Source organism: Devosia sp. GW821-FHT12F11 (genome assembly GCF_058806655.1).
The window spans coordinates 1-56,058 of record NZ_JBXAPX010000007.1 but is presented as its reverse complement, the minus strand read 5'-3'; the positions used below and the strand labels follow the sequence as shown (position 1 = coordinate 56,058).

53 protein-coding genes (1 of these 53 only partly in view) are annotated in these 56,058 nt (G+C 65.8%); 37 read left to right on the top strand and 16 right to left on the bottom strand.

All coding sequences use genetic code 11. The features are described 5' to 3' along the window. From cobT to AC1ROK_RS19910, 4 genes are all read right to left on the bottom strand, one after another. Positions 1-1,716 carry the 5' portion of a cobaltochelatase subunit CobT gene (gene cobT, locus AC1ROK_RS19925; protein WP_492850129.1) on the bottom strand. The gene continues 174 nt to the left of window position 1, outside the view, so 1,716 of the gene's 1,890 nt are visible here — the first part of the coding sequence; it begins with the start codon at positions 1,714-1,716; its stop codon lies beyond the left edge, outside the window. Next, positions 1,716-2,465 (bottom strand): class I SAM-dependent methyltransferase, encoded by a 750-nt coding sequence (locus tag AC1ROK_RS19920; RefSeq protein ID WP_492850127.1) that lies wholly within the window; start codon positions 2,463-2,465, stop codon positions 1,716-1,718. Before AC1ROK_RS19920 ends, cobT begins: the two co-directional genes overlap by 1 nt. A 114-nt stretch (positions 2,466-2,579) precedes the next feature. Further along, on the bottom strand, positions 2,580-3,557 hold the full coding sequence (gene cobS, locus AC1ROK_RS19915) for a cobaltochelatase subunit CobS (protein ID WP_492850125.1): 978 nt from the start codon (positions 3,555-3,557) through the stop codon (positions 2,580-2,582). Positions 3,558-3,779: 222 nt separating this feature from the next. Continuing rightward, positions 3,780-4,421, bottom strand: a complete 642-nt coding sequence (locus AC1ROK_RS19910) for a J domain-containing protein (RefSeq protein ID WP_492850123.1) — start codon at positions 4,419-4,421, stop codon at positions 3,780-3,782. Between the two features lie 51 nt (positions 4,422-4,472). Between AC1ROK_RS19910 and AC1ROK_RS19905 the strand changes: the two genes are divergently transcribed. The 3 genes from AC1ROK_RS19905 (at position 4,473) to AC1ROK_RS19895 (ending at position 7,053) form a co-directional block, all read left to right on the top strand. After that, the gene (locus AC1ROK_RS19905; RefSeq protein ID WP_492850122.1) at positions 4,473-4,739 is read left to right on the top strand and encodes a BolA family protein; all 267 of its coding nucleotides are present in this window, start codon (positions 4,473-4,475) and stop codon (positions 4,737-4,739) included. A gap of 175 nt (positions 4,740-4,914) precedes the next feature. After that, the gene (locus AC1ROK_RS19900; RefSeq protein WP_492850121.1) at positions 4,915-5,964 is read left to right on the top strand and encodes an OmpA family protein; all 1,050 of its coding nucleotides are present in this window, start codon (positions 4,915-4,917) and stop codon (positions 5,962-5,964) included. A gap of 108 nt (positions 5,965-6,072) precedes the next feature. After that, complete coding sequence (locus tag AC1ROK_RS19895) at positions 6,073-7,053, top strand: OmpA family protein (protein WP_492850119.1); 981 nt, start codon at positions 6,073-6,075, stop codon at positions 7,051-7,053. Here AC1ROK_RS19895 and AC1ROK_RS19890 read toward each other — a convergent pair. Then, positions 7,050-7,892: a 5'-3' exonuclease gene (locus tag AC1ROK_RS19890; protein WP_492850117.1), complete on the bottom strand. Its 843-nt coding sequence runs from the start codon at positions 7,890-7,892 to the stop codon at positions 7,050-7,052. The two genes, AC1ROK_RS19895 and AC1ROK_RS19890, sit on opposite strands and share 4 nt — an antisense overlap. 221 nt (positions 7,893-8,113) lie before the next feature. Between AC1ROK_RS19890 and AC1ROK_RS19885 the strand changes: the two genes are divergently transcribed. Then, on the top strand, positions 8,114-9,625 hold the full coding sequence (locus AC1ROK_RS19885) for an FAD-dependent monooxygenase (protein ID WP_492850115.1): 1,512 nt from the start codon (positions 8,114-8,116) through the stop codon (positions 9,623-9,625). Here the strand turns inward: AC1ROK_RS19885 and aroB are convergent. Both aroB and AC1ROK_RS19875 read right to left on the bottom strand, forming a co-directional pair. Then, the gene (gene aroB, locus AC1ROK_RS19880) at positions 9,609-10,727 is read right to left on the bottom strand and encodes a 3-dehydroquinate synthase (protein WP_492850113.1); all 1,119 of its coding nucleotides are present in this window, start codon (positions 10,725-10,727) and stop codon (positions 9,609-9,611) included. The genes AC1ROK_RS19885 and aroB overlap by 17 nt on opposite strands. Beyond that, positions 10,720-11,313, bottom strand: coding sequence for a shikimate kinase (locus AC1ROK_RS19875; RefSeq protein WP_492850111.1), 594 nt, complete (start codon positions 11,311-11,313; stop codon positions 10,720-10,722). The genes aroB and AC1ROK_RS19875 overlap by 8 nt, the downstream gene beginning before the upstream one ends. 145 nt (positions 11,314-11,458) lie before the next feature. Here AC1ROK_RS19875 and AC1ROK_RS19870 point away from each other — a divergent pair, with 145 nt between their 5' ends. The 3 genes from AC1ROK_RS19870 to AC1ROK_RS19860 are packed head-to-tail and all read left to right on the top strand — an operon-like array spanning position 11,459 to position 13,266. After that, positions 11,459-11,770 (top strand): hypothetical protein, encoded by a 312-nt coding sequence (locus tag AC1ROK_RS19870; RefSeq protein ID WP_492850109.1) that lies wholly within the window; start codon positions 11,459-11,461, stop codon positions 11,768-11,770. Then, positions 11,767-12,678, top strand: a complete 912-nt coding sequence (locus AC1ROK_RS19865; RefSeq protein ID WP_492850107.1) for a site-specific tyrosine recombinase XerD — start codon at positions 11,767-11,769, stop codon at positions 12,676-12,678. Before AC1ROK_RS19870 ends, AC1ROK_RS19865 begins: the two co-directional genes overlap by 4 nt. Before the next feature lie 15 nt (positions 12,679-12,693). Beyond that, entirely contained in the window at positions 12,694-13,266 is a 573-nt protein-coding gene (locus AC1ROK_RS19860; protein WP_492850105.1) for a YdcF family protein, read from the top strand. 3 nt (positions 13,267-13,269) lie between these two features. On the opposite strand, the gene AC1ROK_RS19855 is transcribed toward AC1ROK_RS19860, so the two are convergent. Then, positions 13,270-13,641, bottom strand: coding sequence for a hypothetical protein (locus tag AC1ROK_RS19855; protein WP_492850103.1), 372 nt, complete (start codon positions 13,639-13,641; stop codon positions 13,270-13,272). Between the two features lie 163 nt (positions 13,642-13,804). Here AC1ROK_RS19855 and AC1ROK_RS19850 point away from each other — a divergent pair, with 163 nt between their 5' ends. From AC1ROK_RS19850 to AC1ROK_RS19830, 5 genes are all read left to right on the top strand, one after another. Beyond that, complete coding sequence (locus tag AC1ROK_RS19850) at positions 13,805-14,764, top strand: acetyl-CoA carboxylase carboxyltransferase subunit alpha (protein WP_492850101.1); 960 nt, start codon at positions 13,805-13,807, stop codon at positions 14,762-14,764. A 126-nt stretch (positions 14,765-14,890) separates the two neighbouring features. Then, complete coding sequence (locus tag AC1ROK_RS19845) at positions 14,891-15,919, top strand: L,D-transpeptidase family protein (RefSeq protein ID WP_492850099.1); 1,029 nt, start codon at positions 14,891-14,893, stop codon at positions 15,917-15,919. A 154-nt stretch (positions 15,920-16,073) separates the two neighbouring features. Beyond that, the gene (locus AC1ROK_RS19840; protein ID WP_492850097.1) at positions 16,074-16,817 is read left to right on the top strand and encodes a L,D-transpeptidase family protein; all 744 of its coding nucleotides are present in this window, start codon (positions 16,074-16,076) and stop codon (positions 16,815-16,817) included. Beyond that, positions 16,790-17,395 (top strand): hypothetical protein, encoded by a 606-nt coding sequence (locus tag AC1ROK_RS19835; protein WP_492850095.1) that lies wholly within the window; start codon positions 16,790-16,792, stop codon positions 17,393-17,395. The genes AC1ROK_RS19840 and AC1ROK_RS19835 overlap by 28 nt, the downstream gene beginning before the upstream one ends. Before the next feature lie 223 nt (positions 17,396-17,618). Beyond that, complete coding sequence (locus AC1ROK_RS19830; RefSeq protein WP_492850093.1) at positions 17,619-18,524, top strand: DMT family transporter; 906 nt, start codon at positions 17,619-17,621, stop codon at positions 18,522-18,524. Between the two features lie 174 nt (positions 18,525-18,698). Here AC1ROK_RS19830 and AC1ROK_RS19825 read toward each other — a convergent pair whose 3' ends face one another. Together AC1ROK_RS19825 and AC1ROK_RS19820 are read right to left on the bottom strand one after the other, a co-directional pair. Then, positions 18,699-19,649, bottom strand: coding sequence for an SRPBCC family protein (locus tag AC1ROK_RS19825; RefSeq protein WP_492850091.1), 951 nt, complete (start codon positions 19,647-19,649; stop codon positions 18,699-18,701). Positions 19,650-19,672: 23 nt separating this feature from the next. Next, positions 19,673-19,921 (bottom strand): DUF1127 domain-containing protein, encoded by a 249-nt coding sequence (locus AC1ROK_RS19820; RefSeq protein ID WP_492850089.1) that lies wholly within the window; start codon positions 19,919-19,921, stop codon positions 19,673-19,675. A gap of 101 nt (positions 19,922-20,022) precedes the next feature. Here AC1ROK_RS19820 and AC1ROK_RS19815 point away from each other — a divergent pair, with 101 nt between their 5' ends. After that, positions 20,023-21,243 carry a helix-turn-helix domain-containing protein gene (locus tag AC1ROK_RS19815; protein WP_492850087.1) on the top strand — a complete coding sequence of 407 codons (1,221 nt, stop codon included), beginning with the start codon at positions 20,023-20,025 and terminating at the stop codon, positions 21,241-21,243. Positions 21,244-21,280: 37 nt separating this feature from the next. Next, a complete protein-coding gene (locus AC1ROK_RS19810; RefSeq protein ID WP_492850085.1) occupies positions 21,281-21,925 on the top strand; it encodes a Vgb family protein in 645 nt (214 codons plus the stop codon). Between the two features lie 81 nt (positions 21,926-22,006). Here AC1ROK_RS19810 and secA read toward each other — a convergent pair whose 3' ends face one another. After that, positions 22,007-24,781: a preprotein translocase subunit SecA gene (gene secA / locus AC1ROK_RS19805; RefSeq protein ID WP_492850083.1), complete on the bottom strand. Its 2,775-nt coding sequence runs from the start codon at positions 24,779-24,781 to the stop codon at positions 22,007-22,009. Positions 24,782-24,983: 202 nt separating this feature from the next. On the opposite strand from secA, the gene AC1ROK_RS19800 reads away from it, so the two are divergent. Beyond that, the gene (locus AC1ROK_RS19800; RefSeq protein WP_492850081.1) at positions 24,984-25,925 is read left to right on the top strand and encodes a peptidylprolyl isomerase; all 942 of its coding nucleotides are present in this window, start codon (positions 24,984-24,986) and stop codon (positions 25,923-25,925) included. A gap of 55 nt (positions 25,926-25,980) precedes the next feature. On the opposite strand, the gene AC1ROK_RS19795 is transcribed toward AC1ROK_RS19800, so the two are convergent. Continuing rightward, positions 25,981-26,574 carry a TetR/AcrR family transcriptional regulator gene (locus tag AC1ROK_RS19795; RefSeq protein ID WP_492850079.1) on the bottom strand — a complete coding sequence of 198 codons (594 nt, stop codon included), beginning with the start codon at positions 26,572-26,574 and terminating at the stop codon, positions 25,981-25,983. A gap of 181 nt (positions 26,575-26,755) precedes the next feature. On the opposite strand from AC1ROK_RS19795, the gene AC1ROK_RS19790 reads away from it, so the two are divergent. The 5 genes from AC1ROK_RS19790 (at position 26,756) to AC1ROK_RS19770 (ending at position 29,768) form a co-directional block, all read left to right on the top strand. Continuing rightward, positions 26,756-27,040, top strand: a complete 285-nt coding sequence (locus AC1ROK_RS19790; RefSeq protein ID WP_492850077.1) for a hypothetical protein — start codon at positions 26,756-26,758, stop codon at positions 27,038-27,040. 126 nt (positions 27,041-27,166) lie between these two features. After that, a complete protein-coding gene (gene argJ, locus AC1ROK_RS19785; RefSeq protein ID WP_492850075.1) occupies positions 27,167-28,399 on the top strand; it encodes a bifunctional glutamate N-acetyltransferase/amino-acid acetyltransferase ArgJ in 1,233 nt (410 codons plus the stop codon). Then, on the top strand, positions 28,399-29,163 hold the full coding sequence (locus tag AC1ROK_RS19780; protein WP_492850073.1) for a GNAT family N-acetyltransferase: 765 nt from the start codon (positions 28,399-28,401) through the stop codon (positions 29,161-29,163). The genes argJ and AC1ROK_RS19780 overlap by 1 nt, the downstream gene beginning before the upstream one ends. Continuing rightward, a complete protein-coding gene (locus tag AC1ROK_RS19775) occupies positions 29,160-29,558 on the top strand; it encodes a (deoxy)nucleoside triphosphate pyrophosphohydrolase (protein ID WP_084646130.1) in 399 nt (132 codons plus the stop codon). The genes AC1ROK_RS19780 and AC1ROK_RS19775 overlap by 4 nt, the downstream gene beginning before the upstream one ends. Positions 29,559-29,567: 9 nt before the next feature. Beyond that, positions 29,568-29,768, top strand: coding sequence for a Flp family type IVb pilin (locus AC1ROK_RS19770; RefSeq protein WP_492850071.1), 201 nt, complete (start codon positions 29,568-29,570; stop codon positions 29,766-29,768). Positions 29,769-29,841: 73 nt separating this feature from the next. On the opposite strand, the gene AC1ROK_RS19765 is transcribed toward AC1ROK_RS19770, so the two are convergent. Next, positions 29,842-30,696, bottom strand: coding sequence for a malonyl-ACP O-methyltransferase BioC (locus AC1ROK_RS19765; RefSeq protein WP_492850069.1), 855 nt, complete (start codon positions 30,694-30,696; stop codon positions 29,842-29,844). Between the two features lie 138 nt (positions 30,697-30,834). On the opposite strand from AC1ROK_RS19765, the gene AC1ROK_RS19760 reads away from it, so the two are divergent. From AC1ROK_RS19760 to AC1ROK_RS19735, 6 genes are all read left to right on the top strand, one after another. Then, a complete protein-coding gene (locus tag AC1ROK_RS19760) occupies positions 30,835-31,572 on the top strand; it encodes a ComF family protein (protein ID WP_492850067.1) in 738 nt (245 codons plus the stop codon). Positions 31,573-31,605: 33 nt separating this feature from the next. Then, positions 31,606-31,860, top strand: coding sequence for a glutaredoxin 3 (grxC, locus tag AC1ROK_RS19755; protein WP_326866728.1), 255 nt, complete (start codon positions 31,606-31,608; stop codon positions 31,858-31,860). A gap of 9 nt (positions 31,861-31,869) precedes the next feature. Continuing rightward, positions 31,870-32,733: a carbon-nitrogen hydrolase family protein gene (locus AC1ROK_RS19750; protein ID WP_492850065.1), complete on the top strand. Its 864-nt coding sequence runs from the start codon at positions 31,870-31,872 to the stop codon at positions 32,731-32,733. Beyond that, entirely contained in the window at positions 32,730-33,155 is a 426-nt protein-coding gene (locus tag AC1ROK_RS19745; protein WP_492850063.1) for a DUF1178 family protein, read from the top strand. The genes AC1ROK_RS19750 and AC1ROK_RS19745 overlap by 4 nt, the downstream gene beginning before the upstream one ends. A 96-nt stretch (positions 33,156-33,251) precedes the next feature. Further along, positions 33,252-34,103 carry an aldo/keto reductase gene (locus AC1ROK_RS19740; RefSeq protein WP_492850061.1) on the top strand — a complete coding sequence of 284 codons (852 nt, stop codon included), beginning with the start codon at positions 33,252-33,254 and terminating at the stop codon, positions 34,101-34,103. A 119-nt stretch (positions 34,104-34,222) separates the two neighbouring features. After that, entirely contained in the window at positions 34,223-34,468 is a 246-nt protein-coding gene (locus AC1ROK_RS19735; RefSeq protein ID WP_492850059.1) for a hypothetical protein, read from the top strand. Between the two features lie 8 nt (positions 34,469-34,476). Here AC1ROK_RS19735 and ubiG read toward each other — a convergent pair whose 3' ends face one another. Then, on the bottom strand, positions 34,477-35,214 hold the full coding sequence (gene ubiG, locus AC1ROK_RS19730) for a bifunctional 2-polyprenyl-6-hydroxyphenol methylase/3-demethylubiquinol 3-O-methyltransferase UbiG (protein ID WP_492850057.1): 738 nt from the start codon (positions 35,212-35,214) through the stop codon (positions 34,477-34,479). A gap of 230 nt (positions 35,215-35,444) precedes the next feature. Here ubiG and AC1ROK_RS19725 point away from each other — a divergent pair, with 230 nt between their 5' ends. The 6 genes from AC1ROK_RS19725 to clpB all read left to right on the top strand — a co-directional run bounded on the left by AC1ROK_RS19725 (position 35,445) and on the right by clpB (position 44,818). After that, on the top strand, positions 35,445-36,716 hold the full coding sequence (locus AC1ROK_RS19725) for an aspartate kinase (protein ID WP_492850055.1): 1,272 nt from the start codon (positions 35,445-35,447) through the stop codon (positions 36,714-36,716). 66 nt (positions 36,717-36,782) lie between these two features. Then, complete coding sequence (gene ptsP, locus AC1ROK_RS19720; protein WP_492850053.1) at positions 36,783-39,047, top strand: phosphoenolpyruvate--protein phosphotransferase; 2,265 nt, start codon at positions 36,783-36,785, stop codon at positions 39,045-39,047. Positions 39,048-39,053: 6 nt separating this feature from the next. After that, positions 39,054-40,130, top strand: coding sequence for a peptide chain release factor 1 (gene prfA, locus AC1ROK_RS19715; protein WP_492850051.1), 1,077 nt, complete (start codon positions 39,054-39,056; stop codon positions 40,128-40,130). 8 nt (positions 40,131-40,138) lie between these two features. Further along, positions 40,139-40,990: a peptide chain release factor N(5)-glutamine methyltransferase gene (gene prmC, locus AC1ROK_RS19710; RefSeq protein WP_492850049.1), complete on the top strand. Its 852-nt coding sequence runs from the start codon at positions 40,139-40,141 to the stop codon at positions 40,988-40,990. Positions 40,991-41,304: 314 nt separating this feature from the next. Further along, positions 41,305-41,964 carry a DUF4167 domain-containing protein gene (locus AC1ROK_RS19705; RefSeq protein WP_492850047.1) on the top strand — a complete coding sequence of 220 codons (660 nt, stop codon included), beginning with the start codon at positions 41,305-41,307 and terminating at the stop codon, positions 41,962-41,964. Between the two features lie 232 nt (positions 41,965-42,196). Beyond that, positions 42,197-44,818, top strand: coding sequence for an ATP-dependent chaperone ClpB (clpB, locus tag AC1ROK_RS19700; protein ID WP_492850045.1), 2,622 nt, complete (start codon positions 42,197-42,199; stop codon positions 44,816-44,818). A 34-nt stretch (positions 44,819-44,852) separates the two neighbouring features. On the opposite strand, the gene AC1ROK_RS19695 is transcribed toward clpB, so the two are convergent. Further along, a complete protein-coding gene (locus AC1ROK_RS19695) occupies positions 44,853-46,382 on the bottom strand; it encodes an alpha/beta hydrolase (protein ID WP_492850043.1) in 1,530 nt (509 codons plus the stop codon). 178 nt (positions 46,383-46,560) lie between these two features. Between AC1ROK_RS19695 and cls the strand changes: the two genes are divergently transcribed. The 5 genes from cls (at position 46,561) to AC1ROK_RS19670 (ending at position 53,217) form a co-directional block, all read left to right on the top strand. Next, positions 46,561-47,997 (top strand): cardiolipin synthase, encoded by a 1,437-nt coding sequence (gene cls / locus AC1ROK_RS19690; RefSeq protein ID WP_492850041.1) that lies wholly within the window; start codon positions 46,561-46,563, stop codon positions 47,995-47,997. Positions 47,998-48,099: 102 nt separating this feature from the next. Next, the gene (locus AC1ROK_RS19685) at positions 48,100-49,785 is read left to right on the top strand and encodes an alpha/beta hydrolase (RefSeq protein ID WP_492850039.1); all 1,686 of its coding nucleotides are present in this window, start codon (positions 48,100-48,102) and stop codon (positions 49,783-49,785) included. Beyond that, positions 49,782-51,257: an alpha/beta hydrolase gene (locus AC1ROK_RS19680; RefSeq protein WP_492850037.1), complete on the top strand. Its 1,476-nt coding sequence runs from the start codon at positions 49,782-49,784 to the stop codon at positions 51,255-51,257. Before AC1ROK_RS19685 ends, AC1ROK_RS19680 begins: the two co-directional genes overlap by 4 nt. Before the next feature lie 74 nt (positions 51,258-51,331). Further along, positions 51,332-51,676 carry a VOC family protein gene (locus AC1ROK_RS19675; protein ID WP_492850035.1) on the top strand — a complete coding sequence of 115 codons (345 nt, stop codon included), beginning with the start codon at positions 51,332-51,334 and terminating at the stop codon, positions 51,674-51,676. Positions 51,677-51,708: 32 nt separating this feature from the next. Then, positions 51,709-53,217, top strand: a complete 1,509-nt coding sequence (locus tag AC1ROK_RS19670) for an MFS transporter (RefSeq protein ID WP_492850033.1) — start codon at positions 51,709-51,711, stop codon at positions 53,215-53,217. Positions 53,218-53,333: 116 nt separating this feature from the next. Here the strand turns inward: AC1ROK_RS19670 and AC1ROK_RS19665 are convergent, their stop codons facing one another. Beyond that, a complete protein-coding gene (locus AC1ROK_RS19665; RefSeq protein ID WP_492850031.1) occupies positions 53,334-55,298 on the bottom strand; it encodes a M23 family metallopeptidase in 1,965 nt (654 codons plus the stop codon). Between the last annotated feature and the right edge of the window lie 760 nt (positions 55,299-56,058).

Here is a 56,058-nt window from a genome sequence, read left to right as displayed (position 1 = left end):
GGTCTCGATGTCTTCGATCACCTGACGCAAGTGGGCCTCGAGATAGTTGCCTGCGTTGACGCTCTGGGTCGAGTCGTCGACCGGCGCGCCGTCGGAGATCACCATCAGGATGCGGCGATTTTCGGACCGGGCGAGCAGGCGCTTGTGCGCCCATTGCAGGGCTTCGCCGTCGATATTTTCCTTGAGCAGCCCCTCGCGCATCATCAGCCCGAGGTTACGCCGGGCATGCCGCCAGGGCTCGTCGGCTGCCTTGTAGATGATGTGGCGGATGTCGTTGACGCGGCCCGGATTGGGCGGACGCCCCGCCTCCAGCCAGGCCTCGCGGCTCTTGCCGCCCTTCCAGGCGCGGGTGGTGAAGCCGAGGATCTCGACCTTCACGCCGCAGCGCTCCAGCGTGCGGGCGAGGATGTCGCCGCAGATCGCCGCAATGGTGATGGGACGGCCGCGCATCGAGCCGGAATTGTCGAGCAGGAGCGTGACCACGGTGTCGCGGAAATCGGTGTCGCGCTCGACCTTGAAGCTCAGGGCCTGCAGCGGGTCAGTGACCACGCGGGTGAGGCGCGCCGTGTCGAGCAGGCCTTCCTCGAGGTCGAATTCCCAGCTGCGATTCTGCTGTGCCATGAGCCGCCGCTGCAGCTTGTTGGCAAGCCGCGCCACGGCGCCGGCCAGGTTCTCGAGCTGCTTGTCGAGCAGCGCGCGCAACTGGTCCAGCTCCTCGGGCGGGCAGAGGTCGGGCGCCCGCACCACCTCGTCGAACTTCTGGGTGAAGATCTTGTAGTTGAAGACGTTCTGGAATTCTTTGGCGTTGGCGCCGGGCGGCGGCGGATTGGGCTGATCCTCGCCCGATTCCGAGCTGTCGTCCTCGTCGGTCTCGGAGAAATCCATCTCCGCGCCTTCGACTTCACCTTCCTGCTCGGATTGGCCGGGGGTCTGGTCCTCGTCGGCCTCGGCGTCCTCGCTCTCCCCCTCGCCCTGCTCGGGGTTCTTCTCGTCGTCCTGGCCGCGCTCCGGCTCCTGATCGTCACCCTGTTCGGAATCGTCGCTCTCGCCGTCGTCGAGATCGCTGTCGGGCACGAGGCTCAGGTCGCGCAGCAGCTGCCGGGTGGCGCGGCTGAACAGCTCCTGGTCCTCGAACCTGGTGAGGAGCGTCGTCAGCGAGTTGCCGGCGCGCTCCTCGATTTCCTTCTTCCACAGCTCGACGATGGCATTGCCCGAGGGCGGGATGGCGACGCCGGCGACGCGTTCGCGAAGGATCAGGCCCAGCGCCTCGGCGAGCGGGGCGTCGGCCTTGTCGCTGACTTCGGCAAAGTTCTGGCGGAACAGCCGGTCTTCCAGCATCTCGTGGATATTGCCGGTCATGCCGGGCATGCGGATGCAGCCCAGCGCCTCGACGCGAGCCTGCTCCAGCGCATCATAGGCGGCGCGGGCTTCCGGCTCGGCCGGGGCGCGCTTGCGGTGCGTTTCGGGATCATGGCTGGCGAGCCGCATGGCCATGGCGTCGCCCTGCCCACGGGCAATGGCGATGTCGCGCAGCGTCGGCAGGCGCGGCAGGTTGGCGAGCCGCGCCTTGTCGGCGGTGAGGATGGGACGATCGGCCGAGAAGCTCACCTCGAGGTCGCGTTTGCCGCCAATGGCGCGCACCGCGGCGCCCATCGCCGATTTGAACGGAGCGGTGGTGTCGGGCTTGTTCTGCTTGGAGCGCGGCGGAGGGGCCATCAGTGTTCTCGTTGGGCAGGCTTGGTCAGGGACATCAGCAGGAACATCGGCCGGGTCAGTTCGGTGGCGCGCCACTCAGGGTGGGCGGCGAACTGTTCGTCCGACGGTTTCCACTCGTCGACGGCACGATATGTGAAGCCCGCGCCGACGAGGATATTCAACATGGTGCCGATGGTGCGGTGAAACTTCACGATGCCGTCGACGATCCAGTTGGTGACGCGGCGGCCCTCGATCAGGTAGTCGGCGACGGCGAAGGCCTGGCGCCCGTCGGCGGCAGTAACCCATTCGGGTTCGGCGCGGGCGGCATAGATCGGGTGCTCGACCGAAAACACCAGTTGCCCGCCCGGCGCGAGCGCGTCGAACAGCATTTCGGCGATGCGGCCGAAATCCTCGACATAGTGCAGCGCCATGGAGCTGACGACCAGGTCGGCGCTTTGTGGCTCGAGTACCAGCTCGTCGAGGTTGGCGCGCAGATAGGTTACGGTCGGATTGCTGGTTTCCACCACTGCCCGCGCCAGCATCTTCTCGCTGAGGTCGATGCCGAGGACGGAACGCGCGCCCGCGTCGCCGAGCCAGCGGCTCAACTGGCCGAAGCCGCAGCCCAGGTCGACGACGCGCTTGCCGGCAATATCAGGCAGCAGTGCGCGCAACGCCGGCCACTCGCTGGTGGCCTCGAGGCCATCCCGCGAGCGGGGGAATTCGCTGTACCCGGCGAGGAATTTCGCGTCGTCGTAGATATTCTGGGCCACAATGGCCTCCGGCTAAAGCGCTTCACCGTTTCAATGAAACGTCGAAACGCTCCAAGTCTTTGATTTTGTCGCGCTTTCGAACCGGAAAAGTCGGCAACTCTTCCCGCAAGCGCTTCAGGCAGTCACCGCCAGGTTGGCAGCCGATTCCGGCAGGTCTTCGCCGAACACGCGCTGGTAGAACTCGGCCACCACAGGGCGCTCGAGCTCGTCGCACTTGTTGAGGAAGGTCAGCCGGAAGGCGAAACCAACATCGCCGAAGATCTCGGCGTTCTCGGCCCAGGTGATCACCGTACGCGGGCTCATCACCGTCGACAGGTCGCCGTTGATGAAGGCCTGGCGGGTGAGGTCGGCCAGCCGGACCATGTTGTTGACGGTCTTCTTGCCCTTCTCGCCGGTATAGGTCTTGGCCTTGGCCAGGACGATCCCGACTTCCTTGTCGTGCGGCAGGTAGTTGAGCGTGGTGACGATCGACCAGCGGTCCATCTGGCCCTGGTTGATCTGCTGGGTGCCGTGATAGAGGCCGGAAGTATCGCCCAGACCAATGGTGTTGGTCGTCGCGAACAGCCGGAAGGCCGGGTGCGGGGTGATGACGCGGTTCTGGTCGAGCAGCGTCAGGCGGCCCTGGGTTTCCAGGACGCGCTGGATCACGAACATCACGTCCGGGCGGCCCGCATCGTATTCGTCGAAGACCAGCGCGATGTTGTTCTGCACGGCCCAGGGCAGGATGCCGTCACGGAACTCGGTGATCTGCTTGCCGTCCTTCAAAACGATGGCGTCCTTGCCGACCAGATCGATGCGCGACACGTGCGCGTCGAGGTTGACGCGGACCAGCGGCCAGTTCAGCCGCGCCGCGACCTGCTCGATATGGGTCGACTTGCCGGTGCCGTGGTAGCCCTGCACCATGACGCGGCGGTTGAAGGCGAAGCCCGCAAGGATGGCCAGGGTGGTGTTGCGGTCGAACAGATAGTCCGGATCCAGCGGCGGCACATGCGGATCGGTTTCCGCATAGCCCATGACCTTCATGTCGCTGTCGATGCCAAAGGTTTCGCGGACGGAATATTGCTTGTTCGGCAGATTGGAGAATTCAGGCATTTCACGAGGCTCGCGGAAGGAAATAGGTCAAGACGGCTGCCTTGGCGGTTGCCGGGCTCTATAGCAGCATCGGCTGCGGCGCGGTAGGGCCGCGCGACAATCGGGCGACAGTCGGGCGGGGGCCCCATTGTGCCGGGCCGGCGGGCACTTGCCGGCATCCATTGGCGGCGCAAATACCGCCATAACAAAGATTCATCCGACCGAAGTCGTCGGACATCGGTTTCAGCGCCCGACGAAGCCCTTGGACTTGAGGTGGGAGTAGGCGGCGATGATGGCGCGCAGCCGGTCCTCGGAACTCTTGTCGCCACCATTGGCATCGGGATGGTGTACTTTCACCAGCGCCTTGTACGCAGCCTTGATCTGCTCGGCCTTGGCGTAGCCCTTGAAGCCCAAGGTCTCGAGCGAGCGGCGGTCCTGCTCGTGCAGCGGCTTCACCCGCTCTTCGGCCGGAGCGCGCTGCTGGTGCCGAGCATAGCGGGCAAACACCCCGAACGGGTCGTTGACGCGTTTTGCGGTCGGGTCGCGCGGGGCGCCGCGCGGCATGCGCGGACCAGTGCCGGCGCCCGGCTTGGCGCCGAACCCCCAGCTCGGGCGGCCGTCGGTTTCCTTCTCGGCGTGCAGGTGGTTCTCCATCTCCTCGGGCTTCATGCCGGCGAAGAAGTTGAACACCTGATTATAGTGGCGCACGTGCTCGAGGCAGAAATGGTGGTACTGGCCGATAGCCCGGTTGCCCTTGGGCGCCTTGTAGAGCCCAGGCTGGTCGCAGCCCTCCCATCCGCAGGCCGGCACTTCGGGCTGCGCTTCGGGTTCCGGGTGCCGAGATCGGATCCGGATGCGGTCAAAATACTTGGAATCCAGCTTCATCAATCCTAGTTACGGGGCCTCGGCCACGCCTCAAACTGAACCGGTATCCATATGTCCGTTCGAGACACGATTGCAGAAAAACTTTCGGTCAAATTCACGCCGACCCATCTTGAAGTGATCGACGAGAGCGAGAAACATAGGGGGCACGGTGGTTATCGCGAGGGCGGCGAGACGCATTTCCGCGTCCGGATCGCCTCTCCCTTGTTCACAGGCCAGTCACGCCTCGCACAACATCGTGCCGTGATGGAGGCGCTCGAGGCCGAACTGAAAGCCGGTGTCCATGCGTTGGCCGTCGAGGTGGTCGCCCCCACAGCCTGATCGTTCCTGATCGGATTGGATGCGGCACATATGGGAGCCGCGACGGCTTGCTGCAACCGGTGCGCCGCTTTGCGGCCAAAGCCGGGCGAAGCCATGGCAGGCTGCCGCTTTGTCTCCGAACTATCGCCCAAGGCGTTGCCTAGCACTCATGTCTGCAGACAGACTGGAGGGCGACATGTCCACTTTGAAGACGGCGGTCCTCGCGACCGCCTTTGCGCTATGCGCAGTGCCGGGTGCCTTGGCGGCGGGCAGCAACTTGCAGCTGATCATCGGCGGTGAGGCCTATGATGGGCCGCCGAAGTTCGAGGTGACGTTCGACGGCAAGGTGCTGGGCGAGGGAGCGGTGAACGCTGCCATCGATACCGCCACCGCCGGACGCTTCGCCGATGCCACCGACAAGACCCCGTATGTGCAGAGTTTCGCGTTCGATATCCCCGAGGATTTGTTCAAACCGGGCGGCGAGGTCCGGGTGCGGCTGGTCAACGAGGCCTATGGCGGCGACGGCTCGAACCGCGACCGCAACCTCTATCTCGCCGCCGTGGCGGTGAATGGCCGCGCTGTAACGGTATCGGGGCTCTCGACGCAGGGCACGTCGGCCAATACCGAGAATGAACTGCTGGGCGAGTTCCTGGTGTTGAAGGACGGTAATGTCGAGGGCGTGTCGCGCGCCCCGACCGGGGGGTGGCCGTTGCCCGACGCCACTATTGCCGTGGTACAGCCGGCGGCGGAGCCGGTGACGACGGAGGTCGCGGCGGTCGCTGAGGAGCCGGCGGCGGCTCCGGCCGTGAAGGCGCCTGCGGCGGTGACGGCGCTGAAGCTGCCCGAGGCAAGCGAGGGTGACAAACCAGTGGCAACCGCGAGCCTCGCCTCATCGGCGCCGGCCACGGCCAGCGCGGGCTGCAACCGCGACGAGCTCTATAACGTCGTCGGCTTCAACGAGAGTTCAAACGACCTGACCCCCAAGCTGATGGAGCGGCTCGACCAGATCGTCGCCGATATCGGCGAGCAGAAGTGCAAGGTGCTGGTCACCGGCTATTCGAGCCGTGCCGGCAACCACGCCACCAACGCACTGTTCGCCATCGAGCGGGCGCAGAACGTGCTCGCCTACCTCAAGCAGGCCGGGCTGAAGTTCGAGAAGGTCTCGGCCACCGGCGCCGGCGCCACCGAACAGTTCGGCGACACGTTCTACGCCAACCGCCGGGTGGTGATCTCGGTCGCGCCCTGATCGGAGTGGGCATGCCGCAAGGACCGGGTCCGGACGCCTGACACGCTGTTGTCGTGCTCTGCTGTATGCGCAATAGTATCGGTGCGGCGTACAGACAGGAGGGCGCGGATGCGTCTGGGTGGTATTTGTCTGCTTGCAGCCGTGCTGGGCGGTGGTGGTGTCGCGTCAGCCGATGAAGTCGCTTTGCGACTGGTCGGCGAGGCTGGTCCGCTGGGCCCGCCGGCATATGTGGTGACTGTTGACGGCATGCTCATCGGTACCGGCACGCTGCGGGCGCCTGACGGTGCAGCGCCGCGCGAGCGTACCGACCTGAACGCCATCGCGTCTGATCGGACCTTCACGATCCCAGATGGACTGCTGCGGGCTGGCTCGGTGGTCAAGGTCTATCTGATCAACGACTCCACGGATGATACGGGCGCCGACACGACGCTCTACATTCTGGGTGTGTCGATCGACGGCGTTGTCGCCGACGTGGCCGCGGCGACGATTGCCACCGCCGACGGGGAAGCCAAGGAAATCTACATGACCGCGGACGGCGCCCTGATTTTGGCCTGGAATGCGGCCGCGAGCTTCCCCGCTCCCGATGGCGGTTGGCTTGCCGGCGGCGTCACCGAGGCAGAGGCGACGACATCGACTGCTCTGGCCCCGGCCGAGCAGGAGGCACCGGCTGCGGAAGAGGCGCCGCCGGCCGCTGCAGCATCGCCGGTGGCGGAGGCGCCGCCGGTTGAGGAAACAGCGGCAGCCGACGTGCCGCCCGAGCCCACCTGTGCGACAGATGCAACGATCGTCCTGACGGACTTCGCCAACGGCGAAGCTGACGTAACCGAGAAGACGGCGCAGGAGCTCATCGGCTTCTTCAAGGATGTCTCGGTCGATAACTGCAAGCTCAGCGTGGCGGGATATTCCAGCCCCGGAGGCGAGCCAGAGATCAATCTTGCGGTATCGCAGGCGCGGGCTGACGCGGTGCTCGAGTTCGTCAAGGGCAGGAAACTGAGCTTCAGCTCCGAAGAGTCGGTGGGCCGCGGTGAGACCACCGAGTTTGGCGAAGCCGGCGCCAATCGGCGCGTCGTGGTGACCGTCGGGCCCTAGGTCCGGTCGGCGAGCTGCTGCAGCCGGTCGGCGAGGTTGTTCAGTTCCCAGTCGCGGGCGAGGGCTGCGGCCGCGCCCCAGGTCGGCTTGGCGTCCGGGATCGGTGGCAGCGGCGCATCCGTTACCATGGTGGCGATGCGCTTATAGAGCCGGAGGTCGTCGGCCTGGGTGGGGAAGCGGTTGTCGGCGATCATCGCTTCGAGGTCCGGATAGCGCTGCAGCAGGCTCGCCGCGGTCGCCTCGCCGACGCCCTTGGCGCCGGGAATCTTGTCGGAGGGGTCACCGCGCAGCGCGATGAAATCGGGCACCTGGCGGGGCTCCACCTTGTAGCGCTCACGCACCCCGGCGGGGTCGATGCGGGCGATCTCACCGCCTTTGATCGGCGCGAGGATGGTGGTTCGGTCCGAGGCCAGCTGGTAGGCGTCGCGATCACTGGTGGCGACCAGCGCGGTGCCGCCGGCCTGCTCCTCCATCGCCACGGCGGTGGCGAGGAAATCATCGGCCTCGAAGCGTCCGGCCTTGCCGAAGACGAAGCCGCAGGCGGTGACGATCTGAGGCAACACCTCGAGCTGCTCGACGATCTCGTCCTCGAAGATGCGGCCGCCCTGATAGGGGGCAAATTCCAGCGCCCGCCAGTTGGGTTCGGCCAGCGTATCCCAGCCGACCACCACGGCGCGAGGCTGCTCGGCCTCGTGAAGCCGGATCAGGTAGTTGGTGAAACCGACAATGGCGCCGCCGCCGCGATCTCCCTTGCGGCGCACCGTCTTGGGCAGTGCGTGGTAGGCGCGGTGGGCGAACGAGTCACCGTCGATGACGAGCAGCGGGCGGCGATCGGACATGGTTTCCCCCTCGGCGGTGCTTTGACGCGGCAGGCACGAATCGGCGCCCCGCGCCGCGCGCGTTCAGGTGGGCAGAATACATGTCGGGGAGGGGTGGCGAAGCGCGATCTCGGCGCGATTCCTCTGCCGCCCATACTGATATGTAACGCACGAGGGGCTTGCTTCAAGACCCCGGCCATCCCGTAAAAGGCGTGTCCTCGTCCCTCAGAACGGAGACAAAGATGCGCAAGTCCGAACATCAGGTGGTCATCGCCGGCGGCGGCCCGACCGGGCTGATGCTGGCCGGAGAGCTGGCGCTCGCCGGCGTCGACGTGGCGATCGTCGAGCGACGCTCCAGCCAGGAGGTTGTCGGCTCACGCGCCGGCGGGCTCCACCCGCGCACCCTCGAAATCTTCGAGCAGCGCGGCATTGCCGACCGTTTTCTCGCCGAGGGGCAGGTGGCGCAGGCGGTGGGGTTTGCCGGCGTACGGCTCGACCTCGGTGGCTTCCCGACGCGCTACCCCTACACCCTGGGCCTGTGGCAGAACCACGTCGAGCGGATCCTCGGCGGCTGGGTCGACGCGTTCGGCGTGCTGATCTATCGCGGCATCGAGGTGACCGGCCTCGCGCAGGACGAGGCCGGTGTCGACGTCAGGCTCAGCGACGGCGGCCTGCTGCGGGCGCAGTATCTCGTCGGCTGCGACGGCGGGCGCAGCCTTGTCCGCAAGGCAGCCGGGATCGCCTTCCCCGGCTCGGCCCCCACCACCAGCAACCTGATCGCCGAAGCGGAGCTGGCAGAGGAACCAGCGGAATTGGGCATTCGCCGGGATGCCACGGGAATCCACTCGATCGGCCGGGCCGAATACGAAATCCGCGATGGCCAGATCATCTTCGCCAGAAGCGGTCCCGTCCGCGTGCTGGTGACCGAGCGGGAGGTGGGCAAGACCGGCGAGCCGACGCTAGCCGAGGTGCAGGAGGCGCTGATCGGCGTCTACGGCACCGACTACGGGATCCACAGCCCGACCGCGATCACCCGCTTCACCGACGCGGCGCGGCAGGCGGCGACCTATCGTCAGGGGCGGGTGCTGGTGGCGGGCGACGCGGCGCATATCCACCCGCCCGATGGCGGCATGGGCTTGCAGACCGGCGTACAGGACGCGGTGAACCTCGGCTGGAAGCTGGCGCAGGTGATCAAGGAGACATCGCCCGAGAGCCTGCTCGACAGCTACCATGCCGAACGGCACCCGGTCGGCGCCAAGGTGCTGCGCTACACCATGGCCGCGGTGGCGCTACGGCGTGAGGATGACCGCACAAGAGCGCTGCGCGAGACCATGGTGGAGTTGCTGGAGATGGAGGGGCCGCGCCGGCGTGTGGCCGCCGACCTGACCGGGCTCGGGATCCGCTACGATCTCGGCGAGGGGCATCCGCTGCTCGGGCGCCGTATGCCCGATCTCGATCTTGCCACGGCCAACGGCCCGAAGAGGGCCTCCGCACTGCTGCACGCGGCGCGGCCGGTGCTGCTCAACCTCAGCACACCGGGCGCCCTCGACATCTCGCGGTGGGCGGATCGCGTGCAACTGGTCGATGCGGCGTATGACGGTAGGTGGGAGCTGCCGGGCCTCGGAGTGGTCAGTGCACCTGAAGCCGTGCTGATCCGCCCCGACGGCTATGTGGCGTGGGTCGGAGACGCCGCCGGGCAGGGGCTGGCCGAAGCGCTGGCCACCTGGTTCGGGCCGCCTATCGAGCCGTCCTGACCTCTTCGAGATAGGCGTGCACGGCGGCCGGGTCGACATTCTTCTCGATGAAGGCCCGGCCGATGCCGTGGGTCAGGATGAAGGTGAGGGCGCCACGCACCACCTTCTTGTCCTGGGCGATGGCGTTCATCAGGTAGTCGGTGTCAGGCAGTTCGCCAGGAATATCGTTGATGTGCGTTGGCAGGCCGGCGGCGCTCAGGTGCTGGGCGATGCGGCCGGTATCCTGGCTGGGGGCGAGGCCGAGCCTCGCCGAAAAGCCATGCGCCAGCACCATGCCGATGGCGACGCCCTCGCCATGCAGCAGCCGATCGGAATAGCCGGTGGCCGATTCGAGCGCGTGGCCGAAGGTGTGGCCGAGATTGAGCAGGGCGCGGACCCCGGTCTCCTTCTCGTCGGCGAGCACGAAACGGGTCTTGGCGGCGCAACAGCGCGCCACCATTTCCGCGCGCAGCGCGGCGTTGCCGGCAAAGATCTCGCGGCGGTTGTCCTCGAGCCAGAAATAGAACGGCTCGTCGTCGATCAGCCCGTACTTCACCACTTCGGCATAGCCGGCGGCGAGCTGCCGTCGCGGCAAAGTGTCGAGCGCATCGAGGTCGGCCAGCACCAGTTTAGGCTGGTGAAAGGCGCCGATCAGATTCTTGCCATGTGGCGAGTTGATGCCGGTCTTGCCGCCGACGGAACTATCGACCTGCGCCAGAAGCGAGGTCGGCACCTGCACGAAATCCATGCCGCGCCGGGCGATCGCCGCCGCGAAGCCGGCGAGATCGCCGATGACGCCGCCACCCAGCGCGATGATCAGGTCGCCGCGCTCCAGCCGCGCTGCAAGGATCGCCTCGACCACTTCGCCCAGCCGGGCGAAGGACTTGGTGCTTTCGCCGTTGGGCAGCACTACGGTGGCGTAGCTGACTTCGGCTGCGTCGAGCGAGGCGGTGAGCCGCGGCAACTGGGCGATGGCGACTTCGGTGTCGGTGACGATGCCGAAGCGGCGGCCGGGAAACCTGGCCTTGAGCAGGGCGCCGGCGTTGTCGATCAGGCCGTTGCCGATCAGGATGTCGTAGGCGCGTTCGCCCAGCGGCACGTGGACGGTGGTCGGCTCAGTCATTGGGCGTCTCGTTGCTCAGGTGCGCCAGTACGGCGTCGATCACTTCGCTTGCCACCTGGTCCTGTGGCACGTCGCGCGAGACGATAGTGACGTCGGCTTCGGCATAGACCGGATAGCGCACCTCGATCAGCTTCTGCAGCGTTTCGCGCGGATTGGCGGTTTTCAGCAGCGGCCGGTTGGAGCGGCGCGAGACGCGCTGGAACAGCAACTCGAAATCGGCCTTGATCCACACGGAGATCGCCGCTTCCTTCACCAGTGCCCGCGTTTCGGGGTTGATGAAGGCGCCGCCGCCGGTGCCGAGCACGATGTTGCGATCCTTCAGCAGCCGGGCGATCACCTTCACTTCCCCGGCGCGGAAATCGGCCTCGCCATGAGTGCGGAAGATGTCTTCGATGGTCATGCCGGCAGCCTTCTCCACCTCCTCGTCGCTGTCGACGAAGTGGCGGCCGAGGCGGGCAGCAAGGCGGCGGCCGACTGTGGTCTTGCCGGCGCCCATCATGCCGATCAAGACGATCGGGCGGTGCCCGAGGAGCCGCTGCAGATCCTCGCGCCGGTCGTCGCGGGTGGTCGTGCCGTCGCGTGACATCGCATTTCCCTGTTCGCGCGGTTTGAACCGTTAGGGCGGCATAAAGTCAATGCCCGCTATGGTCGGACGACTATGGTTAGCGCACCCTTGATCGCATCCGGCAAACAGGGGAGACTGGTCCGTAGCGTGACAAAAGCGGATTGCCATGCCGACTCTCATTCGTCTGATCGTCATCCTGCTGGTCCTGGTCGGGCTCGGCTTTGGGGCCATGGTCGCGCTGGTCGCCATCGTCCAGCCACGCGACAAGGAGGTGACCATCCGCATCCCGGCCCGCGATCTGGTGCCCTCGGCACAGCGTGATCCGCTGGTGCGGCGTGAGATCAATACCACGCGTCAGCCTGAAGCCCCGGCTGCGACACCGCCCGCCACCGAAGAGCCGGCCCTGTCGGTGGAGCCTGCCACTGACGCTCCGGCCGAAGACGGCGAAGTGGTGACGCGGCAGCAGGGGGTCGAATGAGCAGCGGCCACCTGGTCGATGCGTTCCTCGAGATGATGAGCGCCGAGCGCGGCGCGGCCAAGAACACCATCGACGCCTATCGCCGCGACCTTGGCGACTATTGCGGGTTCCTGGCGCGCCGCGGCACCGGACCGACTGCGGCCGGGCGCGAACAGGTGACGGAATACCTCGCCTTCCTCGACGCCGAGGGGATCGCTGCCTCGTCGAGTGCGCGAAAGCTCTCGGCGATCCGGCAGTTCCACAAGTTCCTTGCCGCCGATGCGGTGCGTGGCGACGATCCGACGCGAATCATCGCTTCACCCAAGGCGCGCCGAAGCCTGCCCAAGGTGCTGTCGATCGCCGAGATCGACCGGCTGCTGAGCATGGCAGAAGCCGAAATCGAGGCGCCCGACGCGAGCGACGCCAAGCGCGCCATGGCTGGGCGGCTCTACCTGCTGCTCGAGCTGCTGTATGCCACCGGCATGCGCGTCTCGGAGCTGGTGGAGCTGAAGCGGGCCGCGGTGATGCGCGATGCCAGCTTTCTCACCGTGCGTGGCAAGGGCGGCAAGGAGCGGATCGTACCGCTCACCGACCGGGCGCGCGATGCGGTGAAAGCCTATCTGACGCGGCTCGAGCCCGGCGCGTGGCTGTTTCCGGCCGGCGGCGAGAGCGGGCATCTCAGCCGGCAGGTATTTGCGCGTGAGCTCAAGGGACTGGCCGGGCGAGCGGGGATTTCCACGGCCCGCGTCTCACCGCACGTGCTGCGCCACGCCTTTGCCAGCCATTTGCTGGCAGGCGGTGCCGACCTCAGGGTGGTGCAGACGCTGCTCGGGCACTCCGACATCTCGACCACCCAGATCTATACCCACGTGCTGGATGAGAAGCTGAAGTCGCTGGTCGAAGCACACCATCCGCTGGCGGAGGGTTGAGAGCTGCGGTTTGTAGTGCGTGCTCTCGGCTTCGTCTCGGTGGCGCTCGTGCTGCTGGCGGCGTGGGTTGCCTTCGACATCTGGAACTACGACACACACAGTGACACCGGGACCGCCGATGCGGCACTGGTGCTCGGCGCCGCGGTAGCGGGGGATCGGCCGACGCCGGTGTTCGAGGAGCGGCTCAGGTATGCCGTTGAGCTCTATCGGGCGGGGAAGGTACGAGCGCTTGTCATGACCGGTGGCAAGAACCCGTACGATGCAGTCGGTGAGGCCGAGGCTGGCCGCGTGTGGGCGTTGGCTGCCGGCGTTCCGGCGGAAGCGATCCTGGTCGAAACACAGTCGCGGACCACCAAGCAGAACATCGACTTCGCCGCGCCGATTCTTGCCCAGCATCAGTTGGCAAGGGTCCTGGTGGTAAGCGATCCGCTGCATCTCAGGCGCGCCGTCACGATGGCGCGGGATCTGGGGATAGATGCGTCGCCAGCGGCAACGCCGACGACCCGCTACCAGACGCTGGGCACGCAGTTGCCGATGCTGGCGCGCGAGGTGTGGTTTACCTTGGTCTACCGGATTACTGGCCAGTAGGCTTCAGGAGCGTTTGTGGGTGAGGCCGTCGAGCCGGTCGAGCAAGCCATCGAGCGCTTCGAGCACATCGCTGAGGAGCATCGGTTTGGGCGGTGCAGCAGGGACATCCATCCAGGTGGCGCGCAATTCGGTGAGCCGCTCCTTGCGGCGACGGCGCGCCGCCTTGGCGTCGGCGAGGGTGCGGCGGGTCGCCTGATCGGTGGCGTCCAGCGTGAACAGTTTTTCGCAATGCGGACACCAGGCGCCGCCGTCGGGGCGTATCAGCTTGGCGTTTTCGAGGAACTGGCCGCTGCAATGCGGGCAGCCGACGCTTACCAGGGCATAGGTCGTCATGGTCGAAGGGTGGTTCCGGTCGTTCCGCTCCAGCGTTGTCATGAATGCGTCATGCATTGGTTAACGGGGCATGACAGAGCGGTGGAATGGCGGCCTGCAGCTTCACCAAGTCGAGGCACGGCGCTTGACTCAACCGGGTCGCATCGCCACTTTCCGGCCACTTTGGGGCGCGAGTTGACGCCCTGTCCCTTATCTGGCGGGTTGGATGCAGTCCTATCTCGATTTCGAAAAGCCGGTCGCCGATCTCGAAGGCAAGATCGCCGAGCTCAAATCCCTCGCCACGTCCGATCAGGCCGTGTCCATCGATGAAGAGGTGACCCGCCTGTCGGCCCGTGCCGACGAGGCGCTGGTCGATATCTACAAGAAGCTGACGCCCTGGCAGAAGACCCAGGTGGCGCGCCACCCGCAGCGCCCGCACTTTTCCGACTACATCAAGTCGCTGATATCAGAGTGGACGCCGCTCGCCGGTGACCGCAAATTCGCCGAAGACCCGGCGCTGCAGGCCGGCTTTGGCCGCTTCAACGGGCAGCCGGTGGCGATCCTGGGGCAGGAGAAGGGCTCCAACACCGAGAGCCGCCTGAAGCACAATTTCGGTATGGCGCGGCCTGAGGGCTACCGCAAGGCCGTGCGCATCATGGATATGGCCGACCGTTTCGACATCCCGCTGGTGTCGTTCGTCGATACCGCCGGCGCCTATCCGGGCATCGGCGCCGAAGAGCGCGGGCAGGCCGAGGCGATCGCGCGCTCGACCGAGCGCTGCCTCGAGCTTGGTATTCCCAACCTCGCCATCATCATCGGTGAGGGCGGGTCGGGCGGCGCTATCGCCATTGCCACGGCCAATCGCGTGCTGATGCTCGAGAACGCCATTTACTCGGTGATTTCGCCCGAGCCGGGCGCCGCGATCCTGTTCCGCGATGCGGCCCGTGCTCCCGACATGGCGGCGGCGCAGAAAATCACCGCGCCCGACTTGCTGGGGCTCGGGGTGATCGACGGGATCATCCCGGAGCCGGCCGGTGGCGCGCACCGCCATCACGCAGAGGTGATGGCCTCGACGGCCAAGGCGATCACCCAGTTCCTGACCGACTTCCCGGGCACACGGGGACGACTGGAGGTCCGGGAACACAGGCGTGACAAATTCCTCGCCATCGGCACCAATTTGGGTTGATCGGCGCCGAAGCAGCGGGCATGAAGCCAATGGTAAACGGGCCGTTAACCATGCCGGCTTACCACATGGTAACCGTCCGCTCGTAACCCGATTGTTCGGGCAGACAAGCATTCTCGGGTAGCTGACTTGGGCAGAACGCTCCGTTCCATCCTTCTCGTTGGCGCCGCCGTCAGCGTGGCCGCGCTGCTGGCTGGTTGCGGCGGACTGAAGCCGGGCAATGCCAAGGCGATGGCGCCCTTGAAGCAGGAAACCGTCAGCAAGCTGGCGAGCCTAGGCTCGTCGCCGGGCGCCGCGATGATGGTCCGCATCTTCAAGGAAAGCTCGGAGCTCGAGGTCTGGAAGCAGACGGCCAACGGCAGCTACAAACTGTTCAAAAGCTATGAGATCTGCGCCTGGTCAGGTGTGCTCGGCCCCAAGATCAAGGAAGGCGACCGCCAGTCGCCCGAGGGCTTCTACACGGTCACCCCCGGCCTGATGAACCCGAACTCGAACTACTACCTCGCCTTCAACACCGGCTTTCCCAACAAGTTCGACCGCGCCTACGGGCGCACCGGTTCGGACCTGATGGTGCATGGCGATTGCTCGTCGCGCGGCTGCTATTCGATGACCGACGAGTCGATCGCCGAGATCTACGCGCTGGCACGCGAGAGCTTCAAAGGCGGCAACGCCTCGTTCCAGCTGCAGATCTATCCGTTCCGCATGTCGGCGCAGAACCTTGCCAAGCATGCCGACAACCCGAACATGAGCTTCTGGAAGGATATCAAGGAAGGCTACGATCGCTTCGAGATCTCGAAGGCGCCGGTCTCCTGGGATGTCTGCAACAAGGAATACGTGTTCGACGTGCCGGGCGGCACGGCGCTCGACGCGCTGGGCAGTTGCCCGGTGACGGTGGCGCAGAACGTGCCTGAGACCGTAAAGGCCAAGGCCGCCGCCGACGAGGCGGCGATGGCGCAGGAAGTCGCCAACCTCGCGGACAAGGCCGCCAAAGCAGCGGCCGAAGCCCAGAAGGCGGCCGACGAGAAGGCCGCGGCGAAGGCGCGTGGCGAGGCGATCGGCAGCTTCTTCGGCGGCATGTTTGGCGGCGGCGGCGAGGCCGGGGTGATCGACCCGAGCAAGGTGGCGCCCATTCCGTTGCCGCGCCTGCATCGAGCCTAGAACAGGAGCGCGCTTCGTTGAATCGCCCTCCCGTTCAAGCCTGTTTCGTGGTCGCGAGATCGAACCGGAAAGGTCTGCAACCTTTCCTGATCTCGCTCTAGACGGTCACCTTGCGATGCGGTCCCGTCGCTCCCATCTTGGCATGGCCATCGCGATGGGGGTTCTGCTCTTCGCAGGCGTGCTGGTTGGGCGCTTCCTGCTCACCGAACGAACGGGAGATCGCGACATCGCCACCGAGCGCGTCTATGACCGCACACAGTTCGTTGCCGAGCTGACGGCCGCCGGGTTTTCGCTCGGCGACAGGGCGCATGTCCGCATCTTCAAGCGCGAGCACAAGCTGGAGCTGTGGCTGCAGCGCGCCGACGGGCGCTATGCGCTGTTCCGCGACTACGACATCTGCAAATTCTCGGGCGATCTCGGGCCCAAGCTCAAGGAAGGCGACAAGCAGTCACCGGAGGGCTTCTACCGGGTGGCGCAGAGCCAGCTGAACCCCAACTCGCGCCATCATCTGAGCTTCAACCTCGGCTTCCCCAACGCCTTCGACCGGCAGCTGGGCCGCACCGGCTCGGCCCTGATGGTGCATGGCGGCTGCTCCTCGATCGGCTGCTACGCCATTACCGATGCCGGCGTCGACGAGGTCTATGCGGTGGTCGAAGCTGCGCTGAACGATGGTCAGGACGCCATCGACGTGCATGTCTTCCCGTTCCGCATGACGGCCATGGCGCTGGCCGCCGAGGGTGGTAACACCTGGGCGCCGTTCTGGCGTAATCTCAAGGCCGGCTACGACCTGTTCGAGGCGGCGGGCACCCCGCCCAAGGTTGCAGCCTGCCGGGGCGAGTATCGCTTCGGCGCAGACGCGGAGGGGCCGGAATGCGCCGTTATCGCCGCCTGGTCCTGATCGACCGGCTGATCCCATTTCTCGCCGCCATCGTCGGCTTGGTGGCGCTGGCCGGGGCTGTCGCCGTGCAGCTCAATACCGACGCCAAGACCAAGGCGGTGACCGAGGCGGTAGTGGCTTTGCGCAGCTCGGTGGATGAGCTCGCCAAGAGTGCTCAGGCTGCTGCGGCACCTGTCGACGACGGCACTGCTGCAGGCCTGCTGGCGCTGCAGGACCGAATGGTGAAGCTCGAGGGCGAGTGGACGGCGCAACAGGCTGCTGCCGCAGCAGCCCCGGCCGCTCTGCCGGGTGCGGCGGACACCGGCACGGCGACCGCCGAAGTCGACCCGAGCCTTCCCACCACCGATTGCATCCCGCTCGGCACCCGCTTCATGGTGACGCCGGGCGAGAGCTACCCGATCTGTCAGTCGAAGGCGGTGGTGAAGACTGGCCTGATCACTGCCGACACGGTCACCATCGATGGCGTCGGCCAGGTGGTGGAGACCGGCTTCGGCACTATTGCGGGCACCAGTTGCTCGGTGATGGTGTTCTCGGCCGACGAAGCCGGCTTTGCCGAAATGCGGGTGACCTGCACCTGACCTTCCCCTCACCCGCCCTTCGGGCACCCTCTCCCTCAAGGGGAGAGGGACGATGTGGCACCGACCTTGCCTCTGCCCTCCCTCGCCCCTTGAGGTCAGCGGACGAGGGCGAAGCCCTCGCCGCGGGGTGGCGCCCAGCGCCGGGTGAGGGGAAGTTTAACTTCCATCGGCATCTGATAGACCTAACTCCGGGCGTTCGCCCTGCTCTCCATCCGAGTCCGCCGTGTCCTCATCTGCCGCCACCTCCGCGCATCAGTCGGCCTCGCTCAAGGGCATGGCGCTGGGCATTTTCGCCTACACACTGTTCTCGGTGCACGATGCGCTGGTGAAGGGGGTGATCCATGCGCTGCCGGTGGTGCAGATCCTGTTCGTGCGTAGCCTCGTCATCGCCATCATCTGCCTCGTCATCGGCAGGCGGAAGCTGGTGCTGGAACTGATCCAGTCGGGCAACAAGCCGATGCTGCTGCTGCGCGCCATCCTGACTCTGGCGGCCTGGTGCATGTACTACTCGGCCGGGCGGGAGCTGCAGCTCGCCGAGATGACGACGCTTTACTATTTCGCGCCGGTGCTGACGATCATCCTGGCGGTGATCTTCCTCAAGGAGCAACTGACCCTGGCGCGGGTCGGGGCCTCGGCCATCGGCTTTTTCGGCGTACTGATCGCCTGCAATCCGGCCGGGCTGACGTTCGGCATTCCGGCGCTGATGGTGCTGGGAGCGGCGTTCTTCTGGTCGGTGGCGATGATCCTGATGCGCACCATCTCGAAATCCGAGAGCTCGCTGGTGCTGATCTTCTCGCTCAACCTGTTCTACACGCTGGTGATGGGGTTGGCCTCGATCCCGTTCTGGACCGGCATGGACCCGCTTGAGATCGCCATCGTGGTCGCCATCGGCATCGTCGGCGGCACGGCGCAGTATGTGCTGGTGGAAGCCGCGAGGCTGGTGCCGGCGAGTGTGCTCGGCACGGTGGAGTATTTCGCGCTGATCTGGAGCTTCGTCTTCGGCTTCCTGTTCTGGGGCGAACAGCCGGCTGAAGTGGTGTTCCTCGGCGCCGCGCTGGTGATCGCCGCGGGGCTGGTGCTCGCCTGGAGCGAGCGGCGGCCGCGGCGACCGGTGGTAGATGCGCCGTAGTTCGCTACAGGATAGGACTGCACGGATCTTTGTATCCCACTCGGTGTCATCCCCGCGAAGGCGGGGATCCATCTCACGCCCCGCGCGAGGGGAGAGTTGGGTCCCAGCTTTCGCTGGGATGACAGCCGGTGGGGAAGGTGAGCCTGAGGTTCAGCCCGCCCGTTAACTACTTTCTCAGACCGCCGGTGCTGCCAGTTCGATCAGCTCGGTCTTGCCGCTCTGGATCAGCTGCTTGAGGCTGCCCTGGATCAGCGAGGTCCAGGCGTCCGAGCAGGTGTCGTAGCACTCGACGGCCGGGGCGATGCCTTCATGGGTGAAGACCACCTCGGTCTTGCCGTCCTTGCTGCCGATGTCGAAGATGATGGTGGTGCCGACCCACTCGGTCTTGTCCGCGACAAAGCTCAACGTGCCCTCGACCACCTGCCAGGCGACCCGCTTGTTGGGGACCAGCTCGGTCACGACCTGCTTCGAATAGTGGAAGTCCTGGTAGCGGTAGCTGAACACGTCGCCGAGCTTCCTGGTGCCCCCCTCGAACTCGCCGCTCCACCAGGAGCGTGGATCGATGATGGCGGCGAAGGCCGCTTCGGGGCTCTGGTCTACCGTAAACGCGGTCGTGAAGCTGTCATTGGTCATGGTGTGGTTTCCTCGATTGACGATGCTGGGGGCATTGGCCGTGATCGCCGCGCCGACATTGGGCTGGCCGCTGCCTGAGGTGATGAGGTTCTTCAGGCTGCCGCGGATATAGGTGCCCCAGGCGTCGTGGCAGACGTCGTAGCACTCGTGGTCGGGCAGCAGACCGATATGGGTGAAGGTCAGCCGGGCGCCCTCTCCGACCGGCTCGATAGCGAAGTCGATAGTGGTGCCGACCCACTCGGTCTTGTCGGCGATGAAGCTGAAATCGTTGTCCAGCACCCGCCAGGCGACGTGCTTGCCCGGCACGGACTCGATCACCTTGAGGGTGCAGCGGTGGAGCTCGGGGGCGTGGTAGTGCCAAACGTCGCCGATGGCGCCAGTCTTGCCTTCGACATCGCTCGACCACCAGCCGCGCACGTTGTTGATGGCGGCGAAGACAGCCTCGGGGCTCTCTTTGACGGTGATCGAGGTGGTGTAGTTCTTGTCGGTCATTACAGTTCTCCTGGTGAGTTGGGTCAGCCGGCATTTCGCTGGTGGATGCGGGCCCAGAGGCGACGGGCGTCGCCGTCGAGGGCGTCCTCGACATCGGTGCGCTCGAGACCGATATCGGCGAGCTGGAAGGCGTCGAGGGTAGCGAGCTTGAGGATGGTGTTGCGGCGGGCTCGCCAGGTGGCGAGGCGGACGGCCAGTTTGAGAAGGCCACCGATGACGCTGACTTGGCGGGACTTGTCTGCCGCGATTTCATAGAGTTCGAGGGTGGTCATGACTGATCTCCCGGTGTTGGAGGGGTTGCGTTCCTCGTCGGTGAACGGAACCTAGGCGCGGCGGAGATCGGGGTGAGAGTGACAAGTGTGACGGGATTTGAATGGACTCGCTGATCACCGCCGCAGCGCGGGCGCTCGGGGCCGGAGATCCGCTTGGCGCGCTGAAGCGCGTGGCGCTGCGCGACGACGCGCCGGCGCTGGCGTTGCGCGGTATCGCCATGGCGCAGCTGGGCGATCTCGATCGGGCCAAGGCGCTGCTCAAGGCGGCCGGCAAGGCGTTTCATGCCCGTGAGGCAGTGGCGCGGGCGCGCTGCGTGGTGGCCGAGGCGGAGATCGCGCTGGTGTCGCGCGACCTCTCCTGGCAACCCGAAGCGCTGGAAACAGCGCAGCGCGTGCTGGAGGCGCAGGGCGACCGCGCCAACGCCGCCCATGCCGCCAATCTCGCGGCGCGCCGGCTGCTGCTGATCGGGCGGGTGGACGAGGCCGAGCGAATTCTCGCACGACAGGACTTGTCGCAACTGCCGCCGTCGAGCGTTGCGGTGCACCAACTGGTGACCGCCGGCATCGCCGTGCGGCGGGTCCAGACCGGGCCGGCGCGCCTGGCATTCGAGCGAGCGCTGGCGGCGGCGCGACAAGCTGGCATCCATTCGCTGGCGGCCGAGATCGAGGCCGATGCCGGGGTACTGAACGAGCCGGCAGCGCGGCTGATTGGCAGCGGCGGCGAGCGGGCCCTTACTCTGGCCGGCGTCGAGCAGGTGCTGGCGTCGGGCGCCCTGGTGGTCGACGCGACCCGCAACGTGGTCCGACAGGCGGGGGCCGTCGTTCACCTGGCGACGCGTCCGGTGCTGTTTGCGCTGCTGCGCGCGCTGGCTGCGGCGTGGCCCAAAGACGTGTCGCGAGCCCGGCTGGTCGCCGAGGCGTTCCGCGGCAAGGAGGCGGACGAATCGCACCGGGCCCGGCTGCGGGTGGAAATGGGGCGGTTGCGCTCCGAGTTGGTCGGGATCGCCGAGATCAACGCCACGATGGCCGGTTTCACGCTGGCCCCCGTCGCAGCGCGCGAGGTTGTGGTGCTGGCGCCGCCGGTGGAAGATCAGCATGCCGGGGTGTTGGCGCTCTTGGCGGACGGCGAGGCGTGGGCGAGTTCGGCGCTCGCCCTGGCGCTCGGCACCAGCCCGCGCACCGTGCAGCGGGCGCTGGAGCAGCTGGCTGAGGCCGGCAAGGTGCAGTCGTTCGGTCGCGGGCGGGCGCTGCGCTGGATCACTGCGCCGGTGCCGGGTTTCCCGACGGCTTTGTTACTCCCGGGTCCGCTGCCGGGCGACTAGAGGTTCAGGCGACACAGTTCAGCGAGAGGTCAGTCCGATGAAGCATGCGCATGCCGAGATTGTTCGCGAGTATGGCCCGTTCCCCGGGGTAGACTCGGTGGCAGGCGTCACTTTCGACGGCACCAATGTGTGGTTCGCCTCGGGCGACCGGATCAATGCCTTCGATCCCGAGAGCGGCGAAGCGGTGCGCAGCATCGATGTCGCGGCGCATGCCGGCACCACGTTCGACGGCGAGCACCTCTACCAACTGGCCGAAGACGTGATCCAGAAGATCGATCCGCGCAGCGGGCAGGTGGTCAAGACCATTCCGTCGCCCGGCGGCGGCTCCGGTCTCGCCTGGGCCGAGGGCTCGCTCTGGGTCGGGCAGTATCGCGGCAAGCAGATCCTTGAGGTCGATCCCGAGACCGGCGCCGTACTCCGCGCCATCAACTCCAACCGCTTCGTCACCGGGGTGACCTGGGTCGAGGGCGAACTCTGGCATGCGACGCTGGAGGATGGGCAGAGCGAGATCAGGCGCGTCGATCCGCAATCGGGCGAAGTGCTCGAACAGCTCGATATGCCGCCCGGCAAAGGCGTTTCCGGGCTCGAATCCGACGGGCGCGATCGGTTCTATTGCGGCGGCAATAACAGCAGCACAGTGCGGGCGGTGCGACGTCCGAAGCACGACGCAGCTGCGGTCTGACATTCAGGCGCTCCGAACCAAAAAGGAACCGGCCGGTCCCGTGGCGGAACCGGCCGGTTGGGGTATCAGGGCTGTGACGTGTCAGAAGGCGCCGTGGCAGTGCTTGAATTTCTTGCCCGAGCCGCAGGGGCAGGGGGCATTGCGCGACACGCCTACCAGCAGCTTGGGGTCGATGGGCCTGAGCGCCGGATCCGCCTCGATCACGTCGGCACCGGCGGCAGCGCCTGCGGCGGCAAAGGCCGCCAGCGACGGAGCGGGCCCGAGCGCGCGGGGCATAGTGCCGGTGATGTCGTCCTCGGCGTCGTTCTCGCCGGTGGTCGGGTCGATGTGGATTTCGTCCAGCCCGTCGAAATTCGGCATTGGGGGAGTGGGCTGGCGCATCTGGATTTCGACGTGGCTGAGCTGGGTGGTCACCAGCTCGCGCAGGCTCGCCAGCAACTGCTCGAACAGCTCGAAGGCTTCGCGCTTGTACTCGTTCAGCGGGTCGCGCTGGGCGAGACCACGCCAGCCGACCACCTTGCTGAGGTGGTCGAGGGTGACGAGGTGCTCGCGCCACAGCCCATCGATCGACTGCAAGAGGATCGATTTCTCGACCTGGCGCATGATGTCGGGCGAGTAGCGGGCCACCTTGGCCGCAGCGAACTCGTCGGCGATCTTGATGATGCGCTCACGCACGATTTCGACGTCGATGCCTTCCTCGTGCGTCCAGGCCTCAACCGGCAGGTCGACATTGAGGTAGGTCTTGCCGGCTGCGACCAGTTGCTCGACCTGCCATTGCTCAGGGTAGGAGCGCTCCGGGATGGCCTTCGAAATGATGTCGTCCACCACCTGGTGGCGCATCTCGTTGACGGTCTCGGCGACGTCCTCGCTATCCATCAGTTCGAGGCGTTCGGTGAAGATCGCCTTGCGCTGATCGTTCATCACGTCGTCGTACTTGAGGATGTTCTTGCGGATATCGAAGTTGCGCGCTTCGACGCGGGCCTGGGCCCGTTCGATGGCCTTGGTGACCCAGGGGTGGGTAATCGACTCGCCCTGTTCGAGCCCAAGCTTACTCAGCATCGAATCCATCGATTCGACCGGGAAGATGCGCATCAGATCATCCTGCAAGCTCAGGAAGAACTTCGAATGGCCCGGGTCGCCCTGGCGACCGGCGCGGCCGCGCAGCTGATTGTCGATGCGGCGGCTTTCATGCCGCTCGGTGCCGATGATGTAGAGGCCGCCGGCGGCCAGCACCTTGGCCTTGTCCTCGGCGATAGTGCGCTTGATCTCGGCGATCTTGGCCTCGCGCTCGGCGCCTTCGAGGCCCGCGGCTTCCTTCTCGATACGCATCTCGAGGTTGCCGCCGAGCTGGATGTCGGTGCCGCGGCCGGCCATGTTGGTGGCGATGGTGACGGCGCCGGAAACGCCGGCATCGGCGACGATCTGGGCTTCCTGCTCGTGGTGGCGGGCGTTCAGTACGGCGATGTCCTTGATGCCCTTGCCGCGGAGGATCTCCGCCAGCATCTCGGATTTCTCGATCGAGGTGGTGCCCACGAGGATCGGCTGGCCCCGGCCGCGCGCATCAACGATCAGGTTGGCGATCTCGTCGAACTTTTCCGCCGCGGTGCGGAAGATGGCGTCGTCCTCGTCCTTGCGCTTGACGGGGACATTGGTCGGGATCGAGGTGACGGTCAGGCCGTAGATGTCGCCGAACTCCTCGGCCTCGGTGGCTGCCGTACCGGTCATGCCGGCCAGCTTCTTGTAGAGGCGGAAGTAGTTCTGGAAGGTGATCGAGGCCAGCGTCTGGTTCTCGGCCTGGATCCTGACGTGTTCCTTGGCTTCCAGCGCCTGGTGCAGGCCTTCCGAGTAGCGGCGGCCCGGCATCATGCGGCCGGTGAACTCGTCGATGATCACCACTTCGTCGTTGCGGACGATGTAGTCCTTCTCGCGCTGGAACATCTTGTGGGCGCGCAGCGCCGAGTTGAGGTGGTGCACCAGCGCCACGTTCTCGATGTCGTAGAGGTTCTCGCCCTTGAGCTGGCCGTTCTCCACCAGAGCGGCCTCGAGCTTTTCGATGCCGGCGTCAGTGAAGGTGGCGGAGCGCTGCTTCTCGTCGATCTCGAAATCGCCCTCGCCGAGCAGCGGGATCAGCGTGTCGGCCATTTCGTAAAGCGATGAGCGGTCGGCCGAGGGGCCGGAAATGATCAGCGGGGTGCGCGCCTCGTCGATGAGGATCGAGTCCACTTCGTCGACGATGGCGTATTCGTGGCCGCGCTGCACCATCTGGTCGCGGCTGTATTTCATGTTGTCGCGCAGGTAGTCGAAGCCGAACTCGTTATTGGTGCCGTAGGTGATGTCGGCGGCGTAGCTGGCCTTGCGCTCGGCATCGTCGAGACCGTGAACGATAATGCCGGTGGTGAGCCCGAGGAAGCGGTAGATCTGGCCCATCCAGTTGAGGTCGCGGCGCACCAGGTAGTCGTTGACGGTGACGAGGTGCACGCCCTTGCCGGGCAGCGCGTTGAGGTAAACCGCCAGCGTCGCCACCAGGGTCTTGCCTTCACCGGTCTTCATTTCGGCGATGGAGCGGTTGTTGAGCACCATGCCGCCGATCAGCTGCACGTCGAAGTGGCGCATGCCGAGCACGCGCTTACTGGCTTCGCGAACGGTGGCGAAGGCGGGCTCGAGAATATCGTCGAGGCTCTTGCCGGCCGCGAGCTGGTCGCGGAACTCCTGGGTCTTGGCCTGCAGCTGCGCGTCGGTGAGCTTCTCGAACTCAGGCTCCAGCGCGTTGATCGCGGCGACCCTCGGGAGGTACTTCTTCACCTGCCGATCGTTCGCCGAACCGAAGATCGCCTTGGCGATTGCAGCCAGTACCATTCGTGTCGTCCTTTGATTGTTCAGGGCCGGGTGGCGCTAAGCGCTTCATCTCATCCGGCAGGCGGCGGGTCCTCACCCGTCAACACTCTTTGAAGTGGTGCGACATGTAAGAGCGGGTGTTTTGCTTGTCAACGGAACGCAAATGGGCCAAACCTCCCCGGCCGCGGGCCGGGGGCTCTGCGCCATCCGAGGAGAATTCCCAATGAATGTCCATGCCCCGCGGGGTTTCCATAAAGTTCTGAAGACCCTGGCCGGTGCCCTGCTGGTTGGCACGGCGCTCGGCTTCGCCCCCGTCGTCGCCCTCGCGCAGGACGCTGCCGCCCCGGCCGCAGCCGCTCCCGCAGCGCCGGAAACTGTGGTGGCGACCATCGGCGACCAGACGATTACCGAGGCAGATCTGGCGTTTGCCGCCGAAGACCTGCAGCAGGAACTGCAGCAGGTGCCGCCCGAGGAGCGCCGCGCTTTCCTCGTCACCGTGCTGATTGACATGAAAGTGATGGCCAAGGCGGCCAAAGCTGCCGGCATGGCCGATACCGACCTGTTCAAGCGCCGCCTGCAGTATCTCGAAGAGCGCTCGCTGCGCCGCGACTACTTCACCCAGAAGGTCGCCACGTCGGTGACCGAGGAATCGGTGAAGGCGGCCTACGACCAACTGGTGAAGGACTTCAAGCCGGTCGAAGAAGTGCACGCGCGCCACATCCTCGTCGCCACCGAAGAGGAGGCCAAGGCGGTCAAGGCCGAGCTCGATGGCGGCAAGCCGTTCGAAGTGCTGGCCATGGAAAAGACCACCGACCCGTCCGGCAAGCAGAACGGCGGCGATCTCGGCTTCTTTTCCAAAGGCATGATGGTGCCGGAGTTCGAGGCCGTGGCCTTCACGCTCGAGCCGGGCAAGATTTCCGATCCGGTGCAGAGCCAGTTCGGCTGGCACATCATCAAGGTTGAGGAGAAGCGCATGAGCTCGCCGCCGCCGATCGAGCAGGTGCAGCAGCAGCTCGGCCAGCAGGTGATGTTCAAGGCGTTCGACGAGTCGGTCGCGGCGCTGAAGAAGGACGCCAAGCTCGATATCCCCGACGAAGCGCTCGCCGCAGCGGTCAAGAAGCAGGCCGAACCGGCCGCCGAAGGCGCCGCCGGCACGGCGCCGTAAGTCTCGCGCCGCGAACCGCGAACCAATCGGAGCCCCGGCCTCGGCCGGGGTTCTGTTATTTGGCGAGGCCGCGAACCAGGATCGAGGTGACCTTGTCGATGATGTCGGCCTGGTCGGCGAGCCGGTCGGTCAGCAGCAGCTTCCAGGCATAGGCCGACATCAGGTCCGAGGCGGCGAGGCTGTCGGCATCGGCGCGCATCTCGCCGCGCGCCTTGGCGCGCTCGAACATACCGGCGGTGTGCTTGGTGCGCTCGATCGAATAGGCCTGCAGCGCCTCGGCCGCCTTGGGGTCGGCCTGCGCTTCGGCGATCAGCGACTTATAGACCCCGCCGGTATTGCCGGCCCAGAAGCGTACCAGCTCGGTCAGGAAGGCGCGGATGTCGCCTTCGAGCGTGCCGGTATCGGGGTCAGGCATGCGCGAGCTCTTGAGCCGCGTATAGACGTCGAGCAGCAGGTGCGCCTTGGAGGGCCACCAACGGTAAATGGTGGGCTTGCCGGCGCGGGCGCGCCGCGCCACGGCTTCGATCGAAAAGCCGGCGTAACCGGCCTCGCAGAAGATGTCCTCGGCGGCGGCGAGGATCGCCTCGTGGCTGTCCGGGTTGCGGGCGGCTCCGATGGATCTGCGCGGCTGGCTCTCGATGCTGGACATGGTTCTCTGATGCCCTGACTTAAATGTGGTCGCGCTTTCGAACCGGAAAAGTCTGCACTTTTTCCTGAAAGCACTCCTGGGATGCATGGCTGGGATACACGAAAAAGCCCAACCCATCCACTTGAACGTTACGTTCCGTTTCGTTATGTAACGAGCCGTACCGTTTATATGGGGTTTGGAAATGTCCATTCAATCTTCGACCGCCGCCACAGCAACCGCCGCTCCCGCCAAGCCAGCCACTCCGACGCTGGCGGCCCGCACGCGCATGGCCCTGCTGGTGCTCATTGCGGTTTACCCGGTCATCACCGGAATCATCTACCTGGTGGCACCGTTCACCGAGGGCTGGCCGGTGTGGGAGCGCAACTTCGTTGTCGCGCCGCTGATGGTGGTCGCCATGGTGTATTTCATCATCCCGACCATCCAGTCGCGCTTCGGCCGGTTCATCGCCACCGGGCGGTTGGCCTGAGTTGAGGCGTTTTCAAAGACGAAGTCTGCAGCCTTTGCTGAAAGCGCTCTCAACAAATGAACGACTTGCTTCACAGCAAGGCTTGAGGCAAACGGATGGGCCTATTGTCGCCGCATAGGACGCAACATGGCCCATCCCGTTTCTCCCCTCGCCCCCAAGACTTACCCGGAACTGCCGGATGTCGCGGGCGTTCGGTTCGCGACGGCCGAGGCCGGGATCAAATACAAGAATCGCACTGACGTTCTGCTCGTCTCGATGGACGAGGGAACTGTTGTCGCGGGCGTCCTGACCCGTTCGAAGTGTCCTTCGGCGGCCGTCGATTGGTGCCGGCAGAATCTCGGCGGCGGCAAGGCCCGCGCGCTGCTGGTCAATTCGGGCAACGCCAACGCCTTTACCGGCCAGAAGGGCAAGGCCTCGGTCTCCCTCTCGGCCGATATCGTTTCGAAGGCGCTGGGCGTTGCGCCCGATGAGATCTTCCTTGCCTCCACCGGCGTCATCGGCGAGCCGCTCGATGCGCAGAAATTCGCCGGCGTCACCTCCGAGATGGCCACCCGTCTGGCGCCCGGTCCGTGGATGGACGCCGCCAAGGCAATCATGACCACCGATACCTTCGCCAAGGTGGCGACCGCCACCGTCGAGTTCGACGGCGTGCCGGTGGTGATCTCGGGCATCGCCAAGGGTTCGGGAATGATCGCGCCCGACATGGCGACAATGCTGAGCTTCGTATTCACCGACGCGCCGATCGCGGCGGGCGTATTGCAGGGCCTGCTGCAGCCGGCGATCGACACGAGCTTCAACGCCGTCACCGTCGACAGCGACACCTCGACGTCCGATACCTGCCTGGTGTTCGCCACCGGCAAGGCTGGCATCGCGCCGATCGGTTCCGCCACCGACCCCCGCGCCGAAGTGTTCGCCGAAGCGCTGGCCGACGTGCTGCACGAACTGGCGATTCACGTGGTGCGCGACGGCGAGGGGGCGACCAAGATGGTGACCGTCACCGTCGAGGGCGCGACAAGCGACAAGAGCGCGTTCCGCATTGCCCAGTCGATCGCCAACTCGCCGCTGGTCAAGACCGCGATTGCCGGAGAGGACGCCAACTGGGGCCGCATCGTCATGGCGGTGGGCAAGGCCGGCGAGCCCGCCGATCGCGACAAGCTCGAGATCAGCTTCGGCGATATCCGCGTCGCGACCCAGGGCGAGCGCGACCCCGCCTATAGCGAGGCAGCAACCAGCGCCTACATGAAGAATGAAGGGATCGAAGTGCGCGTCGGACTGGGCCTCGGTGCCGGTACGGCGACGGTCTACACCTGCGACCTGACGCACGGCTACATCACCATCAACGGCGATTACAGGTCCTGATGGTCCCACTCAGCGTCAGTCAGATCGAAGGCGCCACTCTTACGGCATGGCCGGCGCTGCGGCAGGCGCAGGATGGGCTGTGGCTGTGGCGCTATGCGCAGGGCTATACCAAGCGCGCCAACTCGATCCATTGCCTCGATCCGAGCGACGGCGGCTATGCCGAGTTGCGGCTGATACGGCTGGCGGAACTGTCCAAGCGCCACCGCATCCCGCCGGTGTTCCGTGTGACCCCGCTCACCGCGCCGGAGATCGTCGAGGTGCTCGATGGCCTGTTGTGGGAGGAATTCGAGCCGAGCCTGGTCATGGCGATGGAAATGCCGGACGAGGATTTCCCACTCGATTTCCAGGCCCGCTATTTCGAGCCGACCGATCCGCAATGGATCAGGGCACAAGCGCAGATGTCGGGATACGACCAGCCGACCATCGATGTGCTGGGGGAAATTCTGGGTCATATCGCCTGCGAGGCGCGCGGTGTGCTGGTCTACCACAAGGCCGGCCTGCCGGTGGCGGCGGCGCTGGCGGCGGTAGCGAGCGGCATCGGCATCTACCTCAATGTGGTGACTCACCCCAATGCCCGCGGCATGGGCTATGGCCGGGCGGTGATGGGTGCCGCACTCAACTGGGTGCGCTCGAAGGGCGCCACCCATTCGGCCATCCAGGTCCTCGCTAGCAATGCTCCGGCGCTCAACCTTTACAGTTCGCTCGGCTTCGGCGAAGTGTACCCCTACATCTACCGGCGCGCGCCGGATTGGGGCCGCGGGTGAAGATCCAGCTCGTCGTGGCCTGCGCGCTGATCGATGCCGACCGGCGGGTGCTCATCGCCCAGCGTCCGGAAGGTAAGCAATTGGCGGGACTATGGGAGTTCCCCGGCGGCAAGCTCGAGCCGGGTGAAAGTCCAGAGGCGGCATTGATCCGCGAACTGGAAGAAGAACTCGGTATTTCCACCCAGACGGCGTGCCTTGCTCCGTTAAGCTTTGCGTCTCACTCTTACGAAAGCTTTCATCTTCTGATGCCACTTTACGTGTGCCGAAAGTGGCAAGGAGTGCCGCAGGCTCGCGAACACGCCGCCCTGAAATGGGTGCGCCCGCAGCAGCTGCGCGATTACCCGATGCCACCGGCCGACGAACCGCTGATCGCTCCGCTCTGCGATCTGCTCTGAGGGTGGGCGATGAGGGGTGTTTGGTGTCAGATCAGACGCTTCGTCGCCGATGACAGCGGCGCGACGGCGATCGAGTATGGTCTGATTGCCGGGCTGGTCGCGATTGGCGCGCTCGTCGCCATGACCCTGACCGGCGACAGCGTGATTTCGATGTTCGACTACGTGTCGGGCCGCACCATCGAACAGCTCGACAACATCAACGACATCTAGGGCGTAGCACGTCTATTGATCCTGGTCGCGCTTTCAAGCCGGAAACGTCTGCAACTCTTGCTGAAAGCGCTCGCTAGCCTTTCCCCAGCACGTCCTTGAGCCGCACCGTGGCGCTGCCCGGTCGCAGCGGCTTTTGCTGGTTCTCGTGCGGGGCCCAGCCGCTGAGCCAGATGATCTCCAGCGTTGCCCGCACCCGGCCGTCCGGGTCGCCCGCAAGCTCGGCATAGGCGGCGTTGGCCGCGGCGATCAGCGTCCTGGTCGCCATGCGACCCGGTCGGTCGGCCAGCGGGTTCTGCGCCCCGAGCCCCTTGAGTTCGCGCATCAGCCGCAACAGGTCGCCATAGCGGATCGGGTAGGTCTCGAGGTCGGTGACCGGCAGGGCATAGCCCGAGCGCTGCAGCAGGCCGCCGGCATCGGCCAGCGGGATGAACGGCGCAACCCGGGCGAAGGCGCCACCCGAGGTTTCGGCGTCGGCGCGCAGGAATGCCTGGCGCAGCTCGGTCAGGCTGTCGCCGCCGAGCGCCGCGGCGATCATCAGTCCGTCGGGCCTGAGGTGAGCGCGGATGCGGGAGAGGAAGCCCGGCACGTCGTTGATCACCTGCAGGTCGAACAGCGAGACGATCAGGTCATAGCCCTGGCGTGGCAGCAGCAGCGCCTCGGGATCGACCAGCGGCGCATCGGGCGAGCCGAGTACCGTCGAGACGCGCTCGAAGGCGAAGGCGCCGCTGGCCGAACGGCCCATCAGGGGTAGCCGCGCGCCGTCCGGCGCCATGATCAGTGCCTGCTCGAAATCGCGCGCCACGGTAATGAGCCGCGAGGCCAGGTCATCGAGCGCCAGCTGGGTGACGAAATCGTCCGGTTCGGCCGGACGCCGCGACAGGTGCTCGGCGATCAGCGTGCGGTCGAAAACCTTCGGGGGCAGGGCCATTCGTCGATCCGCACTGAGTTCGAGTTCGGTTTGGTCACAGGATCGAGCCGGAAAGGTCTCGCAACTTCTCCGGTTCCCGCTTTAGACTGCGGCGTTATGGAATTGGGGCAGGGCAAAGTCAAAGCGGGATCGGCGGCCATGGCTCGGCTGGGGGCCGCATTGCTCGATCTGGTCTATCCGCCGACCTGCCTCGATTGCGGCGCGCCGACAGCCGCACATGCCGCGCTTTGTCCGCGCTGCTTCGCCGGTCTTCGGCCGATTACCCGGCCCTGGTGCCCGGTGCTGGGCCTGCCGTTCGAGATCTCGATCGGCCCCGAGGCCCGCTCGGCCGAAGCCATTGCCGATCCGCCGCCCTTCGATCGGGCGCGGTCGGCGGTGCTCTACAACGAGGTGGCGCGCGCTATCGTCAGCCGGCTCAAATATGGCGACCGGCCGGAACTGGCCGGGTTCTGCGCCCGGCTGATGCACCCTGCCGGGGCAGAGTTCTGGGCGGAAGGTCCGGTCCTCGTGCCGGTGCCGCTCTATCGCTGGCGCCAGTTCGAGCGCCGCTACAACCAATCGACCGAACTGGCCCGGGCGCTGGCCCGGCTCACTGGCCTTTGTGTCGACACCGGGCTCGTCGCCCGCAGCCGCCGCACCCGGCAGCAGGTCGGGCTTTCACATGATGCGCGCCAACGCAACGTCGCCGGCGCCTTCACCGCGCATCCCGAAGCGCTGCGCCGGCTCAAAGGGCGCGGCGTGGTGCTGGTCGACGACGTCATCACCACCGGTTCGACCGTCAAAGCCATCACCCGTGAGCTGAAGCGGGCCGGGGTGATCAAAATCGATGTGATCTCGTTCGCACGCGTTGTGACAGGCGCAGAACTCCCCATATAGAACTCAACAAACCCCAGCGTTTTTGTAGGCGAGATGAAGAAGGTAGAAATCTATACGACCCAGTGGTGCCCCTATTGCCATGCAGCCAAGTCACTGCTGGACGAAAAGGGCGTGAGCTACGAGGAGGTCGATGCCGATGATCCCGATGTGCGCATGGCTATGGTGCAGCGCGCCAATGGCCGCCGCACCGTGCCGCAGATCTTCGTGGGCGAGACCCATGTCGGCGGCTATGACGACATGGCGGCGCTCGACCGGCGCGGCCAGCTCGACCCGCTGCTTGCGAACTAGGACTGCTTGATGCGCGTCGCCGCTCTCCAGATGAACTCCGGCACCCAGCCTGGCCCCAATCTCGACCAGCTCGAGCAGTTGGCCGGCGAGGCGGCGGGGCAGGGCGCGACCTATCTGCTGTCGCCGGAAGTCTCGGTGGTGTTCGCCGAGAACCGCGACGGGCTGAAAGCCGTCGCCGGGCCTTGGGAGAATAACCCGGCGATTGCCCGGACTGGTGATATCGCGAAACGGCTCGGCGTGAGCCTCCATCTCGGCTCGCTCGCCGTGGCCCTGCCGGATGGGCGCTTCGCCAACCGCTCGGTGCTGTTCCGCCCCGACGGCTCGATCGCTGCGACCTATGACAAGATTCACCTGTTCGACGCGACGCTCCCCGGCCTCAGGAATTATCGCGAGAGCGAGACCTATGCCGGTGGCGACGCCGCCGTGGTGACCGATGCGCCTGGCTTCCCGCTCGGCATGACCATCTGCTACGATGTGCGCTTCCCGGCGCTGCATCGGGCTTTGGCGGAAGCCGGGGCCAAGGTGATCTCGGTGCCCGCCGCATTCACCGTGCCGACCGGTGAGGCGCATTGGGAAGTGCTGCTGCGGGCCCGCGCCATCGAGACCGGCTCGTGGGTGATCGCCGCGGCGCAGGCCGGCACGCACCAGAACGGCCGCTCCACCTGGGGCCACTCGATGATCATCGACCCCTGGGGCAGGGTGGTGGCCGAGCTCGGCGGCGATGGTCCCGGTATCGCCATCGCCGATATCGAGCTATCAACAGTGGATGACGCCCGCGGCAAGGTTCCGGCGCTTGCCAACGCACGACGGTTTTCGCTAACCCTCGACGCTTCGGGCCCCACCCTATTCGCCCGAGAGGACGTATCGGCGTGATCAGCTATTCGCTCATCTGTGACAGATCCCACAAATTCGACGCCTGGTTCAAAAGCGCCGAGGCCTATGACGAGCAGGCGGCTCGGGGCATAGTCACCTGTCCGGTGTGCAATTCGGTGAAGGTGGACAAGGCGCTGATGGCGCCGGCGGTGTCGCGGATGAACTCCGACAAGCTGTCGCTGTCGAGCGGGCATCCGCAGCAGGCCGAGATTCGCGAAATGCTGCGCGTGATGCGCAAGAAGGTGACCAGCGAGGCCGACTATGTCGGCGACAAGTTCGCCGAGGAAGCCCGCAAGATCCACTTCAAGGAAGCCGACCCACGCGGCATCTACGGCGAAGCGACCCGTGACGAAGTGGCGGAACTGATCGACGACGGCGTCGATTTCCTGCCGCTGCCGCACGTGCCGGACGAGGCGAACTGACCGTCAACTGCTCCTAAGGGCAGGATTGATCGGCAATAGCCGATGGATGCAGTCTGCCGGTCCTCCTCCCAGCAGACTCCTCCGGAGATTTCCCAAATGTCTACTCCCGACGCGGCCCTTTCGGGCACGTTCGCCATTGGCGGCGACCTCATCGTCAATCGTCTCGGCTTCGGCGCCATGCGTATCACCGGCCCCGGTATCTGGGGCGAACCGGAGGATCCCGAGGAAGCGCGACGCACGCTACGACGGGTGCCCGAGCTCGGCATCAATTTCATCGACACTGCCGAAAGCTATGGCCCCTATGTCAGCGAGCAACTGATCGGCGAAGAGCTGGCGCCATATGCCGGGGGTACCATCATCGCCACCAAGTCCGGCCTCACCCGGCACGGGCCCGGCTCGTGGCCGATCCTCGGCCGGCCGGAATTCCTCAAACAGGGCGTGCTGATGAGCCTGCGTCGGCTCAAGCTGGAGCGGCTCGACCTATGGCAATTGCACCGGATCGACCCGACGATCCCACGCGACGAGCAGTTCGACGCCATTGCCGGCTTCATATCCGATGGCCTGGTGCGCCATGCCGGCCTTAGCGAAGTGACGATCGAGGAAATCGAGGCGGCCCGACGGTTCTTCCCGGTCGCCACGGTGCAGAACCGCTACAACCCGACGGCGCGTGGCAGCGATGCGGTGCTCGACTATTGCGAGGCCAACGGCATCGGTTTCATTCCGTGGGCGCCGCTCGGCGGCGAGCGAGGACCCGGCACCGTGGAGCAGGCGATCGCCAAAAAGCATGGAGCAACACCGAGCCAGATCGCCCTGGCCTGGGCGCTGAAGCGCTCGCCGGTGATGCTGCCGATCCCCGGCACCGGCAAGGTAAGGCACCTTGAAGAGAACACCGCCGCCGCGGCAATCCAGCTCAGCGACGAGGACTTTGCGGCGCTCAACCAGCGCTGATCGATGCAATCCAATCTGCTGAATGGCGCCTGACATGCGCCGTTCAGTCAGGGTTCAAGCCCGCCGACGCAGATTGACCTCCACAGACGGCGCCCGAGGGCGCCACGAAGGAGGATAGAATGCACCATTCCACCCTGACCCCTGCGGCCACCGCCACCGGCGGCGCCATCCGCGCCGTGATGAGCGATGCCGCCTCGGCAGCACTGAAGGCGCTGAAGCCGTTCGATGTTGCCATCGAAGACGCGCTCGACCGCAGCTACGGCGCCGGCCGCTGGTTCCTTTATTGGGATGAAGACCTGGCGGGCCACCCGATCCGCGGTACCATCACCCTGGCCTTCGGTCGCGAAACGCTTGTCATCGGCTGACTGGTGCTTCAGGCGGGCTTTGCCGCCAGCACCATGTAGTTGACGCCCAGATCGCGGCTCGGCCGCCATTCGTCGGCCAGCGGATGGAACACCACGCCGGTCTTGTCGATGACTCTCAGGCCATTGCGGACACAGAGCGCCGAGATCTCGTCCGGCGTCAGGAACTTTGAGAAATCGTGGGTGCCCCTGGGCAGCCAGCCCAGCACATATTCCGCCCCGACGATCGCCAGCGCGTAGGCACGCGGTGTGCGGTTGATGGTGGCGGTGAACATCAGCCCGCCGGGTTTTACCAGGCTCGCGCAGCTCTTCATGTAAAGCGGCACATTGTCGACGTGCTCCACCACTTCCATGTTCAGCACCACGTCGAACCGCTCGCCCGAGGCATCGAGCGCCTCCGCGGTCACGGCGCGATAGTCGATCTCGAGCCCCGACTGCCGGGCGTGCAGTTGCGCGATGCGGATGTTCTTTTCGCCGGCATCGATCCCCACCATCGTCGCGCCGAGCCGGGCCAATGGTTCGCTCAACAGCCCGCCGCCACAACCGATATCGAGGATGCGCACGCCCTCGAGCGGCCGGCGCACCGTGCTGTCCTTGCCGAAATGCGCGATCACCTTGTCGCGCACATAGCCCAGCCGCACCGGGTTGAATTTGTGCAGCGGCTTGAACTTGCCCTTGGGGTCCCACCACTCGTCGGCCATGGCGGCAAACTTGGCGATTTCGTCGGGATTGATGGTGGTGTCGGTCATGGGAAGGGTTATCCGCCCCGCGGGCTACCGGCGCAAGAGGAAGCGCGGTCGCATCGACGCGCGACGTGGCGGCGCGCGGATGTTGCTGCAAGGGGGATCTGGCACCGGGCATCGGGCATGTCCCCTGCGTCCGTTCCTCCTGTTGATAACCCCGGCTGTTTGTGGCATGTCCCCGGCCGAATTCTGAGCGTACCGGCGGGTTCAGCCGGGCAACAGTCGGGGTAGGGGCCTTGGGCCGTATCGTAGTCAAGTTCGGCGGCACCTCGGTCGCCTCGGTCGAGCGCATCCGTCAGGCGGCGCTGCATGTGAAGCGTGAAGTCGACGCCGGCAACCAGGTCGCCGTAGTGGTCTCGGCCATGTCGGGCAAGACCAACGAGCTGGTCGGCTGGGTCAACGAGGCGTCGAAACTGCACGATGCGCGCGAGTACGATGCCGTGGTCGCATCCGGCGAGCAGGTAACGGCCGGGCTGATGGCGGTGGTGCTGAGCGAGATGGGCATCCCGTCGCGCTCGTTCCAGGGCTGGCAGGTGCCGATCAAGACCGACGACGCGCATGGCGCGGCCCGCATCGTCGAGATCGATCCGACCGAACTCGAAAGGCGCTTTGCCGATGGCGTGGTGCCTGTGATCACCGGCTTCCAGGGCGTTGCCCCGTCGGGCCGGGTCACGACGCTGGGCCGCGGCGGTTCCGATACCAGTGCGGTGGCTGTCGCCGCTGCGGTGAAGGCCGATCGCTGCGACATCTACACCGATGTCGATGGCGTCTACACCACCGACCCGCGCATCACCCCCAAGGCCAAGCGACTTTCCAAGATCTCGTTCGAGGAAATGCTGGAAATGGCCTCGCTCGGCGCCAAGGTGCTGATGATCCGCTCGGTCGAGATGGCGATGGCGCATAAGGTGCGCCTCACCGTCCGCTCCACTTTCGACGATCCGAATGCGCCGCAGATCGCGCCGGACGGCACGCCGGGGGTTCCCGGCACAATCGTATGCGATGAGGAAGAGATCATGGAAAAGCAGATCGTTTCGGGCGTCACCCTGGCACGGGCCGAATCCAAGATCACGCTGCGCGACGTCAAGGACCGGCCGGGCGTCGCCGCGGCGATCTTCGGCGCGCTCTCGGACGAATCCATTGTCGTCGACATGATCGTCCAGAACGTCTCCGAGGACGGCTCCACCACCGACATCACCTTCACCGTGCCCGATGCCGAGCACGACAAGGCGGTCAAGGCGCTGAAGGCCGCCGGCGAGGCCGGGCGCTTCGAGTATCGCACGCTCACCAGCGCCAAGGGCGGCGCCAAGGTTTCGGTCGTGGGGGTGGGCATGCGCAACCATGCGGGCGTTGCCGCCTCGATGTTCAAGGCGCTGGCCGACAAGTCGATCAACATCCAGTTGATCACCACCTCGGAAATCAAGACCTCAGTGCTGATCGATGACGAGTATGCCGAACTTGCGGTTCGCGCGCTCCATACGTATTACGGGTTGGACAAGCAGGACGCCTGAGACGCCTAGACCCCCGGTCACGGCGCCGCTGGCGATAGGGCGGCGCCGGGCCGCCGGGCGGGAATCATGGCCATAGCGATCAGCGGGCCGCGCGTGCTCCTGAGGCAATTGCGCGAAACCATGGCGGAGCCGCTGGCTTCGCAGGCTCGGCTCGACAAGATCGTCAGTCTTATCGCCGACAATATGCACGCGGACGTCTGTTCGTTCTACGTGCTGCGCGACGACGGCGCGCTCGAACTGTTCGCCACCCGCGGCCTCGCCGCCACCGCTGTGCACATGACGACGCTGCGTCTCGGCGAAGGCCTCGTCGGCCTGATCGCGGCACAGGCCGAGCCGCTCAGCCTCGACAACGCTCCGGCGCACCCCGCCTTCGCCTATCGGCCGGAAACCGGCGAGGATCCGTTCCAGGCTTTCCTCGGCGTGCCGGTGCTGCGCGCCGGCCAGACGCTGGGCGTACTGGTGGTGCAGAACCGCGATTCGCATGCCTATGGCGAAGACGAGATCGAGGCGATGCTGACCACGGCGACCTTGCTCGCCGAGATGATGTCGACCGCCGATTTCGACGCGCTGATCAAGCCGGGCCAGGATATCGATCTCAGGCGCCCGCGCAGCTTCGAGGGCAACGGCTTCACCGACGGCGTGGCGCTGGGCAAGGTCGTGCTGCACGACCCGCGCGTCGTCGTCACTAACTTCGTCGCCGAGGATACCGAGGTCGAACTGAAGCGCCTGTCGGATGCGCTCGACCGGATGCGGCTCTCGATCGACCAGATGCTCAGCCATGGCGACATGCAGTCGTTCTCGGATCATCGCGAGATCCTCGAGAGCTACCGGATGTTCGCCAATGATCGCGGTTGGGTCGATCGGCTGACCGAGGCGATCAATAACGGCCTCACCGCCGAGGCGGCGGTGGAGCGGGTGCAGAACGACACCCGAGCCCGGATGATGCGGTCGACCGACCCCTACATCAAGGATCGGCTGCACGACCTCGACGATCTCGCCAACCGGCTGCTGCGCGTCCTGACCGGCGATGGCGCGACCGGCAAGAAGGACCTGCCCGAGAACGCGATCCTGGTTGCCCGCAACATGGGGCCGGCGGACCTGCTCGAATACGACCGCACGCGGCTCAGGGCGGTGGTGCTGGAGGAGGGTGCCGCCATCTCACATGTGGCGATCGTCGCCAAGTCGTTGGGACTGGTGGCGGTCGGGCAGGCCGAGAACATCGTCTCGATGTCGGAGACGGGCGACGACATCATCGTGGATGGTCTGCAGGGCACGGTCTACCTGCGGCCGACCCCGGACATGATCCAGGTCTATGTCGACAAGGTGCGGCTGGGGGCCAAGCGCCGGGCGCATTACCTCGAGCTCAAGGACAAGCCGGCCATCACCAGGGATGGCCACGAGATCACGCTGCTCCACAATTCAGGTATCGTTGCCGACCTGCCGATGCTGCAGGATACCGGTGCCTCGGGCGTCGGGCTGTTCCGCACCGAACTGCAATTCATGATCGCCTCGCGCCTGCCCCGATTGAAGGAGCAGGTCGAACTCTATGCCGAGGCGATCCGGCTCACCGAAGGCAAGCCGATCGTTTTCCGCCTGCTCGATATCGGCGGCGACAAGGTAATCCCGTATCTGCGCTACGAGGCGGAAGAGAACCCGGCAATGGGGTTCCGCTCACTGCGCCTGGCGCTTGACCGGCAGGGGCTGCTGCGCATCCAGATCCGGGCGCTGCTGCAGGCCGCCAATGGCGGGCCGATGAAGATCCTCGTGCCCATGGTCACCGATGCCTGGGAGTTCCGGCAGACCCGGCTGGTGGTCAACAAGGAACTCGAGCGCATGAAGCATGCCGGCCAGACGGTGCCGAGCAAGCTCGAACTGGGCGCCATGATCGAGGTGCCGTCGTTGCTCTGGGAGCTCGACCAGGTGCTGCCCGAGGCGGATTTCGTCTCGATCGGTTCCAACGACCTGGTGATGTTCCTCACCGCCGCCGACCGCGGCAACAAGCGCGTCGCCAAGTCGTATGATCCGATTGCGCTGCCGCGGCTACGAGCGCTCAAGCACATCGTCGACATGGCAAGGCGCTACAACGTGCCGCTGACCATGTGCGGCGAGCTTGCCGGCCGCACCGTCGAGGCGTTAGCGCTGCTCTCGATCGGCATGACCAAGCTCTCGATGAGCCCGCCGTCTATCGGTCCGATCAAGGAGATGATCCTCGGCACCGAACTCACGCCCATTCGCAATTCCATCTCCGCCGCCCTGCTCGAAGGGGCCCATGGCCCCAGTATCCGCGAGCTGCTGCTCGACTGGGCCGGCCGGCAGGGGCTGGTGATCTAGGTTTTCATGGCTACGCTTCCGCAGGACAAGCTCGACGGGCTGACCAAGCGCTTTGATTCGATCGAGGCGGCTTTGTCGTCCGGCCCGTCGGCCGAGCAGTTCGTCAAACTGAGCAAGGAATATGCCGAGCTCGAGCCGGTGGTGCGGCCGATCCAGGCCTACCAGAAGCTGCTCGCCGACCTCGAATCGGCCGAGGAGCTGGCGGGGTCGGGCGACAAGGAAATGGCCGAGATGGCTGCCGCCGAGATCGGCGAGCTGAAGCCCAGGATCGAGCAGGCGGTGGCCGAGATCCGCATCCTGCTGCTGCCCAAGGATGCCGCCGACGAGAAAAGCGTCATCCTAGAAGTGCGCGGCGGTACCGGCGGCGATGAAGCGGCGCTGTTCGCCGGCGATCTGCTCAGGATGTACCAGCGCTATGCGGACCTGCAGGGCTGGAAGTTCACGCTCCTGGAGGAGAGCCCGGGCGAAGTCGGCGGCTACAAGGAAGTGGTGGCCAACATCACCGGCAAGGGCGTCTACGCCAAACTGAAATACGAGAGCGGGGTGCATCGGGTGCAGCGCGTCCCGGCGACGGAAACGCAGGGCCGCATCCACACGTCCGCGGCAACCGTCGCGGTGCTGCCCGAGGTCGAAGAGATCGATATCGACATCAAGGCTGAGGACATCCGCATCGACACCATGCGCTCGTCCGGTGCCGGCGGTCAGCACGTCAACACCACCGACTCGGCGGTGCGCATCACCCATCTGCCGTCGGGCATCGTGGTGACGGCCAGCCAGAAGAGCCAGCACCAGAACCGCGCCACCGCCATGAAGGTGTTGCAGGCGCGGCTCTATGAAGAGCAGCGCAACGCTCGCGACACGGCGCGGTCGGAAGCGCGCAAGGAGCAGGTGGGTTCGGGCGATCGTTCGGAACGCATCCGGACGTATAATTTCCCGCAGGGACGGGTGACCGATCACCGGATCAACCTGACGCTCTACAAGCTCGACAAGGTGATTGCCGGCGATGCGCTGGAAGAGCTGATCTCGGCGCTGATCACCGAAAACCAGGCGGCGCAGCTCGCCGCCATGGAGGGGATTTCCTGACACTCAGCGTGGGCGCAGCATGGCGGGGGATACGCGACCTGTTCCGGAAGGCCGGCATCGACACGGCGGAACTGGATGCCCGGCTGTTCGCCGAAGCGGCCTTCGAGATGGACCGGCTGGAGCTGGTCAATCGCGAGCGCGAGGACGTTCCGGCAAAGCAGCTGAAGACGCTCGAGGCCTTTGCCGCGCGCCGCCTCAAGGGCGAGCCGGTGGTGCGCATCCTCGGCGAGAAGGAGTTCTGGGGGCTGAGTTTCAAGCTCAACGCGGCGACCCTGGTGCCGCGGCCGGAGACCGAACTGCTGGTCGAGCGCGGGCTCGAGGTGATCGGGGCGCTCGACAGGCCGCGCATCCTTGACCTCGGCACCGGCACCGGCTGCATCCCGATTTCGCTGCTGACCGAGTATTCCGATGTCACCGCGGTGGCTGTCGACCTCTCGGCCGAGGCGCTGGAGATGGCGCGCTTCAATGCCAACCGCCATGGCGTGGGCAGCCGCTTCACCACGCTCAAGGGCTCGTGGTTCGATCCGCTGGAGCCGGGCGAACGCTTCGACCTCATCACTTCGAACCCGCCCTATATCGAGAGCGCGGTGATATCAGGGCTGATGCCGGAAGTACGCGAACACGATCCGCGGCTGGCGCTCGATGGCGGGCCGGATGGGCTGGCGGCGTACCGGGCGATCGCCGCCGAGGCCGGTTTGTTCCTCAAAGCCGAGGGTGTGCTGTTGCTCGAGATCGGTTCCAGCCAGGGCCACACGGTCAGCGATATCCTGGTTGGCGCCGGCTTTGCCGAGGTCGAAGTGGTGCCCGATCTGGCGGGGCTCGATCGCATGGTGGTGGCCCGTCTCAACTCCGCCTCTTGAGTATCCGTTAGGGCCGCCCATATTTTGTGCTTGGAAAGGCAGGGCGAACCAGATAGGTTCCAGGTGCTGTCAACGGCGTGGTCGAGATCGCGCCAAGGTGACGGCCACCCGCTCATCGGCGAAGCTGCATTTGGCAGTGTTCGATTCTCGGACGAGGAACCGAGACGCCTTGATGAGCAAAAAGTGGTTCAACACGCGATAGCTCAGGCACTGCTGGAACGAGACCGCCCGCGCTGGATATTGCGCCTGCGGCCCCCGGTGCCGATGTCCCCATGTTGCCTTCAGTATTCTTTTCCAAGGCTTGAAAAGAGACGATGAGACCTAACAACCAACAGAACAACAAGAACCGCTCCCGTGGTCGGAACAACAATGGTGGCCGCAAACACGGCAACCCGTTGAGCCGCAACTACGAGAGCAACGGCCCGGACGTGAAAGTGCGCGGCAACGCCTCGCACATCGCCGAGAAATACCTGCAGCTCGCCCGCGATGCGCAGTCCTCCGGCGACAGCGTCATGGCAGAGAACTACCTGCAGCACGCAGAGCACTATTTCCGCATCCTCTCGGCCGCTCAGCCGCAGAATCAGCAGCGCGACCAGTTCGGTCAGCAGGCTGAAGAGGACGATTACGACGACGATTTCGCGCCGATCAACGATCGGTTCGCGTCGCCGGAGCCGCGCCAGTTCAACCAGCAGCCGCCGCAGCAGCACGACCAGCAGCAGCCGCAGCAGCAGCCCATCCCCGGCAGCGAGCCGGTGGTGATGGCAGTGGTCGAGACCGCTGCCGCCGCACCGCAGGCCACGGCCGAAGGCGAGGCGCCGCAGGGCGAAGGCGAGCCGCGTCGCCGCGATCGCCGGCCGCGTCGTCGGTCGCGCGGGCAGGGTGGTGAAGGTGGGGCCGATCCCGCCGGCGCGCCGCAGCCCGATGTCGGCGAGCTGCCGGCCTTCCTCACGGCCGGAAACACCCCGGCTGAGTAAGCCGAAAAGCGCCTTGGAAAAAACCATGAGGCCGGGAGCAATCCCGGCCTTTTGTTTTGCCTGAGGCACCCCATATCAGCGTCGGGACAGGGTAGCGCCGCCGAGCGGGCATCCGGTCCTGATCTGGTTCGATCGACCGCCCTGACGGTTTCGTTTGAGCCAAATCAACGCTTCAGGCGTTGGATACGTGCCTCATGCAGGGCGATCCGACGTGCCAGACGAGGAGAGTTGAATGAATATCGAAAAGTACACCGAGCGCGCGCGCGGCTTCATCCAGAATGCACAGCAGCTGGCGCTCGGCCAAGGTCACCAGCAGTTCGCACCGATCCACCTGTTGAAGGTGCTGCTCGACGACGATGAGGGGATGGCCGCAGGGCTGATCAGCAAGGCGGGCGGCGATGCGCGGATCGCGCGGGCCGAGACCGAGGCTGCCCTCAAGAAAATTCCGAAGGTGTCCGGCGATGCCGGCCAGCTCTATCTGAGCCGCGAGCTCGCGCGTGTCTTCGAGACCGCCGAGAGCGCCGCGCAGAAGGCCGGTGATTCCTTCGTCACGGTCGAGCGGCTGCTGCTCGCCCTGACGGTCGAGAAGGATACCGATGCGGGCAAGATCCTCGCTTCGGCCGGCGTCACGCCGCAGGGGCTGAATGAGGCGATCAACGAGATCCGCAAGGGGCGCACCGCCGACTCCGCTTCGGCCGAGAACAGCTACGACGCGCTGAAGAAATACGCCCGCGACCTCACCGAGGCGGCCCGCGAGGGCAAGATCGATCCGGTGATCGGCCGTGACGAGGAGATTCGCCGCACTGTGCAGGTGCTGAGCCGTCGCACCAAGAACAACCCGGTGCTGATCGGCGAGCCCGGCGTCGGCAAGACCGCCATTGTCGAAGGCCTCGCCATCCGTATCGTCAATGGCGACGTGCCGGAATCGTTGAAGAACAAGTCGCTGCTGTCGCTCGACATGGGCGCGCTGATCGCCGGCGCGAAGTATCGCGGCGAGTTCGAGGAGCGGCTGAAGGCCGTGCTCAACGAGATTTCGTCGGCCGATGGGAAGATTATCCTGTTCATCGACGAGATGCATACGCTGGTCGGCGCCGGCAAAACTGACGGCGCCATGGATGCGTCGAACCTGTTGAAGCCGGCTCTCGCCCGCGGTGAGCTCCACTGCGTCGGCGCGACGACGCTCGATGAATATCGCAAGCACGTCGAAAAGGACGCGGCTCTGGCCCGTCGTTTCCAGCCGGTATTCGTCGATGAGCCGACGGTCGAGGATACGATCTCGATCCTGCGCGGCCTCAAGGAAAAGTACGAGCTGCACCACGGCATCCGAATCTCGGATTCGGCCATCGTTGCCGCCTCGACCCTGTCGAAGCGCTACATTGCCGACCGCTTCCTGCCCGACAAGGCGATCGACCTGATCGACGAGGCGGCGGCGCGGCTGCGCATGGCAGCCGAATCGAAGCCCGAAGAGCTCGACGAGCTCGACCGCCGCATCATGCAGCTCAAGATCGAGCGCGAGGCGCTGAAGAAGGAGACCGACGAGGGCTCCAAGACCCGACTCGGCCGCCTCGAGCAGGAACTTGCCGACCTCGAAGAGCAGGCCAATGCGCTGACGGCGCGCTGGCAGGCCGAGAAGGAGCGCATGCAGGGAAGCCAGAAGCTCAAGGAAGAGCTCGACAAGGCGCGCACCGATCTCGAACTGGCGCAGCGCACCGGTAACCTCGCGAAAGCGGGCGAACTGGCCTATGGCGTCATTCCCGATCTCGAAAAGCGCATCAAGTCGGCCGACGATCCGAACGGTGACGGCAAGCCCGACAACCCGATGGTCGAGGAAGTGGTGACGCCGAGCCATATTGCCGGCGTCGTCAGCCGGTGGACGGGCATCCCGGTGGATCGCATGCTCGAAGGCGAGCGCGAGAAGCTGCTCGGCATGGAAGCCGAACTCGGCAAGCGGGTCATCGGCCAGGCCGAGGCAGTCGAGGCCGTGGCCAAGGCGGTGCGGCGCGCTCGGGCGGGCCTGCAGGATCCGAACCGGCCGATCGGCTCGTTCATGTTCCTCGGGCCAACCGGCGTCGGCAAGACCGAGCTCACCAAGAGCCTCGCGCAGTTCCTGTTCGATGACGAACATGCGCTGGTGCGGCTCGACATGAGCGAGTTCATGGAAAAGCACTCGGTTGCCCGGCTGATCGGCGCCCCTCCGGGCTATGTCGGTTACGACGAAGGTGGAGTGCTGACCGAGGCGGTGCGTCGCCGGCCCTACCAGGTCGTGTTGTTCGACGAGATCGAGAAGGCGCATCCTGATGTCTTCAACGTCCTGCTGCAGGTGCTCGATGACGGGCGGCTGACGGACGGGCAGGGACGGACGGTCGACTTCCGCAACACGCTGATCATCATGACCTCCAACCTGGGGTCGGAATATCTGGTCAACCTCCGGGACGGCGAATCGGTCGAACTGGTGCGCGGCAAGGTGCTGGATGTGGTGAAGGCCTCGTTCCGGCCGGAATTCCTCAACCGGATCGACGACATCATCGTCTTCCACCGGCTGCAGCGCGACCATATGGGTGCGATCGTCGATATCCAGCTCGGCCGCCTGCGTGGGCTGCTCAAGGAGCGCGACATCTCGCTCGAGCTCACCGATGCGGCACGCGAGTGGCTGGCCAATGAGGGGTACGACCCCGCCTATGGCGCCCGCCCGCTGAAGCGGGTGATCCAGCGTGAGGTGCAGGACAAGCTGGCCGAGGAAATTCTCGCCGGCCGGGTTACCGACGGCCAGAGCGTGGTGATCGATGCCGGCGAGGGCGGATTGCGCCTCGGCAGCAGCGGCGCCGAAGCGCCGGGCATCGACGCCGCAGCGTAAGTCAGAAGGGCCGGTCCAAGGACCGGCCCTTTTCTTATTGGGTGCTCTCCGGAATCGCCGGCGTCGCCCCGTTCATCATGTCGAGGATCACCTGGTAGACGAAATCCGGATCGCCGGTCGGCTGGTGCGGGTCGATCAGGTCGTGCCCCAGTTCGAGCGCCAGCGGCAACCGCACGACGTTCACCTTGGCGCCGTGGTCCTGCCAATGCAGCACCAACTCCTCGATCTTGGCCATGCTAACCGCATCGTCGGCTTCGTTGATCAGCACACTCAGCCCAGGGGATAGCGGGGCCTTCGCGGCAGCCGTATCCATCAGTGCGATGCTGAGGCGGAGCGCCTGCGCCAGGCCGTGCGTGGCATAGCGCGGATAGGCATAGGTCATGCCCGGCGGGTTGTCGCGGGTCGCCGGGTCCCACCACACCATGGCGTTGGGCGCGTTGAGCAGCAGTGCGGTCGCCGCGTGGTTGGCCCAGCCGGGCACCAGGTTGGGGCTGAGGAACGGCGCGATGGCGATCGACTGGTCGGCGTCGGTGCGATGCTGGCCGATCCATCCGGCAATGATGCCCCCGGCCGACAGCCCGGTGATCACCACTTCGTCGCCGAGACCCTGGGCGATGTCGGTTGCCTCGTTGCCGACGGCAATCAGCTGTTCGGCGGTGAGATCGGCGAGCACCAGGCTCATCTGATCGGCATCGCCATGCTGCGGGATGCGCGGCAGGTAGACGTTGTAGCCGAGCGCGAACAGCTTGGCGCCCAGTTGCTCGGCTTGCGCCGGGCAGTTGGTGAGGCCGTGGAAGAACACTACGACGCGTTCGACCTTCTTGCCATGGGTCAGGAGGTTGGAGAGGCAGCGCGGGTTGAGCGGGAGCTTGGCTTCCTCGGCGCGCACTGCTGCGATCTTGGCCAACGCCTCGTCGTAGCTGGCGGCCGGCGTGCTCGCGGCGGCGTTCGCCCTGAGGCTCGCGGTATCGAGCGGCAGCAGCGTCAGCACGGCAAAGGCGCCGACCAGCGCGACCACCAGAAGCAGCGCGAGGCTCGCCGCCAGCCTGGGGACAGTGCGCCAGAACCCCAGGCGATCGCGCTGCGGAACGGTGTCGGGTTGCCGGCGGTGCAGCACCAGCACCAGCACGATGCCGACGAGGGCGAGTGCCAGGGTCGAGGCAAAGCCGGTGGTCAGCTGGGTGATGATGGTGCGCAGCAGGACGTTGTTGCCCCGGCTGGCATAGGTGTCGGGATCGAGGCTGCCGCGGCGCAGCAGGTCGGCCAGCGTCAGCACTGCGGGATAGGAGAAGAATGCCACCAGCACGCCGGTGGCGGCGCCGCGCAACAGGGTGTAGCGGCGCGGCCGGATCAGCAGCAGCCACCAGAACAATGTGCCGGTCAACCCGACGCCGATGAACAGCGTCAGCCAGCTGACGCTGCCGCGCAGGCTGGCGACGAGTTCGGTGATCGCAACCCCGGATAGCGGCACCGACAGCAGCGCGACGAGCGCAAAGGCCAAGCCGGCAATGACGGCCCACCAGCCGTGGCGCGGGGGTGGTGCCCGACGATCTTGCTCGCTCATTGCTTTGGTCGACCTCGCATCGCGGACGGGACTACAGCGACTGCAGTATCGCTATCTGCATCTAAACTTGGCCGATGTTGATTGGCGATGATTTTAGTCGACTCGCGCGGCCGAACAGTCGACGTTCCCATGGCGCGCCGGCAATTGTCGGGCTCGTACCCGGCGTGGAGGAGAGGGCATGGAGGGAGCGACGGTCGCGTGGCTGCTGCTGGGGCTCGAAATCGGGCTGCAGCTGTTCTTCGTCGGTCGCGCCTTGCTGCGGCCCTATCGCGAACCGGTGTCGCGCCTCGCCTGGGTGATGATCATCGTCATCGCGCCGCTGATCGGGATGATCGCCTATGTGCTGGTGGGCGAAACCAATATCGGGCGCACCCGTACCGCCCGCCTCCGCAAGGCCTTCGAAATCCTGCCGCCACCGTTAGGTACCCCCGGCGTGGAGGCGCAACTGCGGGAGGGCACCTTGCCGCTGTTTCGCGCCGGCACTTCGGTCAGCGGTTATCCGCCGGTTGCCGGCAATCGGGCACAACTGCTCGGGAGCTCGGATGCGGCGATCGATGCCATGGTCGCCGATATCGACGCCGCCACCGACCATGTGCACCTGTTGTTCTACATCTGGCTGCCCGACAGCAACGGGCTGAAGATCGTCGCGGCGCTGCAGCGTGCGGCGCTGCGCGGTGTCGCCTGCCGGGCGATGGCCGACGATGTCGGCTCGCGCAGCATGATTCGTTCCGAGCATTGGCGCGCCATGCGGGCCGCCGGCGTGCAGCTCGCCCGCGCCATGCCGATCGGCAACCCGCTGATCGGGGCGCTCTGGGGCCGGCTCGACATGCGCAATCATAGGAAGATCGTGGTCATCGACAATGCCATCACCTATTGCGGCAGCCAGAACTGCGCCGATGCGGCGTTCGCGCCCAAGGCGAAGTTTGCGCCGTGGGTCGATGTGATGGTGCGGATCGAAGGGCCGATCGCCCGGCAGAACCAGCACCTGTTCGCGTCAGACTGGATGGGCCATGGCGAGGACGATCTGACCGAGCTGCTGCAACGGCCGATGCCAGCACAGCAGTCGGGGTTCGTCGCCCAGGTGATCGGCACGGGGGCGATCGTCCGGCCCTCGGCCATGCCGGAAATCTTCGTTTCGGTGATGAACGCGGCGCGACGCGAGCTGGTGATCACCACGCCCTACTATGTGCCCGACGAAACCATCCAGGCGGCGCTGTGCGCCAGTGCCTATCGCGGCGTCGAGACCACCTTCATCGTGCCCGAGCGCAACGATTCCTGGGTCGTGGCCGCCGCCAGCCACAGCTACTATGCCGAGTTGCTCGAGGCCGGCGTGATCATCCGCGAATACCAGGGCGGGCTGCTCCATTCGAAGACCATCACGGTCGATGGCGAGCTGGCGCTGATCGGCTCGGCCAACATGGATCGGCGCAGTTTCGAGCTGAACTTCGAAAACAACATGCTGATCTCCGACAAACCGCTCACCGCGGCGCTGCGGCAGCGCCAGCAGAGCTATATCGAGGCATCCATATTGGTGCATGCCCCCGAGGTAGAGGCGTGGGGCGGGACACGCCGCATCTGGAACAATACGGTGGCAATGCTCGGCCCGGTGCTCTGAGCGGTCACCGGCAATCGTGCTAAATTGCGAACCCAGTATTGGTCGGTTGGCGGCAGCGCCACGACAAACTCAATGGCCATGAGTAGCGGCTGGAGGACAAACGTGCAGGTACCGGCGTGGCTGAAACGGCTCCTCGACGGCTTCTCCGAGATGGGGCTGGTGGTCGGCTCGATCCTGTTTTCGCTGGCGCTGACGCCCTCGCTGTTGCCGCGTGAAGCGCTGATCCAGGGGCTGCTGTCGGGCTGCGCCTTCGGCATCGGCTACGGTATCGGCGTCGCCCTCGAGTGGCTGTGGAGCTACATGGGCCTCAAGCTCCCGGTGTCGAAATACACACACTGGCTGAAGATCGCCGTGACCCTCGGCTGCCTCCTGCTGATGGCGGCCTGCCTCTATCAGACCACCGGCTGGCAGAATTCCGTCCGCGAGATCATGGGCATGCAGCCGGTCGAAGCGGGCCTCCCCGTCTGGATCCTGTTGATCGCGCTGCTGCCGGCCGCCATCCTCATCTACACCGGCAAGTTCCTCGCCTATGGGGTCGGCTTCTTCTCGCGCTGGCTGGTGCGCTACGTGCCGCGCCGCGTCGCCCTGGTCGGGAGCCTCGTGGTGGTCGGCATTATCGCGACGACGCTGTTCAACGGCGTGCTGATGCGTGGGGCGCTGCGCGTCGCCGATGCGTTCTTCCTCAGGCTCGATGGCGTCGCCGGCCAGTTCGGCACTCCGCCTACCGACCCGCTCAGATCGGGCAGCGCGCAGTCGCTGATCGATTGGAGCACGATCGGGCGCGACGGGCGGATCTATGCCGATTCCGGCCCGACCAAGGCCGAAATCGAGGCGGTGATCGGCCGTCCGGCGCTCGAGCCACTGCGGGTTTCGGTCGGGCTGCGTTCAGCCGAAACCACCGAGGCGCGGGCGCAGCTGGCGCTCGACGAGATGCTGCGGATCGGCGCCTTCGATCGCTCGGTGCTGCTGATCGTGACGCCGGTCGGCACCGGCTGGGTCGATCCGGCCGGCATGGATACGCTCGAATATCTGATGGCAGGCGACGTCGCTTCGGTATCGCTGCAATACTCGTACCTGTTGAGCCCGCTATCGCTGGTGGTCGAGCCGGAATACGGCACCGAAGCGGCGCAAGCGCTGTTCAACGTGGTCTATGGCTACTGGACCAGGCTGCCGCACGACAATCGGCCAAAACTCTATCTCAACGGCCTCAGCCTCGGCGCCCACGCCTCGCAGGCCTCGACGCAGTTCTTCGATGTGCTGCAGGATCCGTTCCAGGGGGCGCTGTGGGTCGGCCCGCCCTTTACCAGCGGCATCTGGCGCTGGGCCACCAACAACCGGCAGGCCGGCACGCCCGAATGGCTGCCGAAATTCGGCAACCAGACCACCATCCGTTTCACCAACCAGGGCGGCGGTCTCGATGTCCCCGGGGTGCCGTGGGGGCCGATGCGCATCGCTTTCCTGCAGCATGCCAGCGACCCGATCGTGTTCTTCAGCTACGCCTCGCTGCATCGCGAGCCCGACTGGCTGAAGGGCGAACGCGGACCCGACGTCTCGCCGATCCTCAACTGGTATCCGGTCGTCACCTTCCTGCAGCTGGGCATGGACATGGCGCTGGCGCTCGAGCCGCCGCCGGGGCATGGCCACGACTACGCGCCAGCCGATTACATCGACGCCTGGCGGGCGCTGATCGAGCCGCCGGGCTGGGACGATCCGCGGATCGCCGACCTCAAGGCGGCGATGGTCGAGCGCTTCGCCCGCATCGCCGACCAATCGGCAGTGAGCAAATGAGCGGCATCGGCAACTGGTGGTGGACTCCGGTTGCCGGCGCCATCCTCGGGATCGGCGCGATCGCTGCCGCTCCGGTAACCGGGCTCGGTGTCGCCGGCCCCGCCGGCGTATTGCAGGCCGATACCGGCTGGGTGGCGCCTTTCCTCGGCACCTTCGTCGTGGCGGCAATCGTCTGGTGGCTGATCATCGGTTGGCCGCGCCGGTTGTCGCTGGCGCGCGGCGCCTTCGCCGGTGCACTGATCGGGCTCTGCTCTTATCCGGTGGTGCTGGCGATCGCCGATTTCGGCCAGGGCCAGCCGGTCGATGCCGCGACCCTGGGCGCACGCAGCTTCGGCATCCTCGAGCTCGCCGCGCTGACCATTCTCACCACCGGCTTCGTCGCTATGGTGATCATGGCCGGCGTCGGGGTGATCGCGGCGCTGGTGCTGCGGCGCGCCTATCCGCCGGCGCCGGCGTGGCAGCCGGTGCCGTGGGTGCTGAAGGCGGGCGCGATCGTGCTGGCGGCCACCGTGCTGCTGCTCGGGGGCGGCTTCGCCTGGCTGTCGCAACTGCCGCTCGATGCCGGCGCGCTCACCGAGAACCGCCCGATGACCCAGCCGGCAACGGATTACGAGGCCGCAGTGGCAGTGTTCTCGGCGATCGCGGCGGAGGAGGCGAAACTGCCGCTGCATCCGGACTGCGGCTCGCGGCTTCTGACGCATGGTGCTCGGGTGGCCAAGGCGGTGGTGTACCTGCATGGCCTCACCAATTGCCCGCTGCAGGCGGACGAGCTGGCGCGCCGGCTCTACGAGCGTGGCTACAATGTCTACGTGCCGCGCTGGCCTGGTCACGGCGAGGCGGACCAGATGACGCTGGCGCTGACGACGCTCAGCGCCGAACAGATGGTCGCCAGTACCGACGCGGCGATCGACCTGGCGCGCGGGCTGGGCGACGAGGTTACCGTCATCGGCGTGTCGGCGGGCGGCGCGATGACCGCCTGGGCGGCGCAGTACCGGGCCGATGTGGCGCACACCGTCGCTGTCTCGCCGTTTCTCGGACCGCATTTCGTGCCGCCCTGGGCCAACCGCGCCGCCGCCAACCTGCTGCTCAGCATGCCCAACATGATGCTCGTATGGAACCCGCTCGAGCCGGAGGGGGCGCCGGGGATGGAGCATTCCTATCCGCGCATCCCCACGCACGCGCTGGCGCAGTTCATGCGGCTGGGGGAGGTGCTCGAGGGCGCCGCGCAGCGAACGGCGCCGCAGGCTGGCGGGCTCGGTATGCTGCTGAACGACGCCGATTTCGCCGTCAACAACGCGCTGGCGCGCCAACTGGTGACGGCGTGGCGCGCCAGGGGCAGGGTCGTCGATCTCGAGGTGCTGCCGCGCTCCGACCGCTTGCCGCACGACCTGGTCGATCCACGCATGCCGGGCGCCCGCACCGAGCTGGTCTACCCGGTGCTGCTCGAGATGATCGAGCGGCAGCCGCAGTAAGTTCCGAGGCTGGGTGATTGCCTGCACATCCGGGATGCGATAGGAACAAAAAGAGAACAACGGGAGTCATGAAGATGAAGCAGCGCTACCAGATCGACTACCTCGAATTTCCCTCCAGCAGCACGCAGCAGAGTCACCGTTTCTTCGCCGACGCCTTCGGCTGGAGCTTCACCAGTTACGGCCCGTCCTACGAGGCGATCAATGATGCAGGCATCGACGCGGGCATCGACGCGGGCGACGGGCGGACCGAGAAGCCTTTGGCGGTGATCCGTACCGAGGATCTGGAACTGGCCGAGCGCGAGGTGCTCGATGCCGGTGGGGTGATCACCAAGCCGGCGTTCGACTTCCCCGGTGGACGGCGCTTTCACTTCCGCGAGCCCGGTGGCAACGAACTCGCGGTGTGGATCGAGAAGGCGTAGGCTCCGCCCGCAAGCGCTTCGAGGAGCCGGGGATGAACGACGTCAAATCGAGTGCCGCACCGGCAACCTTCTGTCCGGCCGAGAACCGGATCTACGTGCTGGTTGCGGCGATCCTGGCGTCCTCGATGGGCTTTATCGACGGCTCGGTGCTGTCGATCGCCACCCCGGCGATCCGCGCCGATCTCGGCGCCAGCCTCGCCGACGCGCAGTGGATCTCCAACGCCTACATGCTGTTCCTCGCCTCGCTGCTGCTGATCGGCGGCGCGGCGGGGGATCGGTTCGGGCTGCGGAACGTCTTCGCGCTCGGCATCGTGCTGTTCGTCGCCGCGTCGCTGGTTTGCGCCGTGGCGCCCAACCCCACCTTCCTGATCATTGCCCGTGCGGTGCAGGGGCTCGGCGCGGCACTAATGGTGCCGGGCAGTCTCGCCATCATTGCCAAGGCCTATCCACGCGAGGAGCGCGGCAAGGCGATCGGACTGTGGTCGGCATTCTCATCACTCACCACGATTCTGGGACCGGTGGTCGGCGGGTTCGTGCTCACCACCATGGGCGACTGGAGCTGGCGGCTGGTGTTCGCCATCAACCTGCCGCTCGGCGGTATCGCGCTGGCGTTGCTGTTCCTCAAGGTGCCGGCCGACCAGCCCGAGGCGGGCCGGCGGCTCGACCTGGTCGGCGGGGCGCTGATCACCGTGGCGCTGCTGCTGATCGCGCTCGGGCTCACCGGCACCGGCGGTAATGCGCCGGTGCTGAGCCATGTGCTTGCCTATTGCGGCATCGGCCTCGTGGCGCTGGTCGGTTTTCTGTGGTGGGAAGCGCGCAGCAAGGCGCCGATGCTGCCGCTCTACCACTTCAAGAACGTCGCCTTTTCCGGCGCGCAGGGCATGACCTTCGCACTCTATTTCGCGCTCTCGGCCGTCACCTTCTTCCTGCCGATGACGCTGATCGGCGGCTGGGGCGTCACCGCTGCGGAAGTGTCGATCGCCTTCCTGCCGTTCGGCATCGCGCTCACCGTGCTGTCGCCCTATGCCGGCCGGCTGTCCGACAAGGTCGGACCAGGCCCGATGATCACGCTGGGCGCGGTGATCGTCGCCATCGCCTTTGCGCTGCTCGGCTTGCTGGCGCCGCTGCAGAATGTCTGGCTGGGCGTGTTGCCGCTCACCATCCTGATGGGGCTGGGAATGAGTGCGGTGGTCTCGCCACTCTCGACCGCGGTGATGACCTCGGTCGAAGATCGCGACACCGGGCTCGCCTCGGGCGTCAACAATGCGGTGGCGCGCGTTGCGGGCCTGCTGGCCGTGGCGCTGATGGGCGGCGTCGCGGCCTTCGTGTTCGAGCGCTCGCTCGGCGGCTTTGCCGAGCTGTCGCTGTTCTTCGGCATGCAGCCCGACGCGCCGCTCGCCGGCGATGCGGAAACGGCACGGCAGGGTGCCAATAACGCCGCCTTCGCCGCCATCGCCTACAGCAATGCGGGCCTCGCGCTGCTGTCGGCGGTGATCGCCTGGTTCACCCAGGAGAACAAGCTGCGAAAGAAAGCCCGGTAGGCGCTACGACCGCCCGGTCACCCCCTCGCGACAGCGGGCTCCGTTGCGTCAGCCTGCTCAGAAGCGGACATTCCCGCGGGCGCGGGAATGACGTCCCTGTCTGTGGGAAGGCGGTGCTAGTTCAGCGCCGCAACCGTCATCGGGGCGGCGTCGCGCTTCATCAGGTCGCGGATCTGCGCGATGGTCTGCTCGAAATTGCCCTCGTACTGGGCCGATAGCGACTTGTCGCGCGGCAGCTTCACGCTGAGGGGGTCGACGAAGCGGCCGTTGACCTTGATCTCGAAATGCAGATGCGGGCCGGTGGAGTTACCGGTCGAGCCGACATAGCCGATGATCTGGCCCTGGCGTACGCGCGCCCCCGGCTTCATGCCATCGGCAATGCGGCTCATGTGGCCGTAGCCGGTTTCGAAGCCGTTCACGTGCTTGATCTCGACCTTCTTGCCATAGCCGGAGACCCATCCAGCCTTCTCGACCACACCGTCGCCGGAGGCGTAGATCGGCGTGCCGGTCTTGGAGGCGAGGTCGACGCCGGTATGCATGCGGCGCGACTTGAAGATCGGATGCACGCGATTGCCGAAACGGCTGGCGAGGCGCCCGCCGCCCTGCAGCGGCCGGCGGGTGAGGAAACGCTTTCCGGTCTCGCCGTCCGGATCGTAGAAATCCACAGTGCCGTCGTCGGTGCGGAAGCGGAACAGCTCGCGCGTCGTGGTGCCGAGCTTCAGCGCCACATAGAGCAGGTCCTGGTGACCACTGGCATCTTTCTCGGTCTCGAGAATTTCGATCGAGTCGCCGGCGCTGATGCGCTTGGTGAGGTCGATATCGTAGGCGAACATGGCGACGATACGCGAGGTGATCGCGTCGTCGATATCGTGCTTGCGCGCCGTTTCCCAGATCGAGCGGTAGACGGAGGGCAGGTTGTTGACGTTGATTTCCTCGGTGTCTTCTTCCGGGAACTCGATCTTGGGCGGCTCGAGGCCGAGCACATAGCTGCCGCGGTCGGTCAGCGCGGCGGTCGCGGCATGCTTGATCTCGCCGGTCTTGGGGTCGGGGAAGTAGATGCTGAGCCGGTGCGGGATCAGGGTCTGCGAATTGCGCGCCGGCCCCATCAGGATGCGCAGGCGCGCCCCACCCGGTACGTTTGCCGATGACAGCACGTTCTTCAGCGTTGCCGAGATCATGTCGTAGGTCTGCGCGTCGAAGCCGTTCTTGAGCAGCGGCTCCTTCAGCGAGCCGGTTTCGCGAACGGTGACCACGCGCTCGGAGCGGCCCAGCCCGGCATCTTCGGCCAGCTTGGTCTTGGGCAGGATCGACACATTCTCGGCGACACCCGAGAGGCCGCCATCGGTCACCACGCCGAGGTCCCGCACGCCGGTGTCGGGCTGCGCGTAGGCGAGTGCGACCTCGCCCTCGCCGCCGCCTTCGGCGAACAGGTTCTCCACCGTGGCGCGCACAAAGTCGGAAGCACTCTTGTCGGAGATGGCCGGGGCCGGAACGAAGCTGGCGGGCAGGGCGGCAGTCTTGATCTGCACTTCGCCTTCGACTTCGGCGCCGTAGATCTCGGGATTGGCGACGTCGTCGCCATCGGCGACCACCGGCTGGCTGGCGTCGATCATCGCCACCGGATCGTAATCGGGAATATCGTTGGAGAGCGCGGTCGCGGCGGTGGCCAGCGTCGCGCGGACCCGCACGAACGGCTTCTTGCTGATCAGCGACCGGCCGTCGACGGTCTCGCGGATCGAGGCCTCGACAATCTCGAGCTCGGACCGGGTCTTGGCCACCGGGCGCACGCGATCGCCCTTCACCTGCGAGTCGACCGCGGTCTCCTCGGCCTTGGTGATCAGCTGCAGCGCCTCATAGGCGGTGGAGAAAGTGTCCTGGCCTTCGAACGACACATAGAGCGCCGCACCCATCAGCAGCACCGAGGTGAGCCCGGTCATCACCGTGCCGGTCAGCCAAGCGAAACTCAGTTCGCGGCCGTGCGGTATCTCGCCGTCGGTGGATTGCACCGTAAGGGCCGGACCGTCCTCGAAGCCGCTCGCCTTGAGAAGCGCGGCGGTGCGATTGCGTTGTGCTGGGTTCAACCCTGTTCGCCTGCTGCCTGGCGCCGAAGCACCTTACCCCTGGCCAGAAGCAGTGCCGCGCGCTCAGGCGCGAGTCAACTCACTGGTCACTGGCCGTCGCCTTGGTGGGGTGACAATGCGGCAAAACTAGGCCTCGGCCGGTGTAGGGGAGCCGCGGGGAGGGGATGTGCACCGGTCAGGTCACCGCGCGAGGCATCTGCGCCGGCGATGGGAAGCGGGAAGGCGCACGCCGATTCCTGCTCCGGGGAGATTTCCACAGGGCCAGGACATCCCTCGGGGGGCCTTGAACTCGTGGATTGCGAACACCAGATGACAGTCCTCGCGCGTGCGTGCTATATATCCGCGCAGACGGATTGGACGGCTCGGCGGACGGGTGTCCGCGGAAAATGTCAGATTCGTCATTTTGGGCTGTTGACACCTCAAAGGGGTCGCCCCTATAACCCGCCCATCGCTGAAGACCGCGGCGGCGGAAACGACGCCAAAGACTGAAGCAAGCCTCTGAAATAGCTAAGAAATTGGCGGTTTCAGGTTTCAAAGTTCGGACCTTCCGAAAGTTGGAAATTGGGGTGTTGACAGACGAAAACGTCTCGAATACAACCCGCCTCGCTGACGACGCCGAGCACTTGCTGCTCCCACTGATCAGCGAATACTGAAAGGGCAGAGCTGCTGCCGGGCAACCGGAAGTAGGTTTCTGTTCTCTAAGGAATTCGGAAGCGACTGCTTCCACCGACGCCGCCGGCGAGAGCCGCAAACGGGGTCA

Coding starts and splice junctions, on each gene's coding strand:
- AC1ROK_RS19675 (WP_492850035.1), top strand. CDS start 51,332: ATGAAGCAGCGCTACCAGATCGACTACCTCGAATTTCCCTCCAGCAGC.
- AC1ROK_RS19735 (WP_492850059.1), top strand. CDS start 34,223: ATGCACCATTCCACCCTGACCCCTGCGGCCACCGCCACCGGCGGCGCC.
- cobS (WP_492850125.1), bottom strand. CDS start 3,557: ATGCCTGAATTCTCCAATCTGCCGAACAAGCAATATTCCGTCCGCGAA.
- AC1ROK_RS19815 (WP_492850087.1), top strand. CDS start 20,023: ATGGACTCGCTGATCACCGCCGCAGCGCGGGCGCTCGGGGCCGGAGAT.
- AC1ROK_RS19910 (WP_492850123.1), bottom strand. CDS start 4,421: ATGAAGCTGGATTCCAAGTATTTTGACCGCATCCGGATCCGATCTCGG.
- AC1ROK_RS19760 (WP_492850067.1), top strand. CDS start 30,835: ATGGCTCGGCTGGGGGCCGCATTGCTCGATCTGGTCTATCCGCCGACC.
- AC1ROK_RS19895 (WP_492850119.1), top strand. CDS start 6,073: ATGCGTCTGGGTGGTATTTGTCTGCTTGCAGCCGTGCTGGGCGGTGGT.
- AC1ROK_RS19680 (WP_492850037.1), top strand. CDS start 49,782: ATGAGCGGCATCGGCAACTGGTGGTGGACTCCGGTTGCCGGCGCCATC.
- secA (WP_492850083.1), bottom strand. CDS start 24,781: ATGGTACTGGCTGCAATCGCCAAGGCGATCTTCGGTTCGGCGAACGAT.
- AC1ROK_RS19795 (WP_492850079.1), bottom strand. CDS start 26,574: ATGTCCAGCATCGAGAGCCAGCCGCGCAGATCCATCGGAGCCGCCCGC.
- AC1ROK_RS19840 (WP_492850097.1), top strand. CDS start 16,074: ATGGGGGTTCTGCTCTTCGCAGGCGTGCTGGTTGGGCGCTTCCTGCTC.
- AC1ROK_RS19870 (WP_492850109.1), top strand. CDS start 11,459: ATGCCGACTCTCATTCGTCTGATCGTCATCCTGCTGGTCCTGGTCGGG.
- AC1ROK_RS19670 (WP_492850033.1), top strand. CDS start 51,709: ATGAACGACGTCAAATCGAGTGCCGCACCGGCAACCTTCTGTCCGGCC.
- aroB (WP_492850113.1), bottom strand. CDS start 10,727: ATGACTGAGCCGACCACCGTCCACGTGCCGCTGGGCGAACGCGCCTAC.
- AC1ROK_RS19850 (WP_492850101.1), top strand. CDS start 13,805: ATGCAGTCCTATCTCGATTTCGAAAAGCCGGTCGCCGATCTCGAAGGC.
- grxC (WP_326866728.1), top strand. CDS start 31,606: ATGAAGAAGGTAGAAATCTATACGACCCAGTGGTGCCCCTATTGCCAT.
- AC1ROK_RS19855 (WP_492850103.1), bottom strand. CDS start 13,641: ATGACAACGCTGGAGCGGAACGACCGGAACCACCCTTCGACCATGACG.
- AC1ROK_RS19825 (WP_492850091.1), bottom strand. CDS start 19,649: ATGACCGACAAGAACTACACCACCTCGATCACCGTCAAAGAGAGCCCC.
- AC1ROK_RS19740 (WP_492850061.1), top strand. CDS start 33,252: ATGTCTACTCCCGACGCGGCCCTTTCGGGCACGTTCGCCATTGGCGGC.
- AC1ROK_RS19890 (WP_492850117.1), bottom strand. CDS start 7,892: ATGTCCGATCGCCGCCCGCTGCTCGTCATCGACGGTGACTCGTTCGCC.
- AC1ROK_RS19885 (WP_492850115.1), top strand. CDS start 8,114: ATGCGCAAGTCCGAACATCAGGTGGTCATCGCCGGCGGCGGCCCGACC.
- AC1ROK_RS19790 (WP_492850077.1), top strand. CDS start 26,756: ATGTCCATTCAATCTTCGACCGCCGCCACAGCAACCGCCGCTCCCGCC.
- AC1ROK_RS19905 (WP_492850122.1), top strand. CDS start 4,473: ATGTCCGTTCGAGACACGATTGCAGAAAAACTTTCGGTCAAATTCACG.
- argJ (WP_492850075.1), top strand. CDS start 27,167: ATGGCCCATCCCGTTTCTCCCCTCGCCCCCAAGACTTACCCGGAACTG.
- ptsP (WP_492850053.1), top strand. CDS start 36,783: ATGGCCATAGCGATCAGCGGGCCGCGCGTGCTCCTGAGGCAATTGCGC.
- AC1ROK_RS19705 (WP_492850047.1), top strand. CDS start 41,305: ATGAGACCTAACAACCAACAGAACAACAAGAACCGCTCCCGTGGTCGG.
- AC1ROK_RS19900 (WP_492850121.1), top strand. CDS start 4,915: ATGTCCACTTTGAAGACGGCGGTCCTCGCGACCGCCTTTGCGCTATGC.
- AC1ROK_RS19835 (WP_492850095.1), top strand. CDS start 16,790: ATGCGCCGTTATCGCCGCCTGGTCCTGATCGACCGGCTGATCCCATTT.
- cls (WP_492850041.1), top strand. CDS start 46,561: ATGGAGGGAGCGACGGTCGCGTGGCTGCTGCTGGGGCTCGAAATCGGG.
- prfA (WP_492850051.1), top strand. CDS start 39,054: ATGGCTACGCTTCCGCAGGACAAGCTCGACGGGCTGACCAAGCGCTTT.
- AC1ROK_RS19750 (WP_492850065.1), top strand. CDS start 31,870: ATGCGCGTCGCCGCTCTCCAGATGAACTCCGGCACCCAGCCTGGCCCC.
- AC1ROK_RS19765 (WP_492850069.1), bottom strand. CDS start 30,696: ATGGCCCTGCCCCCGAAGGTTTTCGACCGCACGCTGATCGCCGAGCAC.
- AC1ROK_RS19865 (WP_492850107.1), top strand. CDS start 11,767: ATGAGCAGCGGCCACCTGGTCGATGCGTTCCTCGAGATGATGAGCGCC.
- AC1ROK_RS19875 (WP_492850111.1), bottom strand. CDS start 11,313: ATGTCACGCGACGGCACGACCACCCGCGACGACCGGCGCGAGGATCTG.
- AC1ROK_RS19695 (WP_492850043.1), bottom strand. CDS start 46,382: ATGAGCGAGCAAGATCGTCGGGCACCACCCCCGCGCCACGGCTGGTGG.
- ubiG (WP_492850057.1), bottom strand. CDS start 35,214: ATGACCGACACCACCATCAATCCCGACGAAATCGCCAAGTTTGCCGCC.
- AC1ROK_RS19810 (WP_492850085.1), top strand. CDS start 21,281: ATGAAGCATGCGCATGCCGAGATTGTTCGCGAGTATGGCCCGTTCCCC.
- AC1ROK_RS19780 (WP_492850073.1), top strand. CDS start 28,399: ATGGTCCCACTCAGCGTCAGTCAGATCGAAGGCGCCACTCTTACGGCA.
- clpB (WP_492850045.1), top strand. CDS start 42,197: ATGAATATCGAAAAGTACACCGAGCGCGCGCGCGGCTTCATCCAGAAT.
- AC1ROK_RS19770 (WP_492850071.1), top strand. CDS start 29,568: ATGAGGGGTGTTTGGTGTCAGATCAGACGCTTCGTCGCCGATGACAGC.
- AC1ROK_RS19800 (WP_492850081.1), top strand. CDS start 24,984: ATGAATGTCCATGCCCCGCGGGGTTTCCATAAAGTTCTGAAGACCCTG.
- AC1ROK_RS19820 (WP_492850089.1), bottom strand. CDS start 19,921: ATGACCACCCTCGAACTCTATGAAATCGCGGCAGACAAGTCCCGCCAA.